57 protein-coding genes are annotated in these 57,671 nt (G+C 40.5%); 34 read left to right on the forward strand and 23 right to left on the reverse strand.

The features are described from left to right. Positions 1 to 635: 635 nt before the first annotated feature. Complete coding sequence (locus H9631_RS01655; protein WP_191809519.1) at positions 636 to 1,751, reverse strand: IS4 family transposase; 1,116 nt, start codon at positions 1,749 to 1,751, stop codon at positions 636 to 638. Positions 1,752 to 1,942: 191 nt separating this feature from the next. Between H9631_RS01655 and H9631_RS01660 the strand changes: the two genes are divergently transcribed. The 6 genes from H9631_RS01660 (at position 1,943) to H9631_RS01685 (ending at position 7,301) form a co-directional block, all read left to right on the forward strand. Beyond that, positions 1,943 to 2,989, forward strand: coding sequence for a nucleoid-associated protein (locus H9631_RS01660; protein WP_191809520.1), 1,047 nt, complete (start codon positions 1,943 to 1,945; stop codon positions 2,987 to 2,989). A gap of 19 nt (positions 2,990 to 3,008) precedes the next feature. After that, a complete protein-coding gene (locus tag H9631_RS01665; RefSeq protein WP_191809521.1) occupies positions 3,009 to 3,671 on the forward strand; it encodes a hypothetical protein in 663 nt (220 codons plus the stop codon). 219 nt (positions 3,672 to 3,890) lie between these two features. Further along, the gene (gene tnpA / locus H9631_RS01670; RefSeq protein WP_225220793.1) at positions 3,891 to 4,154 is read left to right on the forward strand and encodes an IS66 family insertion sequence element accessory protein TnpA; all 264 of its coding nucleotides are present in this window, start codon (positions 3,891 to 3,893) and stop codon (positions 4,152 to 4,154) included. 60 nt (positions 4,155 to 4,214) lie between these two features. Further along, entirely contained in the window at positions 4,215 to 4,475 is a 261-nt protein-coding gene (gene tnpB / locus H9631_RS22760) for an IS66 family insertion sequence element accessory protein TnpB (protein WP_191809522.1), read from the forward strand. A gap of 299 nt (positions 4,476 to 4,774) precedes the next feature. Beyond that, positions 4,775 to 5,584, forward strand: a complete 810-nt coding sequence (locus tag H9631_RS01680; RefSeq protein WP_191809523.1) for a DUF2971 domain-containing protein — start codon at positions 4,775 to 4,777, stop codon at positions 5,582 to 5,584. 790 nt (positions 5,585 to 6,374) lie between these two features. Beyond that, positions 6,375 to 7,301, forward strand: a complete 927-nt coding sequence (locus H9631_RS01685) for a Cof-type HAD-IIB family hydrolase (RefSeq protein WP_191809524.1) — start codon at positions 6,375 to 6,377, stop codon at positions 7,299 to 7,301. A 41-nt stretch (positions 7,302 to 7,342) separates the two neighbouring features. Here the strand turns inward: H9631_RS01685 and H9631_RS01690 are convergent, their stop codons facing one another. Continuing rightward, positions 7,343 to 7,528 carry a YhzD family protein gene (locus H9631_RS01690; protein WP_191809525.1) on the reverse strand — a complete coding sequence of 62 codons (186 nt, stop codon included), beginning with the start codon at positions 7,526 to 7,528 and terminating at the stop codon, positions 7,343 to 7,345. Between the two features lie 123 nt (positions 7,529 to 7,651). Between H9631_RS01690 and H9631_RS01695 the strand changes: the two genes are divergently transcribed. From H9631_RS01695 to H9631_RS01710, 4 genes are all read left to right on the forward strand, one after another. Next, entirely contained in the window at positions 7,652 to 8,899 is a 1,248-nt protein-coding gene (locus H9631_RS01695; RefSeq protein ID WP_404801701.1) for a metallophosphoesterase family protein, read from the forward strand. A 14-nt stretch (positions 8,900 to 8,913) separates the two neighbouring features. After that, positions 8,914 to 11,883, forward strand: a complete 2,970-nt coding sequence (locus H9631_RS01700) for an ATP-binding protein (protein WP_191809526.1) — start codon at positions 8,914 to 8,916, stop codon at positions 11,881 to 11,883. A 74-nt stretch (positions 11,884 to 11,957) separates the two neighbouring features. Further along, entirely contained in the window at positions 11,958 to 12,902 is a 945-nt protein-coding gene (gene yhaM / locus H9631_RS01705) for a 3'-5' exoribonuclease YhaM (protein ID WP_191809527.1), read from the forward strand. 84 nt (positions 12,903 to 12,986) lie between these two features. After that, a complete protein-coding gene (locus H9631_RS01710) occupies positions 12,987 to 13,172 on the forward strand; it encodes a sporulation YhaL family protein (RefSeq protein WP_191809528.1) in 186 nt (61 codons plus the stop codon). Between the two features lie 96 nt (positions 13,173 to 13,268). Here H9631_RS01710 and H9631_RS01715 read toward each other — a convergent pair whose 3' ends face one another. Then, a complete protein-coding gene (locus H9631_RS01715; protein ID WP_191809529.1) occupies positions 13,269 to 14,183 on the reverse strand; it encodes a peptidylprolyl isomerase in 915 nt (304 codons plus the stop codon). Between the two features lie 179 nt (positions 14,184 to 14,362). Between H9631_RS01715 and H9631_RS01720 the strand changes: the two genes are divergently transcribed. Both H9631_RS01720 and H9631_RS01725 read left to right on the forward strand, forming a co-directional pair. Continuing rightward, a complete protein-coding gene (locus tag H9631_RS01720) occupies positions 14,363 to 14,452 on the forward strand; it encodes a YjcZ family sporulation protein (protein ID WP_191809530.1) in 90 nt (29 codons plus the stop codon). 89 nt (positions 14,453 to 14,541) lie between these two features. Further along, entirely contained in the window at positions 14,542 to 14,634 is a 93-nt protein-coding gene (locus H9631_RS01725) for a YjcZ family sporulation protein (protein WP_018705486.1), read from the forward strand. 258 nt (positions 14,635 to 14,892) lie between these two features. Here H9631_RS01725 and H9631_RS22245 read toward each other — a convergent pair whose 3' ends face one another. After that, entirely contained in the window at positions 14,893 to 15,072 is a 180-nt protein-coding gene (locus H9631_RS22245; protein ID WP_120116547.1) for a hypothetical protein, read from the reverse strand. A gap of 112 nt (positions 15,073 to 15,184) precedes the next feature. After that, positions 15,185 to 15,730, reverse strand: coding sequence for a DUF3267 domain-containing protein (locus H9631_RS01730; RefSeq protein WP_191809531.1), 546 nt, complete (start codon positions 15,728 to 15,730; stop codon positions 15,185 to 15,187). Between the two features lie 142 nt (positions 15,731 to 15,872). On the opposite strand from H9631_RS01730, the gene H9631_RS01735 reads away from it, so the two are divergent. Further along, complete coding sequence (locus H9631_RS01735; protein ID WP_191809532.1) at positions 15,873 to 16,205, forward strand: DUF1878 family protein; 333 nt, start codon at positions 15,873 to 15,875, stop codon at positions 16,203 to 16,205. 9 nt (positions 16,206 to 16,214) lie between these two features. Here H9631_RS01735 and H9631_RS01740 read toward each other — a convergent pair whose 3' ends face one another. The 4 genes from H9631_RS01740 to H9631_RS01755 all read right to left on the reverse strand — a co-directional run bounded on the left by H9631_RS01740 (position 16,215) and on the right by H9631_RS01755 (position 19,394). Next, on the reverse strand, positions 16,215 to 16,784 hold the full coding sequence (locus H9631_RS01740) for an HTH-type transcriptional regulator Hpr (protein ID WP_191809533.1): 570 nt from the start codon (positions 16,782 to 16,784) through the stop codon (positions 16,215 to 16,217). A 145-nt stretch (positions 16,785 to 16,929) separates the two neighbouring features. Beyond that, entirely contained in the window at positions 16,930 to 17,307 is a 378-nt protein-coding gene (locus H9631_RS01745; RefSeq protein WP_191809534.1) for a YtxH domain-containing protein, read from the reverse strand. Between the two features lie 682 nt (positions 17,308 to 17,989). After that, positions 17,990 to 18,511 carry a tryptophan transporter gene (locus H9631_RS01750; protein WP_191809535.1) on the reverse strand — a complete coding sequence of 174 codons (522 nt, stop codon included), beginning with the start codon at positions 18,509 to 18,511 and terminating at the stop codon, positions 17,990 to 17,992. Positions 18,512 to 18,971: 460 nt separating this feature from the next. Next, the gene (locus H9631_RS01755) at positions 18,972 to 19,394 is read right to left on the reverse strand and encodes an HIT family protein (RefSeq protein ID WP_191809536.1); all 423 of its coding nucleotides are present in this window, start codon (positions 19,392 to 19,394) and stop codon (positions 18,972 to 18,974) included. Between the two features lie 551 nt (positions 19,395 to 19,945). Between H9631_RS01755 and H9631_RS01760 the strand changes: the two genes are divergently transcribed. Together H9631_RS01760 and H9631_RS01765 are read left to right on the forward strand one after the other, a co-directional pair. Continuing rightward, a complete protein-coding gene (locus H9631_RS01760) occupies positions 19,946 to 20,695 on the forward strand; it encodes an ABC transporter ATP-binding protein (protein ID WP_191809537.1) in 750 nt (249 codons plus the stop codon). After that, positions 20,679 to 21,902 (forward strand): ABC transporter permease, encoded by a 1,224-nt coding sequence (locus tag H9631_RS01765; RefSeq protein WP_191809538.1) that lies wholly within the window; start codon positions 20,679 to 20,681, stop codon positions 21,900 to 21,902. The genes H9631_RS01760 and H9631_RS01765 overlap by 17 nt, the downstream gene beginning before the upstream one ends. Positions 21,903 to 22,239: 337 nt before the next feature. Here H9631_RS01765 and H9631_RS01770 read toward each other — a convergent pair whose 3' ends face one another. The 3 genes from H9631_RS01770 to H9631_RS01780 form a co-directional block, all read right to left on the reverse strand. Next, on the reverse strand, positions 22,240 to 23,451 hold the full coding sequence (locus tag H9631_RS01770; protein WP_318246756.1) for a M20 metallopeptidase family protein: 1,212 nt from the start codon (positions 23,449 to 23,451) through the stop codon (positions 22,240 to 22,242). A gap of 181 nt (positions 23,452 to 23,632) precedes the next feature. Beyond that, entirely contained in the window at positions 23,633 to 25,027 is a 1,395-nt protein-coding gene (locus tag H9631_RS01775) for a hypothetical protein (RefSeq protein ID WP_191809539.1), read from the reverse strand. A gap of 103 nt (positions 25,028 to 25,130) precedes the next feature. Continuing rightward, on the reverse strand, positions 25,131 to 25,646 hold the full coding sequence (locus H9631_RS01780; RefSeq protein ID WP_191809540.1) for an antibiotic biosynthesis monooxygenase family protein: 516 nt from the start codon (positions 25,644 to 25,646) through the stop codon (positions 25,131 to 25,133). A gap of 240 nt (positions 25,647 to 25,886) precedes the next feature. Here H9631_RS01780 and hemE point away from each other — a divergent pair, with 240 nt between their 5' ends. From hemE to hemY, 3 genes are read left to right on the forward strand one after another with little or no spacing between them, the layout of a single operon-like run. Further along, positions 25,887 to 26,933, forward strand: a complete 1,047-nt coding sequence (hemE, locus tag H9631_RS01785) for a uroporphyrinogen decarboxylase (RefSeq protein ID WP_191809541.1) — start codon at positions 25,887 to 25,889, stop codon at positions 26,931 to 26,933. Between the two features lie 25 nt (positions 26,934 to 26,958). Further along, positions 26,959 to 27,894, forward strand: a complete 936-nt coding sequence (hemH, locus tag H9631_RS01790; RefSeq protein WP_191809542.1) for a ferrochelatase — start codon at positions 26,959 to 26,961, stop codon at positions 27,892 to 27,894. Positions 27,895 to 27,915: 21 nt separating this feature from the next. Next, positions 27,916 to 29,328: a protoporphyrinogen oxidase gene (gene hemY / locus H9631_RS01795; protein ID WP_191809543.1), complete on the forward strand. Its 1,413-nt coding sequence runs from the start codon at positions 27,916 to 27,918 to the stop codon at positions 29,326 to 29,328. A gap of 121 nt (positions 29,329 to 29,449) precedes the next feature. Here hemY and H9631_RS01800 read toward each other — a convergent pair whose 3' ends face one another. Both H9631_RS01800 and H9631_RS01805 read right to left on the reverse strand, forming a co-directional pair. Continuing rightward, positions 29,450 to 30,031, reverse strand: coding sequence for a DUF4256 domain-containing protein (locus H9631_RS01800; RefSeq protein WP_191809544.1), 582 nt, complete (start codon positions 30,029 to 30,031; stop codon positions 29,450 to 29,452). Positions 30,032 to 30,991: 960 nt separating this feature from the next. Then, positions 30,992 to 31,579, reverse strand: coding sequence for an SCO family protein (locus tag H9631_RS01805; RefSeq protein ID WP_404801702.1), 588 nt, complete (start codon positions 31,577 to 31,579; stop codon positions 30,992 to 30,994). Between the two features lie 210 nt (positions 31,580 to 31,789). Here H9631_RS01805 and H9631_RS01810 point away from each other — a divergent pair, with 210 nt between their 5' ends. After that, a complete protein-coding gene (locus tag H9631_RS01810) occupies positions 31,790 to 32,872 on the forward strand; it encodes a quinone-dependent dihydroorotate dehydrogenase (protein WP_191809651.1) in 1,083 nt (360 codons plus the stop codon). Between the two features lie 98 nt (positions 32,873 to 32,970). Here H9631_RS01810 and yhfH read toward each other — a convergent pair whose 3' ends face one another. After that, a complete protein-coding gene (yhfH, locus tag H9631_RS01815) occupies positions 32,971 to 33,099 on the reverse strand; it encodes a protein YhfH (RefSeq protein ID WP_120116371.1) in 129 nt (42 codons plus the stop codon). A 162-nt stretch (positions 33,100 to 33,261) separates the two neighbouring features. On the opposite strand from yhfH, the gene H9631_RS01820 reads away from it, so the two are divergent. From H9631_RS01820 to H9631_RS01855, 8 genes are all read left to right on the forward strand, one after another. After that, complete coding sequence (locus H9631_RS01820) at positions 33,262 to 33,996, forward strand: MBL fold metallo-hydrolase (protein WP_191809546.1); 735 nt, start codon at positions 33,262 to 33,264, stop codon at positions 33,994 to 33,996. 21 nt (positions 33,997 to 34,017) lie between these two features. Further along, positions 34,018 to 35,010 carry a lipoate--protein ligase gene (locus H9631_RS01825; RefSeq protein ID WP_191809547.1) on the forward strand — a complete coding sequence of 331 codons (993 nt, stop codon included), beginning with the start codon at positions 34,018 to 34,020 and terminating at the stop codon, positions 35,008 to 35,010. 131 nt (positions 35,011 to 35,141) lie between these two features. Then, complete coding sequence (locus H9631_RS01830; protein ID WP_191809548.1) at positions 35,142 to 36,659, forward strand: fatty acid--CoA ligase family protein; 1,518 nt, start codon at positions 35,142 to 35,144, stop codon at positions 36,657 to 36,659. A gap of 266 nt (positions 36,660 to 36,925) precedes the next feature. After that, a complete protein-coding gene (locus H9631_RS01835) occupies positions 36,926 to 37,702 on the forward strand; it encodes an enoyl-CoA hydratase-related protein (RefSeq protein WP_191809549.1) in 777 nt (258 codons plus the stop codon). Between the two features lie 284 nt (positions 37,703 to 37,986). After that, entirely contained in the window at positions 37,987 to 38,169 is a 183-nt protein-coding gene (locus tag H9631_RS01840) for a hypothetical protein (RefSeq protein ID WP_191809550.1), read from the forward strand. A 637-nt stretch (positions 38,170 to 38,806) separates the two neighbouring features. After that, positions 38,807 to 39,532: an AzlC family ABC transporter permease gene (locus tag H9631_RS01845; RefSeq protein ID WP_191809551.1), complete on the forward strand. Its 726-nt coding sequence runs from the start codon at positions 38,807 to 38,809 to the stop codon at positions 39,530 to 39,532. Next, complete coding sequence (locus H9631_RS01850) at positions 39,525 to 39,836, forward strand: AzlD domain-containing protein (RefSeq protein WP_191809552.1); 312 nt, start codon at positions 39,525 to 39,527, stop codon at positions 39,834 to 39,836. Before H9631_RS01845 ends, H9631_RS01850 begins: the two co-directional genes overlap by 8 nt. A 302-nt stretch (positions 39,837 to 40,138) precedes the next feature. Then, positions 40,139 to 41,404 (forward strand): M48 family metallopeptidase, encoded by a 1,266-nt coding sequence (locus tag H9631_RS01855; RefSeq protein ID WP_191809553.1) that lies wholly within the window; start codon positions 40,139 to 40,141, stop codon positions 41,402 to 41,404. 238 nt (positions 41,405 to 41,642) lie between these two features. On the opposite strand, the gene H9631_RS01860 is transcribed toward H9631_RS01855, so the two are convergent. Then, positions 41,643 to 41,870: an IDEAL domain-containing protein gene (locus H9631_RS01860; protein WP_191809554.1), complete on the reverse strand. Its 228-nt coding sequence runs from the start codon at positions 41,868 to 41,870 to the stop codon at positions 41,643 to 41,645. 619 nt (positions 41,871 to 42,489) lie between these two features. Here H9631_RS01860 and H9631_RS01865 point away from each other — a divergent pair. Beyond that, positions 42,490 to 43,038: a competence protein ComK gene (locus H9631_RS01865; RefSeq protein WP_191809555.1), complete on the forward strand. Its 549-nt coding sequence runs from the start codon at positions 42,490 to 42,492 to the stop codon at positions 43,036 to 43,038. A 270-nt stretch (positions 43,039 to 43,308) separates the two neighbouring features. Here H9631_RS01865 and H9631_RS01870 read toward each other — a convergent pair whose 3' ends face one another. Further along, entirely contained in the window at positions 43,309 to 43,671 is a 363-nt protein-coding gene (locus tag H9631_RS01870) for a hypothetical protein (RefSeq protein WP_191809556.1), read from the reverse strand. 185 nt (positions 43,672 to 43,856) lie between these two features. Between H9631_RS01870 and H9631_RS01875 the strand changes: the two genes are divergently transcribed. The 3 genes from H9631_RS01875 (at position 43,857) to addA (ending at position 52,169) form a co-directional block, all read left to right on the forward strand. Beyond that, complete coding sequence (locus H9631_RS01875) at positions 43,857 to 44,465, forward strand: TVP38/TMEM64 family protein (RefSeq protein ID WP_191809557.1); 609 nt, start codon at positions 43,857 to 43,859, stop codon at positions 44,463 to 44,465. A gap of 473 nt (positions 44,466 to 44,938) precedes the next feature. Further along, positions 44,939 to 48,433: a helicase-exonuclease AddAB subunit AddB gene (addB, locus tag H9631_RS01880; protein ID WP_191809558.1), complete on the forward strand. Its 3,495-nt coding sequence runs from the start codon at positions 44,939 to 44,941 to the stop codon at positions 48,431 to 48,433. After that, positions 48,423 to 52,169 (forward strand): helicase-exonuclease AddAB subunit AddA, encoded by a 3,747-nt coding sequence (addA, locus tag H9631_RS01885; protein ID WP_191809559.1) that lies wholly within the window; start codon positions 48,423 to 48,425, stop codon positions 52,167 to 52,169. Before addB ends, addA begins: the two co-directional genes overlap by 11 nt. Positions 52,170 to 52,479: 310 nt before the next feature. On the opposite strand, the gene H9631_RS01890 is transcribed toward addA, so the two are convergent. The 6 genes from H9631_RS01890 to H9631_RS01915 form a co-directional block, all read right to left on the reverse strand. Then, on the reverse strand, positions 52,480 to 52,698 hold the full coding sequence (locus H9631_RS01890; RefSeq protein WP_191809560.1) for a spore germination protein: 219 nt from the start codon (positions 52,696 to 52,698) through the stop codon (positions 52,480 to 52,482). Positions 52,699 to 53,007: 309 nt separating this feature from the next. Continuing rightward, positions 53,008 to 53,394: a spore germination protein GerPE gene (locus tag H9631_RS01895; RefSeq protein WP_191809561.1), complete on the reverse strand. Its 387-nt coding sequence runs from the start codon at positions 53,392 to 53,394 to the stop codon at positions 53,008 to 53,010. A 17-nt stretch (positions 53,395 to 53,411) separates the two neighbouring features. Next, a complete protein-coding gene (locus tag H9631_RS01900; RefSeq protein WP_018705449.1) occupies positions 53,412 to 53,585 on the reverse strand; it encodes a hypothetical protein in 174 nt (57 codons plus the stop codon). Further along, the gene (gene gerPC / locus H9631_RS01905; RefSeq protein WP_191809562.1) at positions 53,575 to 54,189 is read right to left on the reverse strand and encodes a spore germination protein GerPC; all 615 of its coding nucleotides are present in this window, start codon (positions 54,187 to 54,189) and stop codon (positions 53,575 to 53,577) included. The genes H9631_RS01900 and gerPC overlap by 11 nt, the downstream gene beginning before the upstream one ends. A gap of 151 nt (positions 54,190 to 54,340) precedes the next feature. Then, positions 54,341 to 54,556, reverse strand: coding sequence for a spore germination protein GerPB (locus tag H9631_RS01910; protein WP_191809563.1), 216 nt, complete (start codon positions 54,554 to 54,556; stop codon positions 54,341 to 54,343). Between the two features lie 22 nt (positions 54,557 to 54,578). Then, the gene (locus H9631_RS01915; RefSeq protein WP_191809564.1) at positions 54,579 to 54,800 is read right to left on the reverse strand and encodes a spore germination protein; all 222 of its coding nucleotides are present in this window, start codon (positions 54,798 to 54,800) and stop codon (positions 54,579 to 54,581) included. Positions 54,801 to 55,019: 219 nt separating this feature from the next. Here H9631_RS01915 and H9631_RS01920 point away from each other — a divergent pair, with 219 nt between their 5' ends. The 3 genes from H9631_RS01920 to H9631_RS01930 all read left to right on the forward strand — a co-directional run bounded on the left by H9631_RS01920 (position 55,020) and on the right by H9631_RS01930 (position 57,574). Then, entirely contained in the window at positions 55,020 to 56,234 is a 1,215-nt protein-coding gene (locus H9631_RS01920) for a DUF418 domain-containing protein (RefSeq protein WP_318246757.1), read from the forward strand. Next, positions 56,215 to 57,111 (forward strand): fumarylacetoacetate hydrolase family protein, encoded by an 897-nt coding sequence (locus H9631_RS01925; RefSeq protein WP_191809565.1) that lies wholly within the window; start codon positions 56,215 to 56,217, stop codon positions 57,109 to 57,111. Before H9631_RS01920 ends, H9631_RS01925 begins: the two co-directional genes overlap by 20 nt. 91 nt (positions 57,112 to 57,202) lie before the next feature. Continuing rightward, entirely contained in the window at positions 57,203 to 57,574 is a 372-nt protein-coding gene (locus tag H9631_RS01930) for a YisL family protein (protein ID WP_191809566.1), read from the forward strand. Positions 57,575 to 57,671 lie beyond the last annotated feature (97 nt).

Consider the following 57,671-nt stretch of genomic DNA (forward strand, 5'->3'; position numbering starts at 1 on the left):
CTTTAACCTAGATATCTAGGTGTTGTTCAACCATCTGACCTTATTATGGAATAACAATGGTTTTAGTTTTAAACAACTTTATCTCATTAAACAAAAATCCCTTGGATTAAATTGTCTCAACAGACCATATCAAAGGGTTTTTCCAATTGGTATATACCAACCTATGCTGTATTTAGTTAACAAATAAATATCTGAAAAAATGTCCATTTGATCGACAAAGTTAGACAGAAGCCCACATCCGAATTTCGTCAGGATCATGACAAGCTGCGGCAAACAGAATATTTATGTAAGTCCGGAAACTAGTGCGGCGATTAAATAAAAATCCGATTTCAATAATAAATATAACTTTTACTATTGCCCTCCCTTGTTTGCAGGGGGGATGATTTTGTAATGAAAACATAACCCGTTTTGTTGTCTGATGTTGTCTGATATTGTCTGATATTGTCTGATATTGTCTAGTATTGACGAATATAATCTTTTAATGAAAAATCACTAGTGTTGCATAAAAATAATTAAATTATTCTGTAAATAAAATTTCATGGAAAAGCGCAAAAAGGCAAAGCCTTAAGCAAAGGTGGCACTGTCCATTTGGTAAAATTATACAATTAAACAAAAGAGACTACGACGCCAATAGGCTAGGTACTTGTTTTTTGTTCAAATCGCCGAATCCATACATAGGCAGGATTCCAAATGGTTGCCTTTAGCCATCGGCTGATACGGAGCAGTGTTTTCTTGCTCTTCGTCTCCAGCTGGATGAGTACATGCAGGCAATAGGTGATGAGCGCCAGGTAGATTTGATTTTGTATCGCAGTTTCACTCATCCCATAAAAATGCTTAATCTCTACATGTTGCTTGAGCCATTTGAAGAATAGTTCAATGGCCCAGCGTGAACGGTAGATTTCACTTATTTCGTCCGCTTCTAGATCAAACCGGTTGGTAATCAAGCAAAGAACATGTCCTTTAGTATCCGTCACTTCTAGCAACCGAAAAAGGTTTTCCGCTCGGTTTTGTGTTGTGCCGATATAAACCATTTTGTCCGATGAGACCGTGCTTCCCTCAGGCAGGGAGAAGGATTCCACCTCATGAATGACGGCATTTTTCTTCAATCTGGATACGAAGAAGTACCCATCGTCTGTCATGCGGTCAAAACGTTCATAATCTACATATCCACGGTCAAACACATACATGGCTTCTCTGTCATCCACGAGGACTTCCAGTTGGTTTCTGTCATGTTCTTTCGCTACCGTTATGATTGCCTTTTCGGGATAAACAGTGTCCTTATCCATAAAAACAAGCCGCAAATGAAGCTTGACGCCTGCCTTTGTTTTCCGGAATTTTGCCCATTTGTAATTCGTCAAATTGAGTGGAAGCGTGCTTGAATCAATGATTTTAAGTGGCAAGTTCCTTGTACTGGGATGGCGGTATTCTTGAATCTTTCTCACAAGATCCAGAAACAGCGTGGAAAGGATAGCAGGTTCCAAGTCATTGTTTTTCCGGGAAAGCTGTGACGCACTAATAGATTCAAATCCCAGCGTTGTTTGGATATCTTCATCCAGCAAAGCATCGCTAATCGCATGCAGACTCTCCAGCTCATGTAGCTGGGCAAACAGTAAAAGTTTGATATACGCTTCTGTCGTCAGTTTCTTTGTGTAGTAATCCTGTTTAAGATATTTCACTTGTTCAGAAAGTTTTTCCATATTTATGGGTAAAACCCATTTACCAAATGAAGAAAGTAGTGTATTCTTGTCCATAGCTGATATCCTTTGCGTTGGATTTGGACAGGAACCACCTGACCTATCCAGTGTAAAGGATTTTTTGTTGTCTAAACTATTGAAAATTGAATATTATTAGTATTTTGAATTGATGTTTTTAATTAATGCAACGCTAGTGATGAAAAATATGTATATAATTTTATCAATGAATTTTGAGAGGGGTTTTATTGATGTCATTGGTACAGACTTTGAACATTACCAGAATGGCAATTAATGCTATAGACCTTAATGCGTCTGAACCGCAGTTGTCAGAGGAATTATTTCCAATTGGTAGTAATGATAAAGTTATTGATGATTTTTTCCAAACTCACTTTATAGAAACAAGGGAAGGTAAGTCGACGAAAAGTTGCAAGTTCATTGATGAAGATGCTACTGTTAAGACAAAAATAGCCAGATTCGCTTCAAATAAAACCGATGAAGAATTTATTAAGCTATCTCGAGAATTGACAGAAAATCTTTTTAAAATAATGAAAAATTCTAGTTCAAATAGCAGCGGTACTTTTTTTGTTTTTGAAGTAGAGCTAGATGAAGAACAGTGTATATTCATAATCAAACTGGATCCAAAACAAGGGGTTCAAATCAATTATTCAAATTTAACCGTATCAGTTTTAGAAAATATTCTTCCTGATTCAAATGATCGAGTTCATAAATGCGCAATAATAAGGTTGAATAAACCAGATAGTGAAGAAGCAGAACTATTTGTAATGGATAAACAGCAAAAGGAAGGAGAGCCAGCTAGGTTTTTTATTGATACATACTTACAGGCGGATGAACTCTTGAACGATAGAATAATAACAAGAGAAGTAGTGAGAGAGGCAAAAGACAGGATTATTAGTATATTACCTGATTTAGACCAGAATAAAATATTTGGTTCAATTGATAGAGAATTTTCTAACGGATCCAGAATAGAATTAAAGACTGCTATAAAAAATGTACTTTTGGATAATGTTCCATCGGATAAAGAGGATAGGAAATTATTCATCGAAAATACCTATGGAGAATTTGTTAGAGAATATTTAAACAAATATCCGGAGCATCAGACAACTTTTACGGTGGAAAGAAAAGATCGAACTGTCGTTTATAGAGGGGAAAAAGATCAGATTTATTTTAGGTATAATAAAGGGATTTTGACAAAAATTGGAGTAGACTTAGATACAGATGGAAATACAATAATAAAGGTCGATAAAAGTTTAAACTTTAAAAGAGATCTAAAGTAAAAGGGAGGTATTGCTTGAAATGCACATAAATAAAATATTCGAAGCGTTTAGTGAGTTTCAGGCAATACTTTCCCAAGTTGGAGAAAATGCGATTATCAATGAAACATTAGATGTAACGGAAATCAAGATTGAAAAAAACATATCGCTACATTTATTGAAGGAGTTAAGTGCGGATTCAGATATGTTTGAAGTATTATGTAACCCCTTTTCAGACGGGTGTGATGATATTATACACTACTTGGAACAAGGGACTACAGATATTTCAGAAATCGAATCTATTTCAATATTGCTAGAAAAAAACACTGCTTTCGAAGAAATGGGAAACTTAAATTGTCTATTCTTTGATATATACAGGTCTTTAGGTGATTTAACTATATCTTTTTTTTCAATTTTGATACTAGTTTTCCTCCTATTTTCTTTCATTTACTATTACTTAATGAGTAATTCGTCTAAAAAAAGATTTCAAATAACAGAAAAACAATTTTTGTATTTTATTAACGAAATATCTTTAATGCAAAAAGAAGAAATTGATGAATTAAAGCAAACTTATCTAGAGGAACCATATCACGAGCTCTGCAATACATTAAATAAGCTACTATGGTTATTAGTCATTATTAACGTTCTTCTATTTATATCGTTTTTGGTATTCGCTTGTATTAAGGGTTATTTTTGCTTTTGTTAAATATAACCTAATCTCATTGTGAGGTTTTTTGTTTGGAGTCCTCAGGCCCGGTGCTGACCGGGCTTTCTCTTATATTTTTTCTACACCTCTCAGATTATCCAAGATGTACTCTGGCGGAAACAATAAACTGCTATAGGTAAGCGTCAAATACAGCCCACATTCTATTCATCGGTCATCCGTGCGATAATCTTCCTAGAGATTAATTCGGGAGGTTTTGCGATGACCTTAAAAGACAAAAGAATAGAATGGAAAGCGCGATATGACGCCTTGAAAAAAAGCGGGCAAAGTGTAGCGGCATGGTGCCGGGATCAGGAAATCAAAGTTCATCAAATGTACTATTGGGTACAGCAGTTTGAGCGTGGGAACATTAACTCAGGAACACCAGCGCAGACACAGTGGCTGACGGTGCAGATCGATGAAGAAAACATTGCCTTGTTCTGGAAAAGGGCCTATCTTCCTACACTTTGGTGCGATCTTCGTTGAGGTACGTCCCGGAGCCAACATGGGTCTACTATCCGATGGTGTTCATGTGCTGTAGAACCCATGTTGACAAATTCGCAGTTTGAACGGGTCTATCTGGCACGCGGCAGCACGGACCTTCGCAAGTCGATTGATGGCCTGGCCGCCATCGTACAGGAGTGCTTTGAACTCGATCCCTTCTCTCCCTGCTTATTCGTGTTCTGCAACCGGAAGCGCGACAAGCTGAAAATCCTTAAATGGGAACATAATGGCTTCTGGCTTCATTACCACCGGCTGGAAAGAGGACTTTCCACTGACCATCGGAAAATGATACATCGCCCATGAACATCAGTCCACGGCAGCTGCGTTGGCTACTGGATGACAAGCCCGGACTTTATGTATGTTGTAAGCCGTGCTACAGGTGAAAAGGAATAAAATATTGTGATCGAAGAGAAAGATGTTGAAGATAAGACAAATATACGTGGTACGGAAAACGCAAAAAATAGAATGTGCAAAGGTATTCTTCGATGAGCTATTTGAAGATGGATATAAAGTATACTTCCATGATCAATTAAACAATAAACAAATGGCGCAGATAATTAAGGAAGTCTTGCGTGATAAATAATTATTGAGGTGAAGATTGTATGAGCAATTTATTATACCATTACTGTAGCATAGAAACTTTTGAGTTGATTTTAAAAAATAAAACATTTCGATTTTCTAGTCTTGGTATTGTAGATGATATGGAAGAATCGGTAACTTTAGATTTTGATGATATTGGTAGAATATGCTTTGTTTCTTGTTGGACTGATTTGGAGCAAGAATCAGTTGAAATGTGGAGGAACTACACAGGTGGTAATAATGGGGTGCGAATAGGTCTGCCAAAGGACTTTTTTCATATTGACATGGATGAGAATTCTTTGATTCCTTACAGTAAAAGTCTTGGTGATAAATACGATGTTTCTATATCCCCACCTTATTTACCTGAACTTATGCCAGTTACCTATACACAAGATGAATTTTTGATTAATCTTCCTGTAGCAAATACAAAGGTGGAAAAAGGTAATAACTGTAGTTCTACTGTAGCAGGCTTTAATTTAGACACACGATATATCGGTCGATTTAAAAGGGATTATTGGTCGGGGCAATCAGAATGGAGATATAGGCTCATTGCTGTTCCTCAAGAATACCATCGAAATAACTTGCATGGGAGGTATTTGCAAGGAGAACCAGAGGAAATGATCGAACTAATGAAATCTGATTTACGTGAAATGTCTTTCAAAACTGATTATATCGACTATTATTTTAGTGAAATTGTCTTTCATGAAATGGAAATTTTATTGAGTCCTTTAAATAATGAAGAGGATAACCTTAAAGTAAAGGAATTTTTAAAAGAACATACTGGTATTGATAATGCTGAACTGAAGAAATCCAAATTGAAAATTCGCTGTTAAATTATTTTCGCAAATGCCAAATAGGCACACCCGCTCAAATATGATAACACGGACAATCCGATTCTAAACATTCGTTGGCGGGGCCCCAACCCCTTCACCAAATGCAAAGAATCGGGCGTTACAGTCGATGGCAAGTAGCTTTGCTGTGGCTCTGAATCTCTTCTTGAAAAAGCGGTTGTACCATTAGTGGCTCTTAGCTTCGCAATTGGTGGCTCTATTCTCCGCAATCGGTGGCTCAAAACTCTGCATAAGTGGCTCATTTCAACCGCAATAATCAAGAACTTGACCCTTTGAATGCGGCAATTAAATATCCTTGTCAAAATGTACGATTTTCGTTCGTTTTGTTTGTGCTACATAACTCGATAAACGCACCATCCATTTTCCAAATGACTGTAAAACATCCCAAGGACTGATTGATAGCAGGAAAATCGGCAAACTTAAATAACGTATGTGTAGACAATACTAAAGGTAACAACATATAATATAAGTAACAGAACCCACCACGCCTCTTTATAATGCGTACCATGGTGGGACTTTTTATATCCAAGTGAGGGGCCTTTTTATATACGGTTCGAACGGAAAAATAATATCTGAATCTTCCCTATATAACGAATGCTATCTGAATAAAAGTAACCCTATTAAAAGTTGGCTCATGGTTGGAACATTTAAGCAGTCTTTCCGAAATCCCCGTAACAATATTCGCTGGGAATTTCTCAAATTTCCGGTTCTATATAATGGGCGTGTCTCGTATAAATAAGAAGAGGCAAAACCTTCGCAAAGGGGGAGCATCATGACCTATAAAATGCTTGTTTTAAATATTGATGGAACGTTGCTGCAAGATAATGGCCGCATCCATAAGCAAACCCGTGAGGCGATTGAGTTCGCTCTTCAAAAAGGGGTTCATATAGTATTGGCAACAGCAAGGAATTTTCCTGCAGCAAAACGAACGGCAAAGTCTTTAAAGATAAAAGATTATATTATTGCTCACCAGGGTGCGTTTATTGCAAAGAATATGAACAAACCGATTTATGTTCAAAGAATCCATGAGCAGATTGCCAGTGAAATTACTGCGTTTTTAGAGTCTTTTTCATGCCAAATCCGACTTGTTCATGAGAAGTTTTTAATCGGTAATAAAATAAAGCTGCCGAACAATATGATGGCAAAGGTTGTTTTTCAATCGGCTAATCGCTTTGTTTACCAAGAACGGTATGTTGACTCCATTAGTGAAAAACTGGTGGATCAGCCGGTTTCCCCGCCTCACTTTGAAATAGTGTTTTTTGATGAAAAAGAAATGGCTGATGCCACGACGGCGATCAATAAAATGTATAGTGAGGTTGTTTGTATTCCTACTGAGCCTCTGAAAGTGTCCATAGTGCCAGCAGGAGTCTCTAAGCTGGAGGCTGTAAAATTTGTTTGCAGTCAGTATGGCATTAGCAAGCATGAAGTGGTGTCTATTGGGGCTGGTGTAGATGATCTACCACTCATGCGATGGTCCGGGCTTGGCGTGGCTATGGGGAATGCTTTGAAGGAGGTTCATGATGCCGCGGATTGGATTACAAGAACAAATAATGATAATGGTGTGGCGTACATGGTCAAAGAGCATTTCAGAAAACAGTATCGCCTTGGATTCTTAAACAATTTAAAGAAATCTGATTTGCCTGAGGATGGTTTGGATAAACCTTTTCTGATCAGTTCCGAAAAAAATAAATTTGAGTAAAGGTACTGAAGACTGCCTCCAATTGGGCAGTCTTCTTTCTGTTAACGATGGAATAAAAGCAGTTTCCCAGCGGGGGACGAGCAACGGTGTGTTCTGTTAAGCAGCCCTTTATCTGTAAGGATTGCTGTTCCTTTTTCTTTGGCTTCCCTGTCATCCATAGCCTCGAAGCTCTCATCCATCAGTTTTTCTCCTGAGGGCTCAAAGGCGGTAATTTTGTAAATTCCCATTTTCAGCCTCCTTGTCTTGTATCTATTGTTACATATTTTTGAAAAAGGGAAAAGTGCAATGTGAGAGGATATGGAAGAAATTTGTCCGTTCATGTATAATGATAGAACGTATATTCGATTGAGGTGACGACATTGGAGCAAATTCGTTTTATCCATACTGCAGATTTGCACTTGGACAGTCCTTTTCTCGGTTTAAATAAATTGCCTGATAAATTGTTCGGCCGCCTTCAGGAAAGTACATTTTCCGCTTTGGAACGAATTGTTGACACAGCTATTGAAAAGAGTGTCGATTTTGTTTTGTTCGTAGGAGATCTATTTGATGGAGAAGACCGTAGCATTAAGGCGCAGGCACGTTTGAGAAAGCAGTTAAAGCGGCTAGAGGAAGAGGATATTTCGGCTTTTATAACATATGGCAATCATGATCACATGGCTGGTGACTGGGTGAAACTGGATATGCCAGACAATGTGTATGTTTTTAATGAAAACCCTGAACCCTTCCTTTTTACAGCTAAAAATGGCATTTCGGTTCATGTTTATGGGTTCAGCTATCCAGAACGGCATGTACTGACAAGAAAAATAGATGGATATGAAAAAGTACCTGGTGCAGATTTGCATATTGCGATGCTTCATGGAAGTGAAGATGGACGTTCAGGCTTCCATCAGCCGTACGCGCCATTTACGGTACGTGAATTGCAGGAAAAAGCTATGGACTATTGGGCGCTTGGGCATATTCATAAAAGCAGGATACTGCATTCGGATCCATATATTATTTATCCAGGTAATACGCAGGGACGGCATAGAAAAGAAGAAGGGAAAAAAGGCTGTTATTTTGTCGCGATGACAAAAGATGGACAAACGGAGCTGGAATTCATTGAAACAGCGGATATCAGATGGGAAACAGTCCATATCGATTTGAAGGAAAACATGGGAATGACACAATTATATACTTCATGTTCGTCGGCGATGGAATCTCTTGAAAGTAAGGGGCAAAGTATCCTTTGTCAATTAATAATCAACAAACCCTATTACCTTTCCAAAAAATTGTTGAAAACAATCGAGAATGGGGAGTTTATTGAAGTGCTCCAGGATGAAGTTTTTCTTGACGATGATTTTATTTGGCCTTATCAAGTGAAACTTGAGGAAGATTTAATAGACGAACAAAGCCTTATTTCCGATGATGCATTTTTGAATGTTCTTGAAGAAACAGCTGAGGAGTTGCTCCAGCCAGATGCATTTGAACAAGCTGTATCCGATTTATTTTCGCATACATACGGCAGCAGATACCTTGATAATATTGATGGGGCGGAAAGAGAACAGATACTGCAATCAGCAAAGAAGCTGGTACTTAGATATCTGTCTGAAGCGGACTAAAGGGGGCGGGTTTCTTGAAATTTAAAAAAATACATATCTATGGTTACGGAAGGCTTCAAGATTTTATAGTGGACAACCTTTCAAATCTCCAATTGTTTTATGGGGAAAATGAAGCAGGCAAATCTACAATCATGTCTTTTATCCACAGCATCCTTTTTGGATTTCCCACCCTGCAGCAATCCGAATTAAGATATGAACCAAAAACGCATTCATCATACGGAGGCAAGCTTATTTTTGAAACAGAGAAATATGGAGAGGTGGTTATTGAACGGGTAAAAGGAAAAGCAGCAGGCGATGTCACTGTCTTACTCGAAGATGGACCTGTGGAAGCGGCAGATTTTCTTCCGAAGCTGCTGAACGGAATGGATAAAAAAATGTACCGGAGCATTTTTTCCTGTGATCTTCAAGGACTTCAGGAGATCCAACACCTAAAGGAAGAAGAAATTGGAAAATATTTGATTGCAGCTGCAACTATCGGAACTGATGGGCTTCTAAGGGTAGAACAACAAATCCAGAAGGAGCTTCAAGAGCTGTTTAAACCTGGAGGCCGCAGGCCGATGCTCAATGACCTGTTGAAAAACCTACGTCAACAAGATCAACAGCTTAAAAGAGCAAAACAGGAGAGTGCAGCATACGTATCACTTTTAACTGAAATCCAAGAAATCAGCAGCAGAGTGGAAACAACGAAAGAAATTCTCAAACAAAATAAAATGAAACTTGAAGCTGTCAATGAATTGTTTAGAAGCTGGCCGCTTATTATGGAAAACGAGCAAATCAGACGGCGCCTTCTTGAAATTGGGCCTGTTCATTTTCCGGCAGAGGGCTTAAAGAGATTGGAAAAATATCATGACCGGCTGCTTGAAATATCCAGTACATTGCAGACCGTGCATCAGCGAATTAGAGCTATTGAACAAGAAATAGAGGAAAATGCTCTTAGACAGGAATTTGATCAAAATAAAGCGCAAATATTTATTCACGAATGGCCCCAGCAAGAACAAAGTTTGCGAGAGCTGTCCAACTTGGATCATTCTATTACTGAGGAACGAAAAAAAGTTGATGCCTTTCTTGCAGAACTTCATTATCCTGCCAAAAAGGTCGAAGAGATCAACAGCTTGAATTTAGGGATTGATATGAAAGGGAGGATGACCGAAACTCTTCAACAATATATCAGATTTGAAGATCGGCTAAAAGATTTGGAGGATCGGCTCGAAGACGGCAGAAAAACGGTCATGGAGCTTGAAAATAAATGCAAAGAGACAGAGCGGCAGCTTGTGAGTGAAAGTGTTTTTAAAGAATGGAGAATCCATTATGAGGGGCAGACATCTACTGCGAGCCTGAAAGAGGAAAAATCAAGGCTTGAAAAAGAAGTCGAGGAGCTCAAAAAGAGGAAAAAGCATGAGAAAAATATGCTTCAAAAAAAGAAACGGCAGACCTCTATTACTTCAGCTGCATTTCTATTTATCTCGCTCGGGATATTCATATGGAGTTTCATATCCAAACAATGGCCAATGACTATTGCCGGCATATTAGGAGTGACATTTACCGGTTACTTCCTGTTTAGAAAAGTTGAGGGAATCGGAATGGATTTCATAAACGATACTCTCAAAGCGAAACGGCAGGAGCTGCAAAAATTGGAGGAACAGTTTAAAAGGGCTGTTGGAGATGGGAATATTGCATCTCGGTACGAAGAGCAGCAACGATTGCGAATAAAGTGGAAAGAGAACTATGCACGGCTCGAGGAAGAGAAGCAAAGACTAGAGGAAATGGAAATTTCTTTTCGCAAATTGCGAAGAATTGTCGATGTTGAGGAAAGAAGACTGAACGAATTTAAAATGGAGCTTGGGTTGGATAAAGATTTTTCCCATCTGAAAATGGAGGATGCATTTTCAATGCTTAAAAACCTTCAGAGTATTAGCCGCCAATTAAATGAGGCTTTGGATAGGAAGGAAAGGCTCCAGAAGGAGCAGGGGGATTGGACTGAAGGACTCTTTCAACTTGTAAGTAATGCTGGAGAAACTGTTCATGAGCCTGCACAGGCGGTGTTCTTTCTTCAAGAGACCTTGAAAAAAGAACAGGAAAAGAAGATTGTCATAAAAGAGCTTGAAAAAAAATTGTCTGAACTGAATATAGATGTTTTACAGCTTAAAAATGAAGATTCCGCCATCCGGTCCAATATGGCGAAGCTTTTTGAAGCTGCTCAAGTTGATAATGAAGAGAATTTTCGTGAAAAAGCCAAGCGATCTGACGAAAAGAAGATCTTATTGGAGCGTCTGGCTTTGCTTGAAGGACAGTTAGGTGAAGTAACGAATCCTTTCCAGTCTCAGAAAGAAATACAAGCTGAAATGAATGACTTAAAAGCTGATATTGAAAAGAAATCACAGCAATTGGAGGAAGATCGGAATATCTTAGCGTCTTTAAATCAGAAATTATCTTTTTTGGAAGAGGGAGGCACCTATACGGAACAATTGCATCTTTTCCGTCAGATGCGTTCAACTTTCAACGAAGAGTCACGAAACTGGGCCAAACTGGCCGTTGCTTTGAACTTGCTTGAAAAAATAATGAAAAAATATAAGGATTATCGCTTTCCGCAGGTAATTCAAAAAGCGGCTGAATATTTTTCATTCCTAACAGATTATGAGTATTGTCATCTTCACGTTAAGGCAGATGGAAATCTCTCAGTAGAAAGGAAAGACCGGGTTTTATTTGCCCCCGAAGAGTTAAGTAAAGGTACGGGTGAGCAGCTTTATATCGCTATACGGTTTGGGCTTGTTCATGTAATGAAAGAAGAATATCCCTTTCCGGTTATTATTGACGATGGATTCGTCAACTTTGACCAAGCGAGAACAAAAAGGATGCTTGAATTGGTACAAACCATCAGCCATGATACGCAGGTTTTGCTATTTACATGTCATCGTCATGTTGCCAGACAGTTTTCTGAAGACCAGATTTTCCATCTTCAGCAGAGGGTGTCCAGCCAAATTTGACTGAATAATAAGGCTTGAGGAAGAGGGAGTATGTTATAATTTTTTGAGGAGAACAAAGGGAGGCAGGCGTTTGGATGTTAAAAGAATTATTGGAACATGAAGTTGGGGAGCAGGTGGATTTATTTCTTCTGGTCAAAAGTGCATTCAGAGGAGTAGCGAGTAATGGAAAGCCATTTCTTACGCTCATTTTACAAGATCGCTCCGGTGATATTGAGGCAAAGCTTTGGGATGCTTCAGACAGCGAGGTAAAATCTTACCAGCAGGGGACGATTGTGCGTGTTTCCGGGGAAGTCCACAATTATCGGGGGAGAATGCAGCTGAAAATAAAAAAAATCAGGCGCTCTAATCCGCAGGATAATGTAAATGTCGGGGATTTACTGGAAAAAGCCCCTATATCAAAAGATGAAATATCTAGTAAAGTAACACAATATATATTTGAAATGAAGAACCCAAATATACAACGGATTACAAGGCATTTGGTACGTAAATATCATGATGAGTTTCTCGAATACCCAGCTGCAACAAAAAATCATCATGAGTTTGTATCGGGCCTTGGTTATCATGTCGTTTCAATGTTGGATTTGGCTAAAGCTGTGGCGGAATTATATCCTTCTCTTGATCGAGATTTGCTGTTTGCGGGCATTATCCTCCATGACCTGGGCAAAGTCATAGAACTATCCGGACCTGTGGCTGCCGCTTATACGATTGAAGGGAACTTACTAGGTCATATAACCATCATCGTCAATGAAATTGGCAAAGCTGCCGAAGAACTGAGCATACAGGGAGAAGAAGTGGTTGTCCTTCAGCACCTCGTTCTAAGTCACCATGGAAAATTAGAGTGGGGGAGTCCGAAACAGCCAATGATTAAAGAGGCCGAAATCCTCTTCTTAATTGACAATATGGACGCAAAAATGAATATGCTGGATCGCGCATTGAAACATGTTAAACCGGGAGAGTTTTCGGAAAAATTTTTTCCGCTTGATAACCGGTCATTTTATAAGCCGACATTCCATTCTTAATGCCTCTCTCTTGAGAGGTATTTTTTTGACTGCATTTTCATATTATTACAGTAAATGGACTAGCCAATGAAAGGAGAAAAGAAAATGACCTTGCCAATTTGGTTGTATTTCGTTGTCGCAGGAATATTTGTCAGTGCGTTTATGGCTATCAAAACAGCGCGTGAAGACCGTGAGTTTGAACAGGAATGGATTGAAAAAGAAGGAAAAGTCTACATTGAAAGAATGGAGGAAGAAAAGGAACGGAGAAAGCACGTTGAAACTGGAAGTTAAACAGATGCAGAGTGAAATCTATTGTTTCGAAATGTTCCCTCTTCAGTTAGACGAAAGGGATATTCATAAAAAATAAACCGGGCGGATGCCCGGTTATTATTTTTCTTCTTTATTATCAGATGCGCCCTCGTCTTCCTTCGGCTCGTTCAAAATTGGGTCAAAAGCTTCTTTCAGATCTTTGTCTTTCACTTTGATATCCGCTTTTTCGAGCTCTTTCTTTAATGTTTCTTGCATCATTTCAGGATCAAGTTTGGACACTTTCAATTCATATTCGTACTGGTCTTTTACTTTATCAAAAGACTTCTTGTCTTTCTTTTCCTTGATGTTCGTTACTTGAATGATATGCCAGCCAAACTGTGTTTCCACAGGCTTGCTGATTTCGTCTTTTTTCAATTTGAAAGCCGCTTTTTTGAACGTTTCGTCCATTTGAGGATCGTCGATGGAAATTGTCCCCAAGTCCCCGCCTTGTTCATTTGCAGCTGTGTCCACAGAATATTTCTTTGCAACCTTAGCAAAGTCCTCACCTTTATCAAGCTTAGCTTTTACCTCATTTGCTGTTTTTTCATCATCAACTAAAATGTGTCGGGCAGTAATTTCCTTTTGTTTGTTCTCGTAATATTCTTTTACTTCTTTTTCAGAGACTTTAATGTCTTTAGCTGCTGCTTTTTCTTGAAGAAGGTTGACTTTCATGGACTGGCGGAAATCGTCTTCGTCTTTAAAGCCGCTTTGTAATAGGGCCATTTGGAATTGTGGCCCGAGCTGTTCTTTAAGCTCGTCCATTTTTTGGTCTACCTCTTTATCAGACACTTTGTATTCTTTGGAAAGAACTTTTTCGAAAACAAGCTGCTGAAGTGCTTGATCTCCATACTTATCTTTCATTGCTTCGTATAATTCGTCTTTTGTGACGTTTCCGGCTTTTGTTTTAGCAACTGTATCGCCGCCTTGGCCGCCGCATCCTGCAAGACCGACAATTCCTGCAGCTAAGGAAAGGGATAATACCCATTTTTTCATGTAAGCCAACTCCCTGTTTTTTATGTCTATGTTTATTCAATTTCTACAAATCATACTATATCACAGATGGTTGAAGAAAAAAAACAATTTCCCGAAAATCTAAGAAATTGGGCGTTTGATTCACCCAACATGCCCGCCCGCTTCATATGCTATAGCGAAAAGCAAAGGAGGTTATTAATATGGGAGGATTTGGCCATGGCGGAGGTTTTGCGCTTATTGTAGTTCTGTTTATCTTGTTGATCATTGTTGGGGCAGCGTTTGTTTGGTAAAAACTTCTGAAAAACTGGGCGAATATCTAAGCATAAAAATATTGAGTGAATAGAATAAATGGTGAGGAAATGTTAGGAGGTGCATGTAAGTGAGCGGAGGCGCTGGATACGGAGCAGGTTTTGCTTTGATTGTAGTACTGTTCATCTTGTTAATCATCGTCGGAGCATCTTGGTTTTACTAAAATTAAAATATTGTTTAAAATCGTGACAGGAAATGAGGACGGTATCCACGCGGATGCCGTCCTTTCTTTTTTTTCCTACTGAGTAAAGAAAGTATAACTTGTGATGGGAATTGTATTCAAAGAAAGGCTTTTCTATGTCGAGGTCGACATATAGGCAGTACTAGCGCTACCGAAGCCTCAGGATGTGGCGGCTTGAGGCGGCAAGCGCCCAGCCTCGAGGTCACAAGCACTTTATATTACTTTACGCTTTTAGCGTTTTTAAGTATACAAAATTTCAATGTAAGAGGAGAAGAGCAAAATCGTAATCAATATATTGATGGTACGAAAAATTTTAGGGTGCCGCTCCTCAGGTATTTCCCGTTGAACACAGAGGGAATATGTTAAGTTATTAAAAATATATAAAATAAAAATAGCAAATATGATAAACAACACCGGCAATCCGAATCTCCCCCCAACTATCTCATAAACATACGATAGCAAATTTTTCAAAAAAAAGACAGCATAAAAATGATGCTTCCATAAGTTTTCAGGAAACTTAATGAAAGCATCATTATAGGTGATCATCTTCTACCAATATTTCGTAGCCATCATCATTTTCTTCAACCAGTGCATTTTTGGGTGTAAAGAAAAGTGTTTTAAAATAAAAAAGATCAAATGCTGATATCCCATTATGATATGCAAGCAAAATGGTAACATAATGCCCAAATTGGGGAAAAAAGAAAATAGCCGCAATGAGCAGTGCATTCAGTGCAATAAATGGCAAAATGAGAGCCAATCCAAATTTCGCTTTAGGAATTGGATACTCCACTTTTAAATCTATGACCGGTATAATACGAAAATACCGCTCGATTTCCCATCTCATATGTTTATAATAAGACATGATTGGTAGAATATGAAATAGTTTATGAATCGGATATAGTAAAATAAAACTACATAGAAAAATAAGGAAAAATTCATCATTGAATTCCCGGGCCGCAAATGTCTGCATTGTTACATAGGACACGATAAAAACCAATATGGAAATCATGGCGGAAATAAAGAAACGCCGGAAAAAATGATATTTGTGATGCACATTGTAGGCTTTCCAACAATGCATGGCAACAGCCCTCCTGACTTGTTTAAGTTTCACTCATAATGTACGACGGATAGAAGGGAATTGCAATATAATTTTTAAGTTTTTTTGTTATAACATTACAAATTGATGATTTCATGGATGATAAAAGCACGGAGGTATGAGAATGGACGAATTGAAAGCGCGAATCGAAAGGATGGAATATCACCAAAAACTGTTGTTGAGCATGATCCAGCCAATGAACAAGGATTTCGATTTGCTTATTATTAAAAAAGGATTGTCTGAAAGGGAAGTAGAGGATTTTTCCCTGCTTTGTAAAGAATTAACAGATGAGATGGAAAAGCAAAAAGCGGAAAAGTTTGTTTACCATTTTCCGCTTTTTAAACAATTCACTTCAAGGTTAAACGGGAAACTTAAGCCTATAGAAACCATCCAAGCATGCTTGAATCAAAAGGTTTATCCTGAGCTAATGAAAATACTGTGGCTGAATATCAAATGATATCCGATATTATACGGCGTTGTTAATTTCAGCCTTTTCCAATCTTCTTTCCTCTTCAAAGAAATCGGATTCGAGGTTATTAAAAGATTTTTCGAAAATCTCCATAAAATCCTCCCCGTATATTTGCCTTACAATCGCCATCATCTCCATGGCTTCAGGCAGCTTACCATACAAATCTCTGAGAGGAGAAGCTCCAGTGAAAACTGAGTCAGCGCCGGGATCGTAGCAGTCGATCAATTCAAGCAAAAGATCTTCTCCAAGCTTAGTCAACTCCACGTACGTATTTCGTTTATCATGCTCTTTCTTTGAAAATTGAAGATATCCACGCTCTGCCAGCTTTTTGGAAAAATTGAAGGCAGTGGAGACGTGCATGACACCAAATTTTGCAATATCTGAAATAGAGGCGCCTTTTAAATGATAGGCGATCCATAAAATATGGTGTTCATTGATATTCAAATTATACGGCTTAATCCAATTCTGCCAGTCTTTCTCAATGGCTTTCCACAATGCTTTACTTAATTGGGCCATTCGTTGGCTGAAGATCATTGCTTCTTTGACGGAAACGTGTTTGCTTGCCATTTTATTCCCCCGCTTTAAAGATGTTTCTATTATTATGCAAAAAAAATCATAAAAATGCAATCTGAAAAAAATTTGGAAAATTTCGAAAGAAATGTTTGAGAGAGAGGCAAGAGCGACTTTATTTGATCTCTTGCCTTGGATTCAATCAGGAAGGGCGTATGACTCCTTTACCTTCTTCCAGCTTGTTCTCCAGCTCTGCAATTGTTTTTTGGATATTCTTAATTTCAGTTTGCATTGCTTCTTTCGTAGGCTCAATTTCATGCTGCCATTCTTCTACTGCCATTTTTACGTCGGTTGCCAGCTCTTTGATGATTTCTTTTCCATCGAGTGAAAGCTTCGTTACGGATTCTTTTAAATCCGTTGCATTCTCTTTAAATTCACTGGCAATTTTAATCCATTCATCTTTCGAGTCCTTCATTTGCTTGCGCAGCTCCTTGCCCGAAAGTGGGGCATATAAAAGAGCGGCAGCTGCACCAACGGCTCCTCCTACAAATAGCCCATAAGTTAACATTTTTTTGTTCATTGTTCCTCACCCTGTTCTTTTGTAAATATATTTCTGGATAAAAATAAACTCTCCTATTAATCACTTTACCCGAACTTGTTCATGTGCACACTTTTTTTGCATAAGTATATAGAAAAGCTGAAGCGCCTTGGTCAGCCCCGACAAGCACAAGACGGTTCCCGAGGAGGCAGTCTTTCAGTCACCACAGGGAACAGACTTGTGACCTCGAGGGGCTAGGCGCAGAAGCTGGACAAAAGAAAAGCTGAAGCGCCTTGGTCAGCCCCGACAAGCACAAGACGGTTCCCGAGGAGGCAGCCTTTCAGTCACCACAGGGAACAGACTTGTGACCTCGAGGGGCTAGGCGCAGAAGCTGGACAAAAGAAAACCTACAGTCCTTTGCTCCAAGCAAGTACAAAAAAATTTGAAACTTCCTTTCCTTTTTACGAAAGAAAGGATAGAGGTGGACAACTTGAATCTCATTCAGATTATTTTCCTCATTATGGGCACATTGATGCTCGTAGGCATGTTCTATAATGTTATTTTATACCAACGCCCCGGTATTTATCCTCCAAAGAAGGTGTTGAGGGCTCGCGCAGGTTCTTTAGGAAGCATTGGTGGACTCTTGTTCATAATCGGTCTTTTATTTTCCCTTTTTTCTAAGTAAAATAAGAACCCTCACCAAAGGCGGGGTTCTTATTGACTTTTATGAAGCTTGCTGCATGAGATTTGTCCTTCTTAAAATTGTTTTTACAATTGGGAAAAGGACAAACATAGCGACTGCGTTCATGATCGTTGCAGGGATGACTACTGAACCGAATAATGCTGCAAACGGTCCTGGCAAGCCGACAATAAGATAAGCCGATGTGAGGAAGACTGTACCGGAAACAATTGTGCCGATCCCTGTAAGGATGGAGACTCCAATCAGGTTGGACATATTTTTTGCGATAAGCAAATAAAGTCCAAAGAAAACAAAGGCAGTAACCGGTTTGTCGATTAAGTTCGGAATAAGTCCTCCGGGAAAGCTTGAAGTAAGGCCTGCAAGTAATCCGGTGACTAAACCTAGTAAAAGCACGTTTTTCTTATCGGGGAAAAGTGCAATCCCCAAAAACATCATAGCCAGCATTGTGTCCGGCTTCATACCCATATAAATTCCTGGCATAATAAAATGCAGGGCGGCGCCGATTGCAACAAATAACGATAAAACCACAAGCGTTCTAGTATTCATTTGTAACTCTCCTCTTCTCTTCTAAACTCAACTCGTAATGTCAATCCTGACATGCTCTGATGCTGCCAGCGAAAGATTAACAGTATTGTAGCATAATATTTTCTGAAAATGAAGCCTTTTTTCAGAGTAACGAAAGTATAAAATTTTTATCAGTTTACATTTCAAATATCTGATTTTCATGTCTAGCACCGGCGTAAAGGACGTACAAGTACGAGCGAAGCAACAGGATGTCCTAATGCCACTGAAGCGACAGGATGTGGCAGCTTGAGGGCGGCAGTCTGGCTGTGATGAGGGTTTAAGCCGATAAACAGGCACTCCCGCAAGTCGTTTTCCTTTTATCTCAATTGAAGATTGTCAACTAAATTCGCCATCCTGTTGCAACGTCCTATTGGCGCGGCTTGTACGTCGATAAATAGGAGCCTTTCAATTTTCTTAGTTGAGAGAGGAGCACGAATCTCTTTTATTTCAATCGGCTGGAAATAGCGGCTGCCATTTGTTGTAAATCTTCAGAAGTGTATTCGGATTGATGGCTTACAAAACGTGTTGAAAAACCATCATTTGCATCGTATCTTGGGATTAAGTGCATATGGTAATGGAATACTTCCTGCCCAGCAAAAGAACCATTGTTGTTTAGCAGGTTCATGCCTTTCGCACCAAACTGATCTTTAATGGCATGGGCAATTTGGGGAACCGCAGAAAAAAGTTTGGCTGCAGTTTCTTCGTCCATTTCAAAAATATCTTCTTTATGTACTTTGGGGATGACAAGTGTATGTCCTTTTGTGATTTGGCTAATATCCAAAAAAGCCAGAATATCTTCGTTTTCAAAAATCTTTGCTGACGGAAGTTCTCCATTTACAATTTTACAAAAAATACAGTTGCTCATGTCCATTCCACCTCGTATTGATATAATAGCTCATTTTATCATATGGGAAGGGGAACAACAAAAGTCAGCTTGGGCTATGGCAGGCTTAGATTGCAATTTCCTGGCACTAGTACTACTCTGTACGTTGCAAGCTCATTTATAGTGTCAATAGCGGCACTTTCTGTTTTCCCCTGCGTTTGCTTTCGTAGACATAATAAATGTGCAGAGCGATTAAGCTCTGCACATTTGAAGGTTTGCGGTTCAATTTGGAAAGTGTTCTTTATCTAAACCATCGGTTTATTTAAAGAAACGTTTGATCAACCTTATCATGCCCAACGCAATCATCCCCTTATGAGGTGTAGATTACAGTTCATGCAATTGATTTGACTTTCCGCGTTTACTGCAGTTAAGTGTCTACGACAACCACCCCAGCTTCGCTTTTTCCCGCTGCCTTCAAAATATATATTGTGCATTCTGGCAAGATCTATAAGAGGTAAAATCCACCAGTTGTTAGTGCTTGCACGATTGTTTTTTGTTACAATGAAATCAATTGAACGAGAGGACGAATGAGAATGTCTTTATTGGAAATTAAAAAACTTACTGGTGGCTATACAAAGAAGCCGGTGTTGAAGGATGTCTCTTTTTCCATGGAGAAAGGGAAGATCATCGGTTTAATCGGACTGAATGGGGCTGGAAAGAGTACAACCATTAAACATATTATCGGTTTGATGGAGCCGCGTTCAGGAAGTGTCGTTATAAATGGTACGCAGTTGGAGGAAGACCTGGTCAAATATCGTAAGCAGTTTTCCTTTGTACCGGAAACACCGGTCCTGTATGATGAATTGACACTTGAGGAGCATTTGCAATTAACCGCAATGGCCTATGGATTATCGCAGGATACTTATGAATCAAGGGTTATGCCGCTGCTTAAAGAGTTTCGGTTGGATAAAAAATTGAAATGGTTTCCTGCCCATTTTTCCAAAGGTATGAAACAAAAAGTGATGATTATGTGTGCCTTTCTCATCGAACCGTCATTGTATATTATTGATGAGCCGTTTGTTGGGCTTGATCCGCTCGGAATTCAGTCGTTGCTTGAATTGATGGAAAAGATGAAGGATCAAGGGGCGGGTATATTGATGTCGACTCATATCCTGTCGACAGCCGAGCAATTTTGTGATGGATTCGTCATTTTGCATGATGGCATGGTTCGGGCAAAGGGGACTTTGGAAGAACTGCAAGAACAGTTTGGCATGCGTGGTGCAACTTTGAATGATATTTATATTCAATTGACAAAGGAAGAGCCTGATGAAGCAAATAAATGAGCTATGGCCTGAAAGGCTTCAAGAATTTATAAAAGAAATGCGCCGTTACTTCAAATATATGTTTAACGATCACATGAAGTTTGTCTTGATATTTGGAGGCGGTGCAGTCATTTATTATTATTCGCAATGGGTGAAGCAACTCACGCCAGACTTTCCAATCAGTCTTGTCATGTCGCTTGTTTTAGCCTTCTTCTTGACCGTTAGTCCCATCATTACATTATTGAAAGAAGGGGACATGGTTTTCTTATTGCCGCTGGAGAGGGACCTGTCGGGTTATTTCAAAAAAGGGATGAAGCTCAGCTTTATAATTCAGGCGTACCTGCTTCTTTTTGTGCTTGCAGCGCTTATGCCTATGTATTTTAAAGCAACCGGTGCTGGCTTGGCTTCTTTTCTATATTTATTCGGATTGTTGTTACTTCTGAAATATTGGAATTTAAGGATTCATTGGGACGCAATGAAAACAATGGATCAGGGAACTCAGATCGCGGATCCGCTCATTCGCTTTATTTTGAATGCATCAGGGCTTTATCTTATTGTGGAAAAAGCATCGTGGTGGTTCTTGGTGGCAATTCTGTTGATTATGGTGGCTTTTGCTCTTTTTATGAGGGCTTCAGTGAAAAATAAATTGCTGAAATGGGAGCTGTTGATTGAAAAAGAACAAGGCAGAATGCAAATGTTCTATAGGATGGCAAATATGTTCACGGATGTGCCACATTTAAAAAGTAAGGTACGAAGAAGAAAATGGCTTGATCCTGTTTTTCACTTTATCTCCTTTGGGGACAAAAACACTTTCCGCTACTTATATTCAAGGACGCTTGTCCGGACTAGTGAATATTCAGGACTCATTGTCCGACTGACATTAATTGCAGCTGTTATTCTAGCCTTTGTCAATAACTTATATGTGGCAATTGGTGTATCTCTGATTTTTCTCTATTTGACAGGCTTTCAGCTTATCCCCATTTTTAAACGGCATGATGCAAAAGTTTGGATACATCTATACCCAGTACCGTCCCTCTATAAAAAGCTGGACTTTTATCGTTTATTGGTTCAAGTGCTCGCCATTCAAGGGCTGGTGTTCGGGGCGGCTACTGCATTAAGTGGAAGCTTTATCAATGCCGGATTGGTGTTAGCAGTAAGTCTTTTGTTTGCGTTTGTTTTTGGGAGACATTATGCCCCTGGGAGAATCAAGAAAATAGAGCAATATTAAAAGCACTCGCCCCGCGAGTGCTTTTTGGATGGTGTGAATCTTTTCAGCATTTATTGGACTCATGCAGAGAAAGGTGGAGACAAAGCACTGCCTGAATAAGCCAAACGAATCCCGCTCGCAAGAAATCAAATTTTGCGCTCACTCGATAAAATCCTTTTGAAAAATCTGTAGCATCCGCCAGAGGCATTCACTTTATTCAGCTGGGTTTGAACCCCTACTGAATGGAGTATTGATAAGCATTTACCTCACCACTTACAGAAGTGGGAGACTTCTACTCTTGAGGCTCTTTTATTTTTTCTGCTTTGACATAAAAGGTGCCTTTACTGTTGCTTTGCTACTAAGAAATAGCGATAGACTCATCTTTTGAAAGTGCCTGTTTTTGATATTCTACAGCAGCTAATACCAAAGTCTTAGCCCCTAAAAGCATTGATTTTTCGTTGATATCAAATTTTGGATGATGATGAGGATATGGAGATTCGGTATCATCGGGTTGAGCTCCGGTGAAGAAAAAGGTGCCTTTTACATGTTGTAAATAATAAGCAAAATCTTCGCCGCCCATTTGTTGTTCCAATTCTTCAACCTTCGTGACACCCGGAACATCTGCCGCTAGTTTCGCCAGAAACTCTGTTTCTTGTTTATGGTTTACGACTGCTGGGTAGCCGCGGTGAAAATTGTATTCATATCCACAGTCTCCGTTGGCGAGACAGGTTCCTTTTACAACTGCTTCAATTTCTTGCTCGATTAAATCGCGGACATCTTCACTGAATGTCCTAACTGTCCCTTGCAGATTGGCAGTATCCGCAATAACATTAAAGGCATTCTCTGCGATGAAAGAGCCAACCGAAACAACTGCTGATTCAACGGGGTTCACTCTCCGGCTTACAATTTGTTGAAGGTTCACGACAAGTTGAGAGCCAATCGCAACTGCATCCTTTGTCTTATGCGGCATCGCCCCATGACCTCCACGGCCTTTAATCAGGATTTCAAAGCGGTCTGCAGCAGCCATGAATGGACCTGTACGATAACTAATCGTTCCATGTGGGATCTCCGCCCATAGATGCGTCCCAAAAATGGCATCTACACCATTTAGACAGCCGTCTTCGATCATGGAAATGGCCCCACCGGGTGCGAACTCTTCGGCATGCTGATGAATGAGTACATACTCACCTGAAAGTTCCTCTCTGAGCTCATTCAGAGCTTTACCGATCATCAATAATGATGCGGTGTGACCGTCATGACCGCATGCATGCATCACACCAGGCACTTTTGAACTGAACGGAAGGCCAGTTTCTTCTTGAATTGGAAGTGCATCAAAATCAGCGCGCAATGCAACAGTTTTACCAGGATTTCCGCCTTTGATCCGCGCAACGACACCGTTTCCTCCCACATTCGTTTCTACATCAACCCCTAGCTGTTTGTAAAAATCAGCGATATACGCTGGTGTCTTGATTTCTTGGAAAGATAATTCGGGGTTTTGATGCAGGTGGCGTCTAATTCGCACCATTTCATCGTAATGTTCTTCTAATTTCTTAAATAGAGCCTGCTCCAATGAGAACCACCACCTATTTTTTATTTAAAACGATTATAGCATAGAGGAAGCCTTATATCTTTATTCAAGATATTACCGGATCACAAAGAAAAATAAGGAAATGCCACAGACAAGTGCATTCCCTTTCAATTGAGATATTTATCATTTCCCTGTAGAAGACTCCCATTAAGGGGCGAGAGGTTCAAATAAAAAACAATGCGGTAATGGTTGTAACAATTAATCCGATGATAACAGGGATTAGATTGCGCCGTGCCAATTCAAAAGGATCGACATTGCAGATTGCGGCCGCAGGTATGAGTGCCCAGGGAACGAGTGTTCCTCCGCCGATCCATATGGTTGTAATCTGTCCCAAAGCTGTCAAAGATGCTGTACCGGATCCGATCGCTTTGCCGAATAATGCGGCAATGGAACCTGTAAGTGGAAGGCCGGAGAAACCGGAGCCGTCCAATCCTGTAATCACTCCAACTGTTGCAATTGTGAAAGCTCCCAATGATTTAGTGATAGGTACAACTGCTGCGAGGGCTGTTCCAAGGTCGTTGATAATCCCTTCGGAACCCTCAGGTAAGGAACTGCCAATCATTTGTTCAAAGCCGCTTCCGCCGAGATAGAAAAATGCAGCTATGGGAATAACTGGGCCAAAAACACGAAAGCCGAATTGTAACCCTTCAATAAGAAATTTTGTTGTTTTTTCCAAGGCCTGCTGTTTATGGGCTGCTATAGATGTGAATATTAGTATTAATACGGATGTGCCGCCAATGAGGGCAGTGGCTTCACCACCCTGAAGCTTCAAGGTGAACATCATGATTATATTGGCTGCAAATAAGAGAGGAATGATTGCTGCGAAAATACGTTTGACGGGAAGGGAAAGTTCGCTTTCTTCATTGTTTTTCAAGAGCTCTTCCGCTGAGAACTTTTTTATAGAGTCAAGCTTACCTTTCTTCATATCCCTTTTTAATAGGACAAAAGCGGTGACTGTTGTGACGATACCCATTATGATGATAAGGGGAATGCTGGCTGTGATCACGTCTGAGGCAGCGATTCCAGCCGCGTCGCCCGACAATTTTGGTGCGGCCTGAATGATGAAATCACCGGATAAAGCGATGCCGTGACCAAACAGATTCATTGCCATGGCGGCACCAAGGGCTGGAAGACCGACACGCAGGGCGACGGGCAACAAGACTGCTCCCATTAGAGCAACTGCAGGAGAGGGCCAAAAAAACCAGGAAATAATCATCATAACGATTCCAATCGTCCAAAAGGCAAGTGTTGGTGTTTTGATGATTTTGGCAAAAGGTGAAATCATCAGATCATTTATTCCTGTTGCCATCAACACTCGGCTCATGGACGTAATGATTGAAATGACTAAGATGATGGACAAAAGTTCGGAGATAGCATACATGAAGCTTGAAAAAATCCCGCTGATGGCTGCAGCTACGGATCCTGTTGCGGTAAGTCCAAGGAGTAAAACACCAGCTATGCAAATAATCGTGATATCGCGTCTGAGAATCATCATCAGAATGGTAAGGCCGATGAACAGAAGATAGATCCAGTGTAAGGCCGTCAATTCTAATCCCACATTTATTCCTCCCTGCGGCGTCAAATGTCAGTAGGGACAAAAGCCCAAATTCCCATACTGCATCATATGACAGCCAGGGCACGGTGTGTCAGCATAATCAAACCTAATCTGTATTTTTCTCATCTTCATTATCCAGCACAAAGACAGCTAGGTAAGAAGGTCCGGAAAAGCCATTTGTGCTCTTTGCAGCTTGGATGACCGTGGAATGAGAATCAGCGAATAGAGCAGATTGTTGCCAGCTCCTTAATGATTCCTCGTCCTCCCAAATTGTCATGGCGATGTACGTGTCACTGGATAGTGGGCGAAGCAGTCGGAAGGCGGTGAAGCCGGGAAGCGAGTCGACTTTTTTCATGTGATCTGAGAACGTATATTCAAAAACGGGACGACTTTCTTCACGTATAGATATATGGTCGCAAGCAACGTGGCCTTTCTGTTCAAGCTGTCCGGAAGAATGGATAACTTCGTATTTTCTGGGGGATTGAAAAATCGTTTTCCCTTCGGTTTCGTGCCATAATTGGCAAGTATCTGCATTTTGCATTAAAAGCATGCGGTCTTCCGGATGTTTGTCTTTCATTTTTTTTAAGAAGAAAAATGTTCCAGTTGTAATGTATGTGTACATTCACGACACCTCTTTTATATAGAGTACTTATTTGTATGAGTCTACCCAAATGAAGTGAGGACAAAACAAAGCAAGGAAGCTTGTGAAAAAAGCACAAATTTATGACAACCCCGCATCCCGCCTATACTTTGGATAGGAAAAGTAATATAGTAGGCATGAGTCAATCACATGTTCTATTATATGAATGGAAATAGATTATTTTTATATACGAGAAAAACCTGAAAGGTGGCTTCCTTGTTCATGGGTAAAATCACAAATGATACATTTTTAAGGGCTGCGAAAGGAGAGAAGACGGATCATGTACCAGTTTGGTATATGCGTCAGGCTGGACGTTCTCAGCCAGAATATCGGGAACTGAAAGAAAAGTACTCTCTTTTCGAAATCACGCACCGTCCGGAAATTTGCGCTTATGTAACAAGGCTTCCGGTAGAAAGCTACAATGTAGATGCGGCAATTTTATACAAAGATATCATGACCCCGCTTCCAGCGCTAGGCGTGAATGTGGAAATCGTCGGTGGGGTTGGCCCTGTCATTGATAATCCAATTCGTTCCGTAGCTGATGTTGAGAAACTCGGTGAGCTTCATCCAGAAAAAGATATTGATTATGTTTTAGAAACAATCAAGATTTTAACGGAAGAGCAATTAACGGTTCCATTGATTGGGTTTGGAGGCGCTCCGTTTACATTGGCGTCATATATGGTTGAAGGAGGGCCTTCTAAAAATTACCATAAAACGAAAGCGTTCATGTATTCAGAGCCAAAAGCGTGGTCGCTACTAATGGATAAGCTTGCAGATATGACGGTCGTCTATTTGAAAGCCCAAATTAAAGCAGGAGCCAGTGCTGTGCAATTATTTGATTCGTGGGTTGGTGCGCTGAGCCGTGCCGATTACCGAACATTTATTAAACCAGTTATGGAAAGGATATTCTCTGAACTGAAAAATGAGAATGTCCCGCTTATCATGCATGGAGTAGGAGCCAGCCACCTTGCGCTGGAATGGAATGATTTACCGCTTGATGTGGTCGGCCTTGACTGGAGACTGCCGATCGCTGATGCTCGCAAGTTAGGCGTTACAAAAGCGGTACAAGGAAACCTAGATCCTGCTGTGCTTATTTCTTCATGGGATGTCATAGAAGAAAGAGCAAAAGAAATCATTGATCAAGGGATAGAAAAACCCGGTTTTGTTTTTAATCTTGGCCATGGTGTGTTTCCAGAGGTCAAACCGGAAACACTAAAAAAACTGACTGCATTTGTTCATGAATATAGTGCAGAGAAACTAAAGCAGTAGACTTTTCCAGAAGGAGAGCAGCAAGATGCCGAAAAAGAAAATGGGATTGCTCGTTATGGCATACGGAACTCCATATAACGAAGATGATATTGAACGTTACTATACTCACATAAGGCGCGGGAGAAAGCCTTCTCCCGAAGCGTTGGAAGATTTAAGGAACAGATACGAGGCGATTGGGGGAATTTCACCGCTGGCCAAAATTACTGAAAATCAGGCCTATGGACTTGCCACCCGGTTGAATGAAGTCCAAGATGAGGTGGAATTTAAAGCATATATCGGATTAAAGCATATTGAGCCGTTTATTGAAGATGCTGTACAGAAAATGCAGGATGATGGAATTAAAGAGGCCGTATCGCTCGTTTTGGCGCCTCATTTCTCCACTTTCAGTGTAAAGTCGTATAACGGACGTGCCCAGGAAACGGCCGCTGAGTCGGGAGACCTTAAAATTACATCCATTGAAAGCTGGTACAAGGAACCTAAATTTATCGATTACTGGGTCAGGCAAGTTAAAGAAGTTTATGATAGCATGCCGAATGATGAACGGGAGGCAGCTTGTTTGATTGTATCTGCACACAGCTTGCCGGAGAAAATTCTTCAATTCCATGATCCATATCCTCAGCAGTTGCAGGAGACAGCAGACCTGATTGCAAAAGGAGCGGGCATTAAAGATTATGAGGTTGGGTGGCAAAGTGAGGGTAATACGCCTGAACCATGGCTCGGCCCTGATGTACAGGATTTGACACGCGATTTATACGATCAGAAAAAATACAAGGCTTTTGTTTATATACCAGTTGGCTTTGTTTCAACCCACTTGGAAGTGCTCTATGATAACGACCACGAGTGCAAAGCAGTGACAGATGAAGTGGGAGCATCATATTACAGGCCCGCAATGCCAGATGCGCAGCCTGAATTTATTGATGCGTTGGCGACAGTAGTTTTAAAGCAACTTGGAAAACTTTAATTAAAAGAAGGCGATTTCGGTTTGGCAGAAGACAAGAAAAAAGTTGTTGTGATCGGTGGTGGAATAACCGGTTTATCAGCAGCGTACTATCTACAAAAAACAATTCGTGAAAAGAACCTGTCTTGTGATGTCTTGCTTGTGGAAGCGAGCCATAAACTTGGAGGCAAATTTCAAACAGTATATAAAGATGGTTTTACAATTGAACGCGGCCCCGACTCTTTTCTTGAAAGGAAGAAGAGTGCGGCAGAACTTGCTACAGATGTCGGATTGAAAGATGAACTGGTGAACAATACAGCGGGACGGTCTTTTGTACTTGCCAATGAGAAGCTCCATCCAATGCCCAAGGGGGCAGTTATGGGAATTCCGACGAAAATAACGCCTTTCATTACAACTGATTTATTTTCAATTCAAGGTAAAATGAGGGCGGCAGCAGATTTTGTCATGCCTCGCTCAAAAGTTTCAGGAGACCAATCACTGGGCGGCTTTTTCCGCAGGCGTCTAGGAGATGAAGTGGTGGAAAATCTGGTAGAACCACTTCTTTCAGGCATTTATGCGGGTGATATAGACCGACTCAGTTTAATGTCTACATTTCCACAATTTTATCAGGTGGAACAGAAATACAGAAGCTTGATTATGGGGATGAAGAAGACAACGCCCGCTGGGCCGAAAAAGGAAGTCAATGCAAAAAACCAAGGGATTTTCTTGACTTTGAAAGGCGGTCTTCAGTCGCTTATCAAAGCAACAGAAGAAAATCTCGAACCTTCTTCGATATTAAAAGGAACACGTGTCGTTTCTATTGTGAATAACAATGAAAAAGGGTACAAGCTTCAACTAAATAACGGAGAGTGGCTTGAAGCGGACAGCATTATCCTTACACTGCCCCATCCTGCATTGGCAGATTTGTTCCCATATAATCCTGTCATTCAGGAGCTGAGGGAAATGCCTGCTACCTCGGTAGCAACGGTTGCAATGGCCTTTGATGCGAAAGATGTCGATGATCATTTGGATGGGACCGGTTTTGTAGTATCAAGAAACAGTGATTATACGATCACGGCGTGTACATGGACGCATAAAAAATGGCCGCATACCACACCGGAAGGAAAAGTGTTGTTGCGTTGCTATGTTGGCCGTGCAGGTGAGGAAACCGTTGTAGATTTATCAGATGAAGAGATAGAAAGAATTGTTTTGGCAGATTTGAAGCGGACAATGGATTTAACAGCGAAACCAAACTTTACGATTGTAACAAGGTGGAAGCAGGCAATGCCGCAATACACTGTTGGCCATAAAGAGCGAATTGATAAAATCAAATCTGATTTCCAAAATAATATGCCAGGGGTATTCATTGCCGGCAGCTCCTATGAAGGTTTGGGAATTCCTGATTGTATTGATCAGGGAAAAGCTGCGGTAAATGATGTGTTACGACATATATATTAAAATGGAGGAGCGGTTCTGGAAACCGTTCCTCTTATTGTTTTTCGATGATGATGCGGGTAATCTTGCTGGTTAATTCCCGGTCTTTCTTCTGTAAAAACACATTCAACCCTCGGTTTCAAATTTAGATTCTTAGTGAGCAACGGAACCCTCTGCCACCAAAGTAGGCATCCGCTCCATTATGATACAAGAAGACATGTCCGAAGCGAAAATCGCAAAAAAGCGCACCGCCAAGCTCTCTAATATCGGAAGGTGTCTGCACCCAACTCGATGTTTTCATATCAACATGCTCAAGCTTCTGCAATTCTCGATATTGTTCTTCCGTTAACAGTTCAATGCCCATAGCAGCCGCCATATCAGTAGCGTTATTTTCCGGTTTATGTTTTTTTCTCGATTCTAGCCCTTCGCGGTCGAAGCAAACACTTCTGCGCCCTTTAGGACTTTCCGCTGAACAATCATAAAAAATATATTCATCCTTCTTTTTATCATGACCGACAACATCTGGTTCACCGCCGGTTCCCTCCATTTCATTGAGTGACCAAACCTTTTCAGGATTCGCATCCAACTTTGCTTGGACTTTAGTCCATTCAAGACCTTGATGGCGATGCATATTTTTTTCAAAACGAGCTTTCAAAACATTGAACAACTCTTCGCGCTGTTCTGGTGACAATATCTTTTTATTGCTGATTTTATCACTATTTGTCATGTTCGTTTCCCCTTTATCGTTTTTATGCAGAATGGTTTAAGGATATATAAATAGCTGTGTCAATTCAGTTTATAATAATATAGGTGGTAAATCCATTCCCCTACGATTTCGTTTTTGAATGATGCAGAAAAGGCAGCGTCGTTTCAAACCATTCAGCTTTATTCGACTATCAGAAGTAGAAAAATGATTAAAGCAGTATTCTTAATATGTCATTGATTTTATCTGGATATTAGAATGTTTGTCGTCCTTTTTATTCTAGAGTGTTATGTTTACAGGCCTAAGTATACTACATCAGACAAAATAATATTTGATTTGGGAAATTTGCAGCAGTTGACTTATCTTTCGAAACTTGACATGGAACAGAATTTGATAAAAAGTAACGATTTTGCAAAAACGAAAACAGGTATTAACTTATGTACAAAAATAAAGAAAAGGAGAGCGTTAATATGGGGTATTCTGAAATTGCAGTAATATTATTCGTTTATAGTGGACTCGTGATTTTCTTTTTAATTCCTTTTCAAAAGGAAAAATTATCAACAGAATCAAATACCCTTCAGATCAATTTTTAAAGCTATTTTACTTTCAGCCTATTAGGATTTACGTTAATTAGCATTAGGTTAGGATATACTGGTGTAGAACACCATTCTCACAGTGTATCCTTCCTATATATACTATTTGCGTTGTATTTGCATATACAATGGTTCTTTTATTGCTTATAGGATATGTTAGGACATTAAAATAGGACATTAAAAATCGTAAAGCACACAAATAAGTAAAAATAGTAATTAGTTTTCAGATTGCAATCTTAATATATGAAAAATGGATATGCTATCATAGAGGCAGTTTCTAGGTTTTATGATTTGGATTTTCCATTTATAAACATAAAAAGGCATATGGTTGAGGAAGCACAAAAAAATAGGGAAGAAAGTTCCCGACGGGGCTTTCTTCCGTACTGTTTTCTTATAGAGCAGCTTTGATATCTTTAATGATCTGCTTAAATGGTACTTCTTTATCACCGGGATATTCCCCGATTATTTCTCCCTCTTTATTAAAAAGATAGAAGCTGACTCCATGGATTACCTGGTCGTCATCCCGTGGTTTTTTAACGACTGTTTTAAAATTTTTTGGTGCATAATCTTCGATTTCTTGCTGTGAATAGCCTGTAAGAAAGTGCCATCTGGAAAAATCAGCGCCAAAGGATTTGCCGTAATTTTTAAGCACCTCTGGAGTATCGATTTCTGGATCCACACTAAATGACACAAAATGGACCTCGTCAAGTCCTTTTTCTTTCACTTTTTCCTGCAGTTCACTCATATTCATTGTCATTGGGGGACAGATCGTCGTACAGTTCGTGAATACAAAATCGGAGACCCAAACCTTACCTTTTAAATCTTTGAGCCCGAAACTGTTCCCATCTTGATCTGTATAATTGAACTCTTCAATGGGACTGCCACTCTTCGGAGAAGAACAGGCGCTTAAGATGAGAATAAAAGATATGAAGATAACGGAAAAAACTTTTTTCAAAAAAAACCCTCCCGAAAAACACATATATTTTGCATTCATTATACCTAATATATGCAACACATTGGCAGTTACAGGCCAATGTTCAGAAATAATTCATTTAAAAGTAAATCTGGTGAAATTTTTGGTTGTCGGACAAAAATGAAGGATGTCCCTTATTGAGAGTCTCGGGAGATAATGGTAATATCAATCCGAGAAAAGAATTCCAAACGGTATATTAGAAAGGCGTGAGGAGTCATATACCCTCTGATAAAGAAATTTTTATTTAAGATGGATCCTGAAGAGATGCATCACCGTACGGTCTCCGCGTTGAAGCTTGCGGATAAGGCGGGTGGAAAAGCATTGTTGCGTTCAATGTATCAGATTGATGACGAAAGCTTGGCAATAGATGTTTGTGGAATACGATTTCCAAATCCGGTAGGATTGGCTGCCGGATATGATAAGAATGCCGAGGTTTATCATGCGCTGTCTGCCATGGGTTTTGGCTTTGTAGAAGTGGGGACGATTACCCCGGTTGCGCAGTCAGGAAACGAAAAGCCGCGGCTTTTCCGTCTCGTTGAAGATAGTGCGGTAATTAATCGTATGGGGTTCAATAACGATGGGGCAGAGGCTGTTAAAAGGAACCTGCAGCATTATGAAACTGCAGGCGCGCCGATTGGAATTAATATCGGCAAAAATAAGGTAACTCCCAATGAAGAAGCATCAAGCGATTATGAAAAATGCTTGGATATCCTTTATTCGTACGGACATTATTTTGTGATTAATATTAGCTCGCCTAACACTCCAAATTTGCGTGACCTACAGGAAATAGAGAGTCTCAAGCAGTTAATTTCTTCTATTCAGAGGAAAAAGGCTGAACTGGAGTCAAATGGCGCAATGAACAAGCCGATCTTTTTAAAAGTGGCTCCTGATATGACTGATGAACATATGCGTGATGTTGTCCGTACTGCCGTGGATGAAGGTCTATCCGGAATTATTGCTACAAATACAACCCTCTCAAGGGAAGGACTGGCTTCTAAAGTCCATGTTGAAGAGGCTGGTGGCCTTAGTGGCCTTCCGCTCAAAGAAAGGTCAACTGCATGGATTAAGGAAATTTATGAAGAAGTTGGAGATCAGGTACCTATTGTTGGAGTGGGCGGTATATTCAACGGAGATGATGCCTACGAGAAAATTCTTGCTGGCGCAAGTCTGATTCAGGTGTACACAGGAATGATTTATGAGGGGCCGGGAATCGTCAAGTCTATTAATACAAGATTGCTGGAATTATTGAAGAGAGATGGTTTTACAAATATTAAAGAGGCGGTTGGAGCAGGCCGTTAGAGGAAGGATGGAGCTGTCACTGAGGCAGCTTCATTTTTGTATTATAACAGATGAAGGAATAAAAAAATAACCCCCAGCGGTGGGGGAATATGTCAACTTTATTTAAAGTCTAAGCACTTATCGCATTTTGTTCCATAGCACTCGTGTTGTTCTGATACGGTTTCTCCGCATTCTGTACATTTCTTTGGAGGTAAATTTTTGAAAAACTCAACTGCGTTTTCGATCATTTTAATGTCCTCTCCCTCAAATTTGTTATACAACGGTGCTTCGTTGTTTATATTGTATTATAACAGTTGTTTTTCTGTCAACAGGAAATTTCTTTTTTTCTGCTAAAAATTTAAAAATCTAGTATAGTAAGGATTAACGAAGATTCGCAGGGAGTGATGAAGATGGAGCTGACCATTATCGGGCACTGGGGTGGATTTCCGAAAGAAGGGGAGGCAAGCTCAGGGTACTTGTTGACTCATAATGGTTTTCATTTGCTTATCGATTGCGGTAGTGCCGTCTTATCCAGGCTCCAGACAATAATAAGTGCTGAGGGGCTGGATGGAATGATTCTTTCACATTATCATCCGGACCATACGGCGGATATCGGCGTCGTCCAGCACGCTCTATATGTTGGGAAGTTCATAAACCAGTATGACAAAACCCTCCCCATCTATGGTCACATGCTGGATATGGAGGGCTTTAATCAGCTTACTTATAAAGATGTAACAGCAGGGATAGCCTATAAACCTGAAGAAATATTACATACTGGCCCATTTAAAGTATCCTTTTTGCAAACACATCATTCAGTTCCCTGTTTTGCTATGAGGATTGAGACAAATGAAAGAACTCTTGTGTATACAGGTGATACTTCATACTTTGAAGAACTGGCAGATTTTGCTGGAGAGGCTGATGTATTACTTTGTGAATCCAATTTTTATAAAGGGATGGACGGCAGTGCTGCTGGTCATATGACGAGTGAGGAAGCCGGAATGATTGCTCATCAATCGGGTGTGGACAAGCTTATTTTGACACATCTGCCCCATTTCGGAGATTTGTCGAAGCTCAGAGTTGAGGCGGCAGAACAGTATGCAGGGGAAATCCTTATGGCTTCTGCAGGGCTGAAAATCACAATTTAACGTAAAGGGGAAGAAGTTAACATGCTTTTTATTGATAATCAGGGTATTACAGATCCGCGAATCAATCTGGCTATTGAAGAATTTGCTCTTAAAAACCTTGAGATAAAGGATGATGGTTATTTACTCTTCTATATTAATAAGCCTTCAATCATCATCGGTAAAAACCAGAATACAATTGAAGAGATCAACACAGATTATGTTGAAAAAAATGGTATTCATGTCGTCAGACGGTTGTCAGGAGGCGGAGCGGTTTATCACGATTTGGGAAATTTGAATTACAGCTTCATTACGAAGGATGAAGGAGATAGCTTCATGAATTTCCGGAAGTTTACGGAACCCGTCATTCAAGCATTGGAGAAGCTTGGGATAAAGGCAGAACTGCAAGGGAGAAATGATATTCTGGTGGAAGGTCGAAAAATTTCTGGAAATGCCCAGTTTGCGACTAGAGGACGCATGTTCACTCATGGGACATTACTGTTTGATTCAGAAATTGAAAATGTAGTTTCAGCCTTGAAGGTTCGGAAGGATAAAATCGAATCAAAGGGGATCAAGTCAATCAGAAGCCGTGTTGCAAATATCTCGGAGTTTTTGGAAGAAAAAATAACCACCGAGCAGTTTAGGGACCTCCTTCTCCGTTATATTTTTGAAGGGCAAGATCCAATTCCGGAATATAAGTTGACAGAGGACGATTGGAACAAAATCAATGAAATTTCGAAAAGCCGCTATCAGAACTGGGATTGGAATTATGGAAAATCTCCCAAATTTAATTTTCAGCATTCACACCGTTTCCCTGTAGGGCAAATCGAATTTCTTTTAGATGTGAATAAAGGTCAGATTACCAACTGCAAAATTTTCGGCGACTTTTTCGGTATCGGGGATGTACACGATATTGAAGAGCGATTGATAGGAGTAAAATATGACAGATCGGAAATAGCCAAGGCACTTGAAAATGTAGATATTCAGCATTATTTCGGCAATGTTACAAAAGAGGAGATTATTGAGCTGTTATACTAAGAAGAGAGTCACAGCCCGAAAAATAAGGGTTGTGACTTTTTTGAACTTTTATTATAATTGGAAATAGTAATGCATCTGGGATTCTCAACGCCAAAAAATGAATGATTGTTCATTCAATAGGAGGAAACGTTATGAATTTACCTGATAGTTTACTAGAGGCAGCAATGAAAAATCGCGAAAAGACAGCCTATTATTTCATGGATGAGGCCACGACCTATGAACAATTGAATGAGTCTGTCAATAAGTTTGCAAGCGGGTTAGCAAAAGCGGGGATAGGACGAGGTGACCATGTTGCCCTTCTGCTGGGGAACTCCCCACATTTTATTATCAGTCTTTATGGGATTATGAGAGTGGGAGCAACAGCGATTCCGATTAACCCAACCTATACTCCGTCAGAGATTGCCTACATATTGAAAGATGGAGACGTAAAAGCAGTCATTGCCTTGGATCAGCTTGTTCCATATATCGAAAAATTGAGGATGGCTGCACCGAAAATCGAACAGTACATTATTTGTGAAACGGGAGCTCAATTAAGCGAAGGAATGGAAACGTTTTCTGGAATCCTCCGCTCGGGAGAAAGCGATTTTACTCCAGCATCTGTCGATAGCGAGGAAACAGCAGTTATTTTATACACATCCGGAACGACTGGAAAGCCTAAGGGGGCGATGCTGACCCATGGAAATCTATATTCCAACGCACGTGATATCCGGGACTACTTGACAATGGATGACGAAGATACAGTCATCACAACGCTGCCGATGTTCCATGTATTTAGTTTGACTGTAGTTTTGAATGCTCCTCTTATAAGTGGATCGGCTTTGATTATCGTACCAAAATTTAGTCCGAAGGAAATTTTCCGAGTGGCTCGAAAACATAAGGCGACTATCTTTGCAGGCGTGCCAACAATGTATAATTTCCTATATCAATATCCGGAAAGTAGTCCTGGAGATTTTTCCTCTTTGAGACTTTGTATTTCGGGTGGGGCGTCCATGCCAGTCGCTTTATTGAAAAATTTTGAAGAAAAATTCAATGTCATTGTTTCTGAAGGGTATGGATTATCGGAGGCTTCACCAGTTACCTGTTTTAACCCGCTTGACAGACCCCGAAAGCCTGGATCAATAGGCGCTTCTATATACAATGTGGAAAATAAGGTAGTGGATGAATTTGGAAATGAACTTCCTGTAGGAGAGGTGGGCGAATTGGCGGTACGTGGGCCAAACGTCATGAAAGGGTATTATAACATGCCTGAAGAAACTTCAAAGGCTATTCGTGAAGGTTGGCTGTATACGGGTGATTTGGCAAGAATGGATGAAGAAGGCTATTTTTATATAGTTGATCGCAAGAAAGACCTCGTCATCGTTGGGGGATATAACGTATACCCTAGAGAAGTGGAAGAAGTCCTATATGAACATCCTGGTGTTCTGGAGGCTGCAGTGATCGGCGTGCCCGATGCGGAACAAGGAGAAGTGGTGAAAGCTTTTATTGTGCCGAGGGAAGAACAAGTGGGAAAAACGGAGCTGAATCAATTTCTTGCTGATAGACTGGCTTCATACAAACTCCCTAAGTTCATCGAGTTTCTTGATGAACTGCCAAAAAACTCTACGGGCAAAATAATGAAAAGGGAACTGAAAAATCAAGTTCTTCAATGATCACGGATGTTTTCTTCCGTGATTTTTTCAATTGAAAAAATATAAGCTGTGACGGACTTTCATGACACAGAATATCTCGATTATGACTATCTACGAAAAAATCTGATCAAATCTTTGTAGGGGCTGAGAGACTTCCCTTTAATATTAATTAAGCCTGTCTTTGTCATTGCTGGAAAGCATCTTGGACTTTTCATATTGTATAGAAAGGTTTTTTCAAAGATATCAAGAAATATATAGAAGAGCTTAATGAAGGAAGGGGATTAACTATGGAAAATATTCAGTTGGAAGTACAGGATTTTATTGCGACTGTCACGATCAATCGTCCTGATTCTTTAAATGCTTTTAATTATGAAACATTGTGTGAATTGGGAGAAACGGCAGAAATATTAAAAACGGACAAAAATGTTCGGTTAGTGATTGTGAAAGGAGCCGGTGAAAAGGCGTTCAGCGTTGGCGCAGACCTGAAAGAAAGGAAAACGTTATCCGAACAGCAAGTACGTCGCAATGTTAATAAAATTGGAGAGGTGTTTCATGCAATAGAAAAATTACCGCAGCCAACTATTGCAGTAATGAATGGTCATGCTTTTGGGGGAGGGATGGAGCTTGCTTTGGCTTGTGATTTTAGGATAGCGGTGAAAGAAGCGATCATGGGATTGACGGAAACAAGCTTAGCCATTATTCCAGGCGCTGGAGGAACACAAAGGCTGCCGCGCTTAATTGGAGAAGCCAAGGCAATGGAATTGATCTTGACGGCACGGAGAATGAAAGCCGAAGAAGCATATACATATGGAATTGTTACCAAAGTTGCAGATCGGGAAGAACTAATCGCAAAAGTAATGGAACTTGCAGACGCTATTCTTGATAACGGGCCGATTGCTGTTCAGCAAGCGAAATACGCCATCAAAACAGGAATGAATGCGGATCTGCAGACTGGGCTGGAGATTGAAAGAAAAGCTTATGAACTGACAATTCCTACTGAGGACCGGCTGGAGGCGCTCCAGGCATTCAGCGAGAAGAGAAAGCCTGTATACCAAGGGAAATAAGCAGAAGTACCCTAACTCTTGGGCTAATTGGAAATCGGAGCGGCTAAGGAATTAGAGGCTCAAGTGCTGAGGGCATCGTCAGAATCCAGAGCGTGAACAACCTTTGTTCTATCAATCTGAGGTTAATCCAGTGAAGGTGCTTGTTACCTTCATTGGATTGATGGAACTCACCTATGTGAAATAGAGAGATGTGGTGTTACAGCTAGTGATTACGCTTATCCATCGGTGTCAGATCAAACAGAACCAGCTTGATTTTGCGGCTTTTTTGGCAAAGGGGTAGGATTATGAATAGATATCATTGTTGTGCAACATGTGTTCATTTTGTTGCGGATAGAAAAGACGGAAAAATGAGCTATTATTGCAAAAGATTGGGATATGAAACAAAGACCCATTACCAATTCAAGTGCTGGACGCCTAAAGAAAAGATTCGCAGGCTGATGAAGAAGGATGAAGGAAAGGGTACTTAATGTACAGACATCTAATATTAGACATTATGCCGAGACGACCACAACCACACTTTCAGCCGCTGTTTCTGGAGCAGGGGCTCTTTTATTTTTAGAAGCAGAATTATGGGAAAAAACAGTTCATTAATGACTCTCTTTCGTTTTAATTCTACCTTTGATTAACAAATTCTTGCGAAAAAACAGATGAGATAAATGTTGGTAGGCATGAGCTAATGGTTATTCTGACCGTTTGACCTGTCTTAAGGTACAATCAGTCTTACATAATGTAAAGGCTGATGCTACAATGAAATTAGTATTAAGTATTCCTAATGGTTTACTATATTATCTTAGTAGCTAAATACTGTAGAGAAGCTTGGATGTTGAAATGTTTAGTAGGTTTGTAAATGAAGTGAATGGAATCATGATTTGGACCTTAGTCATATTTTATGCAAATATAGAATGAGCATTTCATGAATGCTACGAGAGTGTAAAAAAAAATTTTAAAAACGAAGCCATAGGACTTCAAAATTAGAAAAGCAAAGCTAGCTAATTAAAATTTTTGGTTTTTAGGAACCTTCTGCTCAAACAACTCGAAGGGTGTGAAGCAGTGAAGGGTTCAAAATAAGTAGATTATTCGATTGATTTTTGGGGGTAAGGAGAATTGGAAGCTTCAGTACGGAAAGTAAAGACATCACAATTTCGCCTCGGTCTTCAGGATGGCGTCAGCATAGCCATTGGATATGCTCCGATAGCCCTAACCTATGGACTTTTGGCAAAAACAGCAGATCTTACACTAGTAGAGACTGTCTTGATGAGCCTTATTGTGTTTGCAGGGGCTTCTCAGTATATGGCACTTAGTATGTTTGCGCTTGGAACAGGATCACTTGAAGTGATCATGACGACTTTCATTGTGAATATCCGGCATTTTCTCATGTCCGCCTCATTAAACGAGAAGGTAGAAAAGGAAGTTCCATGGAAAAAAGCCGTTTATGCCTTTGGAATTACAGATGAAACTTTTTCTGTTGCCGCTACGAAAGCAGGGACAGTTTCAACTGGTTATTTATTTGGTATCATATCTTTGGCATATAGCAGTTGGGTTGTTTTTTCAGGCATTGGTTATGGCATAGGGGCCAGTTTGCCGAAGGTGCTTCAAGACAGCATGACCATAGCGCTTTACGCCATGTTTATTGGATTGCTAGTTCCTTCCATGAGAAAAAGTGTAAAGGTTGTCTACTTAGCCCTTTTAGCTGCTGTTTTTAATAGCGTCTTCGTTTTTTGGAATGTGATGGGAAAAGGCTGGGCGATCGTTGTGGCAACTCTTCTGTCCTCAATTTTGGTCGAAGCGATTGAAACCATCAAAAAGAAGGGAGAGCCAGCCGATGAATAGTTCGTTGATCATTTTGACAATTATTGGTATGGCGGTTGTTACATATATTCCAAGAATGTTGCCATTCGTCATGTTCAGAGGGAAGGAGCTGCCTCCTTTTTTGCAGGGAGTATTGCAAAATGTTCCGTTCGCTACGCTTGGCGCATTAATATTTCCAGCTGTTCTCCTTATTAACGAAGGAAATATTCTTTTTGGGCTTGTAGGAGCCGCGGCCGCTTTTATTATTGCATTTTTTGGGGCCAACGTAATCATCGTTGTGATTGGTTCTATTGTAGTATTAAGTATTTATTCACTTTTTAATTAACTTCATTCAGCAGAAACCTCTGGTTTCTGTAAGTGGTAAGACGAATGCATATATTGATATTCCATTCAGTGGGAGTTCAAGCTCCGGCTGAATAATTTTAAAGCCTCCAGCGGATGTCTCAGATTTTGGAGCTCGATAAAATCTGGGATCAAATACCGCCAAGGCGCATTTGATCATTGGCGGAGCTTTTTTAAAGCTTTCGCTTATTTTTTTCTTTTGAGGAGACAATAGGACTATATTGGTTCTGTTCTGCCGGCTATCTATGCTACATATAATAATGAATGGACAAGGAGGGGAGACCATTGGTTAGAAAATGGGCATTGCGGGCAGTGATCGCTTATTTTTTGTTTGGAATAGCCATGTATGCGTACCTGTTTTTTTTGACGGACACTTCGATTCCGCACATGTATAAAGGGACGAGCATAGATCCAGCGACTTTTTTAAACAGTAGAGAGCTTATGCTGAGCGAAGAATATTCAAAAATTCGGAACCTGATGTTTTTTCTTGCGGAACCCTATCAATGGCTGTTTTATTACCTAATTCTACTGTTTGGCATATCTGCGATGTTTGAACGATGGGCAGGGAAGACGACGAAATGGTTCCCGCTCCAGACAATCATTTACCTGTTTTGGTTATCGTTGGCCTCATTTGTTGCAACCTTTCCGTTTGCTTATACATCCTATCTTTTTTCTAAGACCTATAATATCTCCACACAGTATTTCTCTTCTTGGATGAAGGATCAATTTTTGGACTTCTGGATCAGTTATGCAACGATGTGTGTAGTCATTCTTGTGATTTATTCGATGATGAGAAAATTCAAAAAGAAGTGGTGGCTGGCCGTCTGGGTACTATCCATCCCATTTTCAATCTTCATGATGTTTATTCGTCCGGTCGTGATTGACCCGCTTTACAATGACTTTTATCCTCTGAAAAATAAACAGCTTGAAACGAAGATTCTTTCTCTTGCGGATGAAGCGGATATTCCGGCTGAACATGTATATGAAGTGGATATGTCTAAAAAGACTAACGCATTGAATGCCTATGTGACAGGCGTTGGCTCCAATTCCAGGATTGTTCTCTGGGATACGACTTTGGAAAGGCTTGATGACGAAGAGGTTTTGTTCATAATGGCACATGAGATGGGCCATTATGTGGAGAAGCACATTTATAAAGGCATTGCGGGTTATATAATGCTTTCTTTTGTTGGTTTATGGCTGACAGCGAAGCTGATGGAGCTATGGGTTCAGAAGAGGGGAGCAGTCTGGAAAGTAAATAATATAATGAATATTAGTTCCCTGCCAGTATTTCTGCTTATTACATCTATTTTACTTTTTGCCGTGAGCCCTCTGACCAATTGGGTATCGCGCTATCAGGAAATGCGTGCAGACCAGTATGCACTAGAAACGACAGAAGACCGTGATGCCGCTGTACGGACATTTCAGGATTTGACAAGAGCTGGGCTAAGTGAGGTCAATCCACCATATTTAGTAAAAATTTTCCGATATGGACACCCGACGATGCTGGAACGAATCAAAATGGCAGATGAATTTGAAAGTGAGAGCGATTAGTCAACAAGGATGGCCGCGGTTTATGAACCTCGCGGCCATCCTTGTTTTTAGCGAACTGAAAATATTTAACGCTGGAAACGGCTCCGGCGTTCGTTCTTTTTACCTCGTGTTAGTCCCGCAACGGATGAAGAACTGCTTTTATCAGGAATTGTGGTAACAAGCAATTCCGGTCAGTCTGTGATAAAGAAGTATTTGAACCTCAGATCAAAAAAATCCCCCTTTTCAGGGGGATGCAGTTTTATTTACCTATGTGGTTGATGAGCTCTTTTGAAAGCTTCGTGAAAGCTTTCTTGTCTCTTTGATCCAGCGCAAGATCAATTTCCGCACGCAGTTGTTCCTCTCTCCGCTTTTGCAAAAGATCGTTTAGGAAAATTTCTGTGTACCATTGCAGCGCTTTAGCTTCTTTTTGATTTTGGGTCATCGTGTACTCTTTCAACAGTTCCTGATAAGTTTTCTTCCTCTCCATCGATGATCACCTCGGAACCTTTTTTTAATTATACACAGATTTAGGCAAAAACACAAGGTAGGAATTTAAATTTTCAGATGTTTTTTTATATTGGCATCTATTAAGACTAAAGGCCTAAATTGTTTTTGTGAGTTAAGAAAGTGTAAAATGAGATGAATATTTTGTGCGTATTAAGATTAATATGTCTAGCTGCACACAGGATGTGCTAGTGGGGGCGAATCGACAGACGTCCTAAGTGCTAAGGGCGCTACAAGGACGAGCGCTTTAAGTCGGCCAAGCGCCATGGGCGCAAGGATCAAGTCGGAATAATGTGCTCCTGCGGCACAGCATATTCAAGAATGCATATGTTCCCCTCATAGCAAGCTTTTCTACGAGGGGAAGCTTTTCGCGATGTGATTGAAATTTGCTGTGGTGGTTGAGAAACTCCCTTATCAAAATTCGTCTCGTGCCTGGCGTGCCTTCGTTTTTCTTATGAAAAAATGTTTGATGCATGCATGAGGAATAAAGTATGAGTGATTAAACAGTGTGTTTCGATTTTTTAGAATTTTGATGACACTTTTGGAAATCTATGTTATTATTATAGGCATATTGGATGAATGCTGGAGAAAGGGGAAGTAAAATGGCAGAAAAAGAAGTATTATCAAATTATGAAATGAATCCTCATATGATGATGATTCGTCCGGGAGATGATGATTTCTCAGAAGTCATTGAAACAGGCGCCCGCTATGTGATTTCTTGTAAAACCTTTGAGATTGTAAAAAGAAGCTGTGAGTATTTTGGAAGTTCATATTCAGGCAGGAGGGCTGGAACAAAGCAGTTAATTGGCATCACTCATAAGGCACCCATTATTGTAGACCCCTACACTTCCATCTACTTATTTCCAACCGCATCGCCGACAAGTCCTCAATGTGCGTGGATTTCCCATGATTTTATTGCTTCATATGATAAGAATGGTCCATATTCAACAATTATCACGTTTCAAAATGGCGAAAGCTATGAACTTCCGATTTCTTTCTACTCCTTAGAAAATCAAATTTCACGAACAGCTATGCTTCGAATTAAATTCACACAAAATATGAAGAGAATGGATCGTTTCAATAAAAACCCGTCTCATTTATTACATAATCGGGCATCTGAACCTAATGGAGCCTATTGGATCAACGAGTAGGGCTTCTAATAAGCTTTAGAATGAATCAGTCGAAGAAAAACTGTTTTCTTTGGCTGATTTTGCATTTTAAGCAGTAGCTTCGCCAATCGTTCCGGTTTTAACTGCAAGGTTTAAGAAGGGAATCTTTCTTCACGTACTAGTGCAGGCGAAGCGGCAGTCTAAGCTCAGTCGATGTACTACTGGTGCCACTGAAGCCACAGGATGTGGTGTTTTGAGGCGGCCGAGCACTGTCAGAGAAAGAATTGAGAAACTACCTATGTGGTTTGCCGTCTAAGAAGGAGAGCTGGTGCTTAAATAAAGGCACATTAATTCTTCAACCTTGTTTCGCAGTCGGGGATTGAAGTAATTACAGTGTTCTTCATAACCTTTGTACAAGAACAAGTACATCGTAAAAGCTTCATCTGACTTCATTCGTTCCACTCGAATATTATTTTTGTGCAAATATCGTTTCACTTCAGCCAATTCTTTTTGCACATTGCGGATGGTGTTTTCAATCCAATGTTGATAAGGTTTTTTCAATTTGATCAAGCTTTTTTCAACGGCGGATAAATCACGTTGTAAAACTGTTAGCAGCATCGGTAAATAAATCGCTTGTTCAATGATATTCCGCTCGTTTTCAGGAATTTTTGTCATTGGGCAGCCCTCCTAAAAAAAGAACATTTGTTCTGTTTTATTTTACTAAGGGGTGAAAAAAATAGCAAGTTGAAAATTTTTCCGTTTGGAAGGTGCCGAATAGAACAAGCAGGCCCGGCTATGCTATAATTTATAAGAAATCAAGTTGCCGGGCCCATTTACCTGCTGGGAATAGAGGAATGTTCATGGATTTGTTCTCATTCGAAGACTGGATGACGATAGACAATGTAATCGAACTGATTGAAAAATACCGATCAATTGGTCCACTTCCAGGGATCTTGTTGCCTTTTTTAGAGGCTTTTCTGCCTTTTTTGCCGCTTTTCCTGTTTGTGATGGCCAATGCTAATGCCTTCGGTCTGGGGTGGGGTTTTCTTTTCTCCTGGATTGGAGCTTCATGGGGAGCCTACGTTGTGTTCCTCCTGATTAGAAGATTTGGCAAAGCCAGGATATTTGGCCCCCTCCGCAGAAATACCAAAGTGCAGAGCTTGATGGCATGGGTGGAAAAACGCGGATTCGGTCCTCTGTTTCTGTTACTTTGCTTCCCGTTTACTCCATCAGCAGTCGTGAATATTGTGGCGGGGCTTTCAGGCATCGGCATTTATCAGTACATGCTGGCAGTATTGACCGGGAAAGCAGTTATGATCTTTATCATGAGCTTCATAGGCCATGATGTCATTTCATTGATTAGACAGCCGGTCAGGACTGGTATTGCACTCGGAGCTATTGTCATTTTGTGGTACATTGGTAAGCGGATTGAAGTGAAGCTGAAACAAAAGCAATATGATCGAGGATAATTTACATATTGTCAAAATGATAAAGGAAAAGCTGCTGAAAGTTATAGCGGCTTTTTTCTTTTAGAAGAGTAAGTAAAATTAAATGAAATAATTTGTTCAAATGAAGCCTTTATAAGTTTAGGTACGACGGATAGGACGTCCTAGTGCCGCCGAAGCGACAGGTATAGTGGTCAGGCTCCACGGTGCAAGAAGTCACGCGGAAGCTTATTCTTACTCTGGTGAATTGTTCCTGTGGCATAGTTTTATTCAAGGAAGCTTTTCAAAATGTAATTGAAATAAGCAGATTAATTGTGGTGGCTGAGGAACTGTCTCATTAAAATTCGTTTGGGGCTGTGTGTGTTTTGCTTTTCTCGCTGAAAGCATGTCTATGAATAGAATGTATGTTCGTTTTGTGGATTCCGTATGATATAATGTGGTTACTAACATAGAAGAACAATTGAGATGATCTTGACAACAAAAGAGGGGATGAAAGCATGTCACTACGCTTCGTCATCGGCCGTACAGGAACGGGAAAAACAACCCTATTCCAAAAGGAAATTAGAGAAAAACTGACAGAGCAACCAGATGGCTCTCCGATCTTGTACATAGTTCCGGAGCAAATGACTTTTATAACAGAATATGAATTGGTGCAATCGAAGGGGCTTACGGGAATGATCCGTGGACAGGTTTATAGCTTTCCGCGCCTCGCTTGGCGTATTTTTCAGGAGACAGGCGGAGCCAGTCGAACCCACGTGACCAGTACCGGATTAAATATGCTCATAAAAAAAATAATTGAAGAACATAAAGCTGAGTTGAAGCTATTCAAACAGGCATCTGATAAAACAGGATTTATACAGCAGGTTGAACAGATATTCACTGAGTTCAAACATTACTGTGTCGATCCAGAAGACCTTGCTCAGAAAAGGGGAGAAGTAGGTTTTTTCCAATCTCAGAAAGCACTTGCGGACAAGATGCATGATCTTGAATTGATCTACAGGCATTATGAAGATGCTTTAGCGGGGAAATATCTGGATTCCAATGATTCCTTGCGCTTGCTGGCGGAGTCGATTGAGAAATCCTGTTACTTACAGAATGCAGAAGTATATATTGATGGTTTTACCAGCTTTACACCTCAAGAATATATGGTGATTGAAAAATTAATGAAAACCTGTAGCCGTGTTTCTGTTTCCCTTATGCTTGATCGTCCATTTAAAAATGAAATTCCTGATGAACTTCATTTATTCAAGATGACGGGGGAAACATACGAAAGCTTATATGAACTGGCAATTCAGGAAGGAATTACAGTCGAAGAGGACGTAGTTCTCGGAAAAACCTTTAAATTTAAGCATACCAGCTTGAAGTTTCTGGAATCTCGGTTTGAAAGCAGGCCGTCGGGAGAGTATGAGGACACGCCAGCATTAAGACTGATGCAATCTGTCAATAAGCGTGCAGAAATTGAAGGGGTTGCAAGGGAAATACGTCGCCTCGTCATGGAGGAGGATTACAGGTATAAGGATATCGCAGTTTTATTGCGAAATGGGAACCAGTATCATGGGGAAATAGAAACTGTTTTTTATGATTACGACATTCCTTACTTCATTGATCAAAAACGTTCAATGCTTAACCATCCGCTTGTTGAACTGATTCGATCCGTTTTGGAAGTGATCAACAGCAATTGGAGATATGAGCATGTGTTCCGTGCGGTAAAAACCGATCTGTTCTTGCCGTTGGAAACTAATGTGAATGATTTAAGGGAGCAGATGGATAGGCTGGAAAACTATGTTCTAGCCTATGGGATCAAGGGGGCGGATTGGACGAAAAAGGACAGGTGGATATACCGCCGTTTCCGCGGATTGGAATTAGATGGGGTTGCACAGACAGATGAAGAAAGGAAGCTCGAAAAGGAGCTTGCTGTATCAAGGGATATTGTCACTCTGCCCATCCTTAGGCTTACAAGGCGTCTAAAAAAAGCAGAAACAGGGCGGGAGCTGTGCGAAGCCATCTATTTTTTTTTGGAAGAACTTGATATTCCTCGAAAGCTGGAGATTCTCAGTCAGGAAGCTGAAGAGAAAGGCAAGCTTATTGAATCAAGGGAGCATGATCAGGCTTGGAATGATGTAATAGAACTGCTCGACCAATTTGTTGAGATATTAGGGGATACAAAGATGACACTGGAAGAGCTTATCCCAGTGATGAATGCGGGATTGGAAGAGATGAAGTTTTCATTGATCCCTCCAGCCATTGATCAGGTCTTTATAGCAAACCTTGAACAGTCGCGTCTTTCTCGTGTAAAGGTTTCATTCATCGTCGGATTAAATGACGGCGTCCTTCCCGCTAAGTTTAGCGAAGAGGGAGTCCTTTCGGATGAGGACCGGACGGCGTTGATGGATTCGGGCATGAATATCGCTCCTGACAGCAGAAGAAGGCTTCTCAATGAAGAGTTCGTCGCCTACAGGGCATTTACTTCAGCAGAGGAACTGTTGCTGCTGTCTTGGCCTTTAGCAGATAACGAGGGAAAAGCACTGCAGCCATCACCCTACCTTGATAGAATAAAAGGAATGTTTCCTCAGGTAGTAGAAATAACGGCCGTAAACGATCCAGCAGAATTAAGTGGTGATCATCAATTTGAGTATATTTCTCATCCGGATTCGGCGATAGCATATTTGACGGGACAATTGAACCTAAAGAAAAGAAACTATCCCATTGCACCATTTTGGTGGGATGTCTATAACTTTTATATGGCAGACTCACTTTGGAAAAGCAAGGCTGAAAGGATCTTATCCAGCTTATTCTTTAAAAATGGAACGAAAAAACTCTCGGAAAATACAAGCAAGGAGCTGTATGGGGACAATATTACGGCAAGTGTATCGCGTATGGAGCTTTTTAACAGCTGTCCTTTCTCTCATTTCGCATTGCACGGATTAAAACTCCGAGATCGTGATATTTTCAAACTTGAAGCACCACATATTGGAGATTTATTTCATGCTGCCTTGAAGTGGATTGCAGATGAAGTGAACAAAAACGCCTTGAAGTGGTCAGACTTGACGAAAAAACAATGTGAACAACTGGCCAAGGAAGCGGTGGCCTATTTGGCTCCAAAGCTTCAAAATCAAATTCTGTTAAGCTCCAACCGTTTTTACTATATTAAAAGAAAGCTTGAACAAGTGATTGGCAGGGCCTCATATGTAATGAGCGGACATGCGAAAGAAAGCGGGTTTATCCCTGTTGGATTAGAGCTGGCCTTTGGGCCGAAGCAGCCACTTCCGCCGTTGTCTTTCACATTGAAAAATGGGATGAAGATGGAGTTGCAAGGGCGGATTGACCGTGTTGATAAAGCTGAGAACGATCATGGGGTTTACTTGCGGGTGATTGATTATAAATCCAGTGCAAGGGAGCTAGATCTAAGTGAAGTCTATTATGGGCTTTCACTGCAAATGCTTACGTATTTGGATATTATCATCACTTACTCCAAGCAATTGATTGGAGTAGAAGCATTTCCAGCAGGAGTCTTTTACTTCCATCTACATAATCCGATGATTCAAACTGAGAAAATCATGACTTTATCTGAAATAGAGGAAGAAATATTCAAGAAGTTCAGGATGAAGGGAATGGTCCTTGAAGATGCGGATTTAGTTCGTCTGATGGATTTCTCTTTGGAGTCAGGTGAATCCAATATTATCTCAGCAGGGATAAAGAAAGACGGTACGCTAAGTGCCAGATCGAAATCCGCAACGAAAGAAGAGCTTGGGCTTTTGAGGCGTCATGTACGCTCTCTCTATCAACAGTCAGGGGATGGAATTATATCGGGGAAATTGGATATAGACCCTTATCGAATGAAGGATAAAACGCCGTGTAAATTTTGTCTGTATAAACCAGTTTGTCAGTTTGATCCGGCTTTGCCGGAAAATGAGTTTCGGCTAATACAACCGGAAAAGCGTGATGTTGTCATTAAACGTATTCGGGAAGAAGGTGAAGAGCTTGAAAACTGATATTCCAGTAAAACCTGAATATGCCAAATGGACGGATGATCAGTGGAAAGCCATTTATGCAAAAGACCAGGACATATTGGTAGCTGCTGCAGCTGGTTCCGGAAAAACCGCCGTGCTTGTCGAGCGAATTATTCAAAAAGTTATTGCTGAGACAGATCCGCTTGATGTTGATCAGCTGCTCGTTGTTACTTTTACGAATGCTGCTGCGGCAGAAATGAGAGCGAGAATAGGGGAAGCGCTGACGGAGGCAATCAACGAACGGCCGGAATCCGCTCATTTAAGGAAACAGTTGGGCTTGTTAAACAGAGCGTCTATTTCAACACTTCATTCCTTTTGTCTTGATGCAGTGAGAAAGCATTATTACATGATGGATATCGACCCTCACTTTAGGATAGCCGATGATAATGAAATCAGCCTTCTTCGAGACGAAGTGCTGGATAATTTATTTGAAGAAGAATATGGAAAAAATAACAATGACCAATTTTTTAAGCTGGTAGACACTTTTACAGGAGATCGGAGCGATGGAGAGCTTCAGGAGCTTGTTCTGAGATTATATGATTTCTCCAGGTCTCACCCGCATCCGGACCGTTGGTTAGATGCCCTTGTCAATATGTATAATATCCAGGAAGATGCTAGCATTGAAGATCTTCCATTCACACAGATTGTATTGTCCGATATTAAGCTGCAGCTCACAGGTGCGAAGCAAATGCTTGAAGAAGCTTATGAAATCTCTAAAATGCCGGGCGGGCCAGCTCCAAGAGCAGCCAATTATCTGGATGACTTGGACATAGTAAATCGAATGATACAAGCAACAACAGAAAGCTGGGAAATTCTTTACACTGAGATGAATAATTGGAAGTTTACGAGGGCAAAAAGCTGTCGCGGAGACGAGTATGATCGTGAACTTTTGGAAGATGCCGACGCACTTAGAAAAAAGGCCAAAGTTATTTTAGAAAAGATTGTCAAGGATGTCTTTTCAAGAGAAGCGGAAGGATTTTTGCGTGATATGCGCCAAATGCACCCGATTTATCAGACATTGGTCCAGCTTGTAAAGTTATTTTCCATTCGTTTTACTCTTGAGAAAAAAGAAAAGGGCATCGTAGATTTTGCGGATCTTGAGCATTTTGCCCTCCACATATTTGTAGATGGAGAGAGTACTGAGAATGAAATCAAGCCTTCTGAAATTGCTTTGGAGTACCGGAATAAGTTTAGGGAAGTGCTAGTGGATGAATATCAGGATGTAAACATGGTTCAGGAGACGATTCTTCAGCTTATTTCGGCTGACGGTGAATATGACGGGAATTTATTTATGGTTGGCGATGTAAAACAGTCAATTTATCGATTTCGTCTTGCTGAACCAAATTTATTCTTGGCGAAATATACGAGGTTTGCTTCAGACGGAGTTCATAACGGTCTGCGGATCGATTTGTCTAGGAATTTTCGGAGCAGGGCAGAAGTATTGGACGGTACGAACTTTTTATTTAAACAGATTATGGGAGAAAGTGTTGGAGAGATTGATTACAACAAAGATGCTGAGCTTGTTCTTGGAGCTGGCTATCCTTCGGATGAAGTTTATCCGATAGAGGTTGCACTTATTGATCAATCAGAGGAGTTTGATTTAGAAAACAAACTTCCAGAAGATGGATTCAATGAGGAGGAAATTGAGCAATCTCGCTTGGAAGCCAGGTTCTTGGCAAAGAAAATCAGGGAAGTCATTGATGAAGAGAAGCCTGTTTATGATCCGAAAACAGGACTGCACCGATCAGCTCAGTATAAGGACATTGTCATCTTGTTGAGATCTCTTACCTGGGCACAAGATATTATGGATGAGTTGAAATATGAAGGGATCCCAGTGTATGCCAATCTTTCATCCGGTTATTTTGAAGCGACAGAAGTAACGGTGATGATGTCCCTTCTGAAAGTTGTCGACAATCCGGACCAGGATATCCCTCTGGCAGCGGTTCTCCGCTCTCCGATCGTTGGCCTTGACGAAGAGGCCTTAGCTCAGATTAGAGTGAGTTATAGAAAGGGAAGCTTTTATGAGGCTGTAAAAAATTTCGTTAAAACGCCTGGAGATGCATCTCTTGAAAGAATCAGGGAAGAGCTGGCTCCATTTATCGGACAATTGAATGAATGGAGAAACATGGCGAGAAGCGGGATGCTGTCCAGCTTAATCTGGCAGTTATATCGTGATACAGGTTTTTATGAATTTGTAGGTGGACTCCCAGGTGGAAAGCAGAGGCAGGCCAATTTAAGAGCATTGTATGATAGAGCCTCTCAGTATGAGGAGACGTCCTTCAGAGGGCTGTTCCGTTTTCTGCGCTTTATTGAGAGAATGCAGGACAGCGGCAAAGATTTAGGGGCTGCCCGTGCACTGGGAGAACAGGAGGATGTTGTTCGACTGATGACAATCCATTCCAGTAAAGGGTTGGAATTTCCGATTGTTTTTGCCGCAGGATTAGGGCGAAAGTTTAACACACAGGACATCAACAGCTCCTATTTGTTTGATAAGGATTTTGGCTTTGCCAGCAAATACATCGATTCTGATAAGAGAATCTCTTATTCATCTTTGCCGCAGCTAGCATTGAAAAGAAAAAAGAGAATGGAACTCACAGCAGAGGAGATGAGGGTTCTCTATGTGGCTCTTACGCGCGCAAAGGAAAAGCTGTATCTCGTTGGAGTTGTAAAAAATGTGGAAAAAGAGATCAAGAAATGGTCCAAAGGAAGCCTTAACGGAGACTGGCTCCTGAAGGATTTTGATCGGGCATCAGCTTCAACATTTATGGACTGGATCGGACCTGCGATAATCAGGCACGAAGATTGCCAGATTGCTGACACCATAGATTTATTTGGAGAAGTCAGACATCACACATCCCGGTGGCGTGTAGAGATTGTACAGCCATCCGTACTGCAGCCAACAGCAGAGGAGGAAGAAAAGGAAGCTGACGACTGGCTTGAGGCTGTGAAGGAAGGGTTGCCAGTAAGTATCCAATCCCCTTTGAAAGAGAAGGTATTTTCAAGGCTTGATTGGAGCTATCCACATTTGATTGCTTCAAAGAGAATGTCGAAACAAACAGTTTCAGAACTTAAAAGGATGGCTGAAATAAAAGATGAGGCCAGTGCAGTCACCCTAATGGGCGGGGGCGGCCGCAAGTCTTCTCTGATTTTTAACAAGCCAAAATTTCTTGAAAAGCAATCCATTTCGCCAGCTGAACGTGGGACAGTCATGCATGCGGTCATGCAGCATATTCCACTTAATGAAGCTCCGTCACTCATGTCTGTTGAACATCTGTTAGATGATTTAATTCAAAAAGAAATCCTCACACTTGAACAGGCAGATGCAGTTTCAGGTGAGCAAATCGTCCAGTTTTTCCAAAGTAATTTGGGCAGGAGAATTCTGCAATCACCCAAAACTGAACGGGAAGTTCCTTTCACAATGGGAATTGAGGCAAAAGAAATCTATCCTGATTGGGATGGGGAAGACGAATCTGTTATCATCCAGGGAATGATCGACTGTATTGTGTTGGAAGAGGATGGTGCCATATTGGTCGATTACAAAACAGATGCTATCACCGACCGATTTCCGGGAGGTTTCGACCAAGCCCAAAAGGTTCTAGAAAAGAGATATCAGATGCAAGTTCATCTATATGGACAGGCCATAGAACAAATTTGGAAGAAGAAAGTGAAAGAAAAATATCTATACTTCTTTGATGGTGGCCACATTCTAAAATTATAACGAAAGAGTGCCGAAGGGGGACGTTATCCTTTGGCACTCTTCTTTTCTTTGTAAAAAGGTTTTTACTTGCTTTCTTTGCTCCATCCTGCTCGTTGAAGATCGACGCCTTAGTGTAAGCGAAACAACAGGAAATCGTGTTCTGATTGAGACGAGGTGCAAAGGCGAAGGACGATTTAGTGCTAGTGAAGCTATGGGATGTCGCGTTTTGATTCTGCTGACGTAAAGGAACAATTTGAAACGACCGGATATGCGATCGGGCTATTGTGAGTGTTCCAATTTATACGTTGAAAATCGGACATTCCTACTTTTTTTAGTTATTACCAAGAACCGGTTGGTCAACAAGATTCGTATCAAGTGTATTAGTTCCACTAATTCCGTTATTGGTTATGATAAAAGCGCCGGAATTGCTGGAACCAGAACCTTCATATGTTTTTGCGGCATTTTTCGGAGAAATGACAGCTGTATCTCCAAAATGAACAACCCCTCCTCCAACATGGAAAATTTGGACGGGTCCAACGATTGCAGGCATTTGTCATCACCCTATATGATTATTTTAATTTTGTGCGAGGCCATAGGATCTGGAGCTTTGAGACAGTTGGATGAGTTTCCTTTTTCTTACGTGAATCTAGCTCTAGGAGCCATTGGTTCGAGAACCTAGTCGCGTGGAAGTTTATTCGGAAGAATGTGCTCCTCCAATACAGCTTAACCAAGGAAGTATATGTTTCCACTCATCGCAAAACTGCATGAATACTCAAGAAAGCTTTTCACGAGTAAATTGCAATGGACGGCATAGCTCTGATCCTTGAAAACCTGTGTCATCAAAATTAGCATTTGTCGCTTAAGACTGTGCGCTTCGATAACCCGGAGAAATTTGGCGGATATGAAGCACTCTGGCTTCTGAGTTAATGTCACTTGTAGTACCTATTTGAACAATGGCAGAGGAAGAAATAGTTATTAGGTGAATATTACCGACCTTGATATCTGGCTGTTCATTATATCTTCTAATGATTGGTAATGGCCAAGGAAGTGGAGGGATAGGTATTGGTTTTTTGAAAGTATTGTAATTGAAATGAGCTTCATTACCAAAAAACAATTCTTTATTTCTTTGTACAGCCAGAGCATCTGTATAAGCTCTTAAATGAACTGTGTCACCGATTTCAATGACAGAGCCGAATATCGCACTTTTAATATCCATCGTCTTTACGACAGAACCTCTTAACGGCATTATGGCATCTCCTTATTTTATCGGGAAAGAGGAACAAAAGGCCCGATGATCAAAGATTCCGGCGGTGTGTCAAAGACAGACGCTAACTGAATTGTATCCGCATCGCCGACCAGCAGAATGGATGAAGCACTTACCCCAATAACCCGGATCTGCCCGACGCATAATTCACGGTTCACTACATTAAGTTCCATGGGGGTTCCCCCCTCCTTGTTGGTTTGGAATTTGAGAAATGAACCCATGCACAGCTTTGTTAATATCCGCCAGCAATGTATTAAACACTTTATTGTACAGCTCTTCTTCATTCGCATTATGGTTAAGCTGCGTGCTGAAGAAGCCCAGATAGTGATCAGCTCTTCCGGGGATTTGCTTGCGGATATCCTCTTTGATCATATCGATATAGGGCTGTTCAAGATTCCTGCCAACTTGAGTTTCTGTATCTTTTATCAAGGTGTCCAATTCATGATCGATATAGTGATTCAGTTTTTCCAGTGTCTCATCATAAAGGTTGGGGTGGCGTACAGAAGTCTGAGTTTGTGTCGTGCCTGGCGGTATTGAAAAATCTTCAACAGAATTCAGGTCAGCAGGGTTAATGCCAATATTTAAGGTCCCTTCTAATGTTTCCACTTTTAGCTGGTCGAACTTATATTCCAGCCTTTCAACAGTTACATTCGGCTTTTCTTTCAACTGCTTCAGTTCGGTTGACAGGGATTGAATTGACTGCCTCAGAGAGGTAATTTCCTTTTGCTGCCTTTCTATGAAAAGATACAATTGCTGCATTGTGTAATTCGTCTGCATTTTGTACATCCACACCCTTTCGATGTAAAAAGGTATAAAAAAACTAATTTCTTTTTACAAGTCAATTCGTAACTTCAGCCAAACGTATAAGGAGCTAAGTTCTAGGCTTGCTGATGTCGATGTTTAGCCATTTATTCCTCCTAATAGGTGCTTATAATGGAATTAGGCTTATTTCTTGCTCTGCCTGCTCTGCTAGTTCAGTTTCGCTTACTGCAGCTGGAGCAGGACCTGTATAAGCACCTGTATTATATAAATGTGAAGAAGGTGTGATGACTCCGGAAGTACCGATTTGAAGTACTGAGGAGTTGGTAATTCCGCCGATTTTAATCATTTGTATGTGAATGTTCTGTTGTACATTTACAATCATGGCTACCTCCTGTATCCTTCATTTATAGATTGAATAAAATTCCCTGATCCAGCATATCGGCATCATAGCTATTAGTGGCAGAATTCTGGTTGCGAATCCTAATTCCTTCGCCTGTATTGAATGATCCTGCACCAGCAAATGTTTTGGCGTAAGAAATCGGATGAATTTGAAATACATCCCCAATATTGAAAGCTGCCCCTGTATTTAGATTGATAATCTGAACGGCACCAACAAATCCAGGCAATACCGTTCACATCCTTCCATATTGCCTATTGATCTATGCATAGTATTTTATGAAAAAGAATGAAATTGGTGATATCGCCCTCCATATCGCCTTCTCTTCAAAAAATTCAAGACAGCGAGTATAGATTGATTGTAGTTTTTTAGACAAACTTATACGATGATGGTATAAAGAAATAAGGAATGTTATGAAGCGGTTCTTGTTAGGGGGCTTGCGGATGGAGTGAAAGGAGTAACAATGAATAGACAATTGGAATCTGAAAATACAATGGAGAGGATTCAGACTCTCGATGTTCTCAGAGGATTTTCACTGTTGGGGATTCTTTTGGTGAATATGATCGACTTTCATTCGCCGTACACTTATTACAACCCATATGAATGGTGGAAGTACGGGGACCTAACTGTGTACACATGGTTGGATATCCTTGTTCAAGGAAGTTTTTATCCGATTTTTGCAATGATGTTTGGTTATGGGCTAGTCATCATGCAAAAGCGTTCAGCCATCAAGGGCACCTCTTTTCTGAAAATTAGTATGAGAAGACTGTCGGTGCTGCTCATTTTTGGAATCATACATGCTTTTTTTATTTGGTCTGGAGATATTTTGATTACATACGCATTACTGGGAATGGTTCTACTTTTATTTTTGAGGCTGCCTGGTCCATGGCTTATGGGAATAGGGTGGGGGTTATATTTGCTTCCGCAGCTATTCTTTTCTGGAATACTTCTGCTAGCCTCATTGTTTGATTCTGCTTCCCTTGCGGATTATATTGATATTGCGGGCCTTCAGCAGTCAGAGATCATTTATTCAACTGGTAGCTTTATGGAAATCACAAGCCAGAGGATTTCGGATTGGAAATCAAGCAATTTATCGGGTGGCCTTCTTATTTACTTTTTTCTAATATTGCCAATGATGATGATTGGTGCAGGGGCCGGGAAAATGCAATGGCTTGAAAAAGCAGCCAGCCAGTGGAAGAAATGGCTCGTCATTTTACTTATTGCTTTTCCTGTTGGAATTGCTGTAAAAACGCTGCCTTTTTTTATGGGACTAACTGTTAGCCTTCAATACATACAGGATGCCATTGGCGGACCTATTCTCGGTATGGCCTATATAGCCGCTATCGTTTTGATCATGAGAAATGCCAAAGTGGCAAAGCTGCTGCATCCATTCAGTTCGGCTGGACGGATGTCTATTACCGTCTATATTATGCAGTCCGTCATTGGAACATTGATTTTTTATCATTACGGATTGGGGCTTTACGGAAAAATTTCGTTGGCGACTGGGACGTGGCTTGCTTTTGCTATCTATATTATTCAAGTAGTATTCGCCGAAATCTGGCTGTCCAAATTTAAACAGGGGCCCATTGAGAAATTTTGGCGGTTTTTAACATATGGAAAAAAACAAAAAAGAGGTGCAGGCAATGAAGTTCATGAGCTTTAAATTGGAAGATGTAGAAAAATATGGTGTTGTTGATAACAGCGGAGAAAAAGTTTGGGATGTTCTTGGGTTAGCCGAAGCAGCTGGAAAAGAAATACCCGCTACCATTCTTGCAGGGATTGAAAATGACAATCAATTTTACGAGAATATGAGAGAGCTTGTTGAGTGGGGAGAGCAAAACGGAAAAGACGAATACCTACATTTGTTAGAGAAAATTACATGGTTGGCTCCTATTCCAAGACCAAGAAAAAATATCATGTGCGTTGGAAAAAACTATCGTGACCATGCAATAGAAATGGGCAGTGCAGCGGATATTCCAGAACATATTATCGTCTTTACCAAAGCACCTACAACTGTCACTGGGCATGAAGCACCTGTGGAAGCACATGTGGACATAACAAACGAGCTTGACTACGAAGGTGAACTGGCTTTGATCATCGGAAAGAAAGGAAGAGATATACCTGAACAGGAAGCGCTCGACTACGTTTTCGGGTATACCATTATTAACGATGTAACGGCACGTGATCTTCAAAAAAATCATAAGCAATTTTTTATCGGTAAGAGCCTTGATACTTCCTGCCCAATGGGGCCTTGGATTGTTCACCATTCAGAAATTGATAATCCGAATGCTCTTGCGATCCAGACAAAAGTAAATGGGGAAGTCCGGCAGGATTCCAATACAAAGCATTTCATCTTTCCAACAGAAGTAATTATTTCGACTTTGTCACAAGGAATGACACTTGAACCAGGAGATATCATTGCTACTGGTACCCCTGCGGGAGTTGGGAAAGGCTTCAAACCTCCACGTTTGTTAAAAAGCGGAGATCAAATCGAGATTTCGATTGAAGGCATTGGCAAATTGCACAATACTGTGAACTAGTATGTTTCTGATTTGTCGGATTCCCCTTGTATGATAAGATTGGAAGGGAATTAATCGAAACAGCAAACACGTTTTTTAGGAGGAAATGAATATGTTTGAATCAACTCATGCCCACATTACAACATGGGTAGTTGCTCTCATTTTATTTGTCATTGTTTTGTTGCTGCTAAAGGGCGGCAATCAAAAGGGTGCGAAAATTACTCATATGATATTGAGAGTATTTTATTTGCTGATTATCGCAACTGGAGCACTTCTTTTCTTTAAACATCAAGCTTATAACCCTGCACTCTACGGAATAAAATTCTTGGGTGGTATTATCGTTATAGCCATGATGGAAATGATCCTTGTCAGAACGGCAAAAGCAAAGAATACAGCCATTCTTTGGATTGTATTTGTCGTAGCATTGGCTATCACTATTTACCTGGGAATGAAGTTGCCGATCGGGTGGAATAGGTTTGCATAGGAAACTTTAAAAAAACCGTTGATTTTCAGCGGTTTTTTTGTTCTGAGTAAAATAGTGAAATTTATTCAGAGCTTCATCTTTATTCAGATGCAATGTG

The organism is Bacillus norwichensis (genome assembly GCF_014836955.1).
GTDB classification, from domain to species: domain Bacteria; phylum Bacillota; class Bacilli; order Bacillales; family Bacillaceae_C; genus Siminovitchia; species Siminovitchia norwichensis.

Bases quoted from the DNA above. Each gene is read 5' to 3' on its own strand.
- yhaM (WP_191809527.1), top strand. From the start codon at position 11,958: ATGTTAAAAGAATTATTGGAACATGAAGTTGGGGAGCAGGTGGATTTA.
- H9631_RS01685 (WP_191809524.1), top strand. From the start codon at position 6,375: ATGACCTATAAAATGCTTGTTTTAAATATTGATGGAACGTTGCTGCAA.
- H9631_RS01690 (WP_191809525.1), bottom strand. From the start codon at position 7,528: ATGGGAATTTACAAAATTACCGCCTTTGAGCCCTCAGGAGAAAAACTG.
- H9631_RS01730 (WP_191809531.1), bottom strand. From the start codon at position 15,730: ATGCATTGTTGGAAAGCCTACAATGTGCATCACAAATATCATTTTTTC.
- H9631_RS01865 (WP_191809555.1), top strand. From the start codon at position 42,490: ATGGCAGAAAAAGAAGTATTATCAAATTATGAAATGAATCCTCATATG.
- H9631_RS01760 (WP_191809537.1), top strand. From the start codon at position 19,946: ATGTCTTTATTGGAAATTAAAAAACTTACTGGTGGCTATACAAAGAAG.
- H9631_RS01830 (WP_191809548.1), top strand. From the start codon at position 35,142: ATGAATTTACCTGATAGTTTACTAGAGGCAGCAATGAAAAATCGCGAA.
- H9631_RS01710 (WP_191809528.1), top strand. From the start codon at position 12,987: ATGACCTTGCCAATTTGGTTGTATTTCGTTGTCGCAGGAATATTTGTC.
- H9631_RS01825 (WP_191809547.1), top strand. From the start codon at position 34,018: ATGCTTTTTATTGATAATCAGGGTATTACAGATCCGCGAATCAATCTG.
- H9631_RS01870 (WP_191809556.1), bottom strand. From the start codon at position 43,671: ATGACAAAAATTCCTGAAAACGAGCGGAATATCATTGAACAAGCGATT.
- H9631_RS01840 (WP_191809550.1), top strand. From the start codon at position 37,987: ATGAATAGATATCATTGTTGTGCAACATGTGTTCATTTTGTTGCGGAT.
- H9631_RS01900 (WP_018705449.1), bottom strand. From the start codon at position 53,585: ATGGAACTTAATGTAGTGAACCGTGAATTATGCGTCGGGCAGATCCGG.
- H9631_RS01805 (WP_404801702.1), bottom strand. From the start codon at position 31,579: ATGTGTTTTTCGGGAGGGTTTTTTTTGAAAAAAGTTTTTTCCGTTATC.
- H9631_RS01660 (WP_191809520.1), top strand. From the start codon at position 1,943: ATGTCATTGGTACAGACTTTGAACATTACCAGAATGGCAATTAATGCT.
- H9631_RS01890 (WP_191809560.1), bottom strand. From the start codon at position 52,698: ATGCCTGCAATCGTTGGACCCGTCCAAATTTTCCATGTTGGAGGAGGG.
- hemH (WP_191809542.1), top strand. From the start codon at position 26,959: ATGCCGAAAAAGAAAATGGGATTGCTCGTTATGGCATACGGAACTCCA.
- H9631_RS01750 (WP_191809535.1), bottom strand. From the start codon at position 18,511: ATGAATACTAGAACGCTTGTGGTTTTATCGTTATTTGTTGCAATCGGC.
- hemE (WP_191809541.1), top strand. From the start codon at position 25,887: ATGGGTAAAATCACAAATGATACATTTTTAAGGGCTGCGAAAGGAGAG.
- H9631_RS01720 (WP_191809530.1), top strand. From the start codon at position 14,363: ATGGGAGGATTTGGCCATGGCGGAGGTTTTGCGCTTATTGTAGTTCTG.
- H9631_RS01925 (WP_191809565.1), top strand. From the start codon at position 56,215: ATGAAGTTCATGAGCTTTAAATTGGAAGATGTAGAAAAATATGGTGTT.
- tnpB (WP_191809522.1), top strand. From the start codon at position 4,215: ATGTTGACAAATTCGCAGTTTGAACGGGTCTATCTGGCACGCGGCAGC.
- H9631_RS01895 (WP_191809561.1), bottom strand. From the start codon at position 53,394: ATGCCGTTAAGAGGTTCTGTCGTAAAGACGATGGATATTAAAAGTGCG.
- H9631_RS01910 (WP_191809563.1), bottom strand. From the start codon at position 54,556: ATGATTGTAAATGTACAACAGAACATTCACATACAAATGATTAAAATC.
- H9631_RS01740 (WP_191809533.1), bottom strand. From the start codon at position 16,784: ATGGCAAGCAAACACGTTTCCGTCAAAGAAGCAATGATCTTCAGCCAA.
- addB (WP_191809558.1), top strand. From the start codon at position 44,939: ATGTCACTACGCTTCGTCATCGGCCGTACAGGAACGGGAAAAACAACC.
- H9631_RS01745 (WP_191809534.1), bottom strand. From the start codon at position 17,307: ATGAACAAAAAAATGTTAACTTATGGGCTATTTGTAGGAGGAGCCGTT.
- H9631_RS01930 (WP_191809566.1), top strand. From the start codon at position 57,203: ATGTTTGAATCAACTCATGCCCACATTACAACATGGGTAGTTGCTCTC.
- H9631_RS01755 (WP_191809536.1), bottom strand. From the start codon at position 19,394: ATGAGCAACTGTATTTTTTGTAAAATTGTAAATGGAGAACTTCCGTCA.
- H9631_RS01715 (WP_191809529.1), bottom strand. From the start codon at position 14,183: ATGAAAAAATGGGTATTATCCCTTTCCTTAGCTGCAGGAATTGTCGGT.
- H9631_RS01735 (WP_191809532.1), top strand. From the start codon at position 15,873: ATGGACGAATTGAAAGCGCGAATCGAAAGGATGGAATATCACCAAAAA.
- H9631_RS01800 (WP_191809544.1), bottom strand. From the start codon at position 30,031: ATGACAAATAGTGATAAAATCAGCAATAAAAAGATATTGTCACCAGAA.
- gerPC (WP_191809562.1), bottom strand. From the start codon at position 54,189: ATGCAGACGAATTACACAATGCAGCAATTGTATCTTTTCATAGAAAGG.
- H9631_RS01680 (WP_191809523.1), top strand. From the start codon at position 4,775: ATGAGCAATTTATTATACCATTACTGTAGCATAGAAACTTTTGAGTTG.
- H9631_RS01835 (WP_191809549.1), top strand. From the start codon at position 36,926: ATGGAAAATATTCAGTTGGAAGTACAGGATTTTATTGCGACTGTCACG.
- H9631_RS01875 (WP_191809557.1), top strand. From the start codon at position 43,857: ATGGATTTGTTCTCATTCGAAGACTGGATGACGATAGACAATGTAATC.
- H9631_RS01665 (WP_191809521.1), top strand. From the start codon at position 3,009: ATGCACATAAATAAAATATTCGAAGCGTTTAGTGAGTTTCAGGCAATA.
- H9631_RS01655 (WP_191809519.1), bottom strand. From the start codon at position 1,751: ATGGACAAGAATACACTACTTTCTTCATTTGGTAAATGGGTTTTACCC.
- H9631_RS01765 (WP_191809538.1), top strand. From the start codon at position 20,679: ATGAAGCAAATAAATGAGCTATGGCCTGAAAGGCTTCAAGAATTTATA.
- H9631_RS01780 (WP_191809540.1), bottom strand. From the start codon at position 25,646: ATGTACACATACATTACAACTGGAACATTTTTCTTCTTAAAAAAAATG.
- tnpA (WP_225220793.1), top strand. From the start codon at position 3,891: ATGACCTTAAAAGACAAAAGAATAGAATGGAAAGCGCGATATGACGCC.
- H9631_RS01850 (WP_191809552.1), top strand. From the start codon at position 39,525: ATGAATAGTTCGTTGATCATTTTGACAATTATTGGTATGGCGGTTGTT.
- yhfH (WP_120116371.1), bottom strand. From the start codon at position 33,099: ATGATCGAAAACGCAGTTGAGTTTTTCAAAAATTTACCTCCAAAGAAA.
- H9631_RS01820 (WP_191809546.1), top strand. From the start codon at position 33,262: ATGGAGCTGACCATTATCGGGCACTGGGGTGGATTTCCGAAAGAAGGG.
- H9631_RS01860 (WP_191809554.1), bottom strand. From the start codon at position 41,870: ATGGAGAGGAAGAAAACTTATCAGGAACTGTTGAAAGAGTACACGATG.